Origin of the sequence: Actinopolymorpha cephalotaxi (assembly GCF_013408535.1) — a bacterium.
GTDB lineage: Bacteria > Actinomycetota > Actinomycetes > Propionibacteriales > Actinopolymorphaceae > Actinopolymorpha > Actinopolymorpha cephalotaxi.
In genome coordinates this window covers 6187611-6245281 of the sequence record NZ_JACBZA010000001.1, presented here as the reverse complement: position 1 = coordinate 6245281, position 57671 = coordinate 6187611, and the positions used below count along the sequence as shown (strand labels likewise).

Sequence of the window (57671 nt, the reverse complement as noted above, 5' to 3'; positions counted from 1 at the left end):
TGGCGTCAGGGGCGGTCGACGTGGCGACGGTCGACGTCCAGTGGACCGGCGGACTCACCGAAGCCCGCAAGGTCGCTTCACTCGCCGACACCTACGGGATTCCCGTTGCCCCGCACGACTGCACGGGTCCCGCCACCCTCGCCGCCTGCGTCCATCTGGTGCTCTCGGCGCCCAACGGCCTTGTTCAGGAGACGGTTCGGGCCTTCCTGCGCACCTGGTACGCCGAACTCGTCGAGGGTGTGCCCGAGATCAACGATGGGGAGGTCGTCGCGCCGACGGCACCAGGACATGGAGTGAGACTGCGCCCCGGCGTCCGAGACGATCCACTCAACGAGCGGCGGATCAGCAGGCGATGAACCCGGCTGCCGTGAACGTCAACCCACGATGTTGTCGAAGACCTCGTTCATCGCCTCCGTCGAACTGGGGTGGGTGTAGATCGCGTTCCGGAGCTCGGTGGCCGTGACGTCGTGCCGGATGGCCAGCGCGACCGTGTTGATGATCTCCTGAGCGTCGACACTGTGAACGGCCGCGCCCAACACGAGGTCGCTGTCGGCGTCGACGACGAACTTCATCAGGCCGCGGGTCTCCTCCACCGCGTAGGCCCTTGGCATCGCAACGATGTCCGCGACGTTCTGGCGCGCGACCTTCACCTCGAACCCTCGCGCTCTGGCCTCCGTTTCGGTCAGGCCCACGGTGGCCAGGGCCGGCGAGACGAACAAGGTGTGGGGTACGGCAACCCTGTCGTCGGTGGTGCGCTTCCCGTCTCCATAGAGCTGATCGATGACGATCCGCGCGTCGTCGAGCGCGATGTAGGTGAACTGGGGTCCCCCGTTGACATCGCCGAGCGCGAAGATGTGCGGCTGGCTGGTCCGTAGCTGTGCGTCGACCCGAACGGCGCCGTTCGCGCTCGTCTGCACGCCGGCCGCGTCCAGACGCAGGTCCGCCGTCACCGGCCGGCGTCCGGTGGCGGGGAGCAGCGCGCTTCCTTCCACCGTGCAGGTCTCCCCGCCCTTGACGTAGGTGACCGTCGAGACCGCGCCCTTGTCGTGTATCTCGGTGATCGCCGCGCCCGTCACGATCTCCACTCCGTCGCCGAGCAGCACGTTCGTGACCGACTGCGCCACGTCTTCGTCCTCGCGGGGCAGAAGACGGTCGGCCGACTCGACCACGGTCACCTCGCTGCCGAAGTTCTGGTACATCGAGGCGAACTCGAGCCCCAGATAGCCACCACCGATGACGACCAGCCGTTCGGGCAGGGCGGCGTTCCGGGTGAGGTCTGTGCTGCTGACCAGGTGGGAACTCGACTTCAGGCCGGGGATCGCAGGGACGACCGGCTCTGATCCGGTACTGATGAGGATGGTCGGCGCGGTCACGTCGATCGCGTCCGCTCCTTCGCCGACCGTGACCGTGTGCGGGTCGGTGAAGGCGGCGGTGCCGGTGAGCACGGTCGCGGAGGCCTTGCCGTTGAGTCCCTCGAAATTGCCGGCGCGGAAGGCACTGGTCAGGGCGCGGACCTGCTCTATCGAGTTCGCGAAGTAGTCCTGCGCGTCATCGGACAGTCGCTTCCCGCTCGCGAAGTGAACCAGCATCTTGGTCGGCACGCAGCCGACGTTCGGGCACGTGCCGCCGTACATGTTCTCGGACTGTTCGACCATGACGACGCGATGGCCCGCGTCCGCCGCCGCGTGAGCGACGGTCTTTCCTCCCTTTCCGAACCCGATGACCAACAGATCGGCTGTGAGTGTGCTGGTGGATCCCATGGTGGTTGCCCTCTTCCTGAAGCGACGATGCGTCGTCTTTCGCCGGGCCTCGTGCTGCCACGACTAACCACTAAGCTGCGTTACAAGGGTTAGCCTGACCGTAGTGCGGTAGTCTCTAACTTGTCAAGAACACGACAGCGGTTAGGTAGGTCCTGAATGGAGCTCGTTGTCCGGACACCGGGGGCCGCTGCGAAGGGCCGTGACCGGCACACGGGTGCGCGCGGTCCGGCGGCCGGGGCGCAGGAGGAGGAGGCGCTGCTGCTGGCAGTGCTCAACTCCTGCCCGGTGATCAACGGGGTGCCGACCGACGAGCTTGCCGATGACGACAAGGCCGCGAACTGGCTGGCCACCTACGGCCGAACGGGGTCCGAGGTCGAGCGCGAGGTGGTCAAGGACGTTCGAGATGTCCTGGCCGACGTTGTGCGAGGGCGGCTCGACGCCTCGGCCGTGAGCAGCTGGCTGGACCGAGCCGGCGTCCGCCCGCGCCCCGCCAGCGACGGCATCGGGATTCGGTGGGAGATTCTCACCGACCCCGACCACGAGGTGGGCATGCGGTCGATACTTGCCTGGAGCCGTCTGCAGCACGAACGCCCAGGCCGGCTTCGCGCATGCGAGAACACCGAATGTCAGCTGTTCCTCATCGATCACAGCAAGGCGAACACAGCTCGCTGGTGCTCGATGGCTGTCTGCGGCAACCGGATGAAGGCCCGCCGGCACTACGAGCGCGCCAACGCCAAGAGGAACTGAGACGGCGTGCCGGATCAGAGGTCGAGAACGACTTCCGACGCCGGCCTGGAGCAACAGATGAGCGCCTCGCCATCCTCCGGCGGGACGAGTGGCTCCTCGATGTAGGCGAGTTCTCCCGAGACCAGGGGCGTCACGCACGTGTGGCAGACCCCCGTCCGGCACACCCAGCGGGTCGGCACGTCGCAGGCCTCGGCGAGTTCGAGCAGGCTCCCGCGGTTCGAGTCCCACGGCACCTGCAGCTGGCTGCGAGCGAACGTCACCATCGGGCCGGTGCCGAGCGTTTCGGGCAGGTGCGGCCGGCGAGACGGGCCCGAGGCGACGACTCCGGGATTCAGTGCGGCACCGGCGCCGAAAAGCTCGGATGCGATGTTGGTGCTCGCGACGCCCGCGGCGACGAGAGCGGCGGTGGCGTACTCGATGAACGCGGATGGTCCACAGACGTAGGCCAACGCGTCTCGCGGGACCCCGAGGTCGGCGATCGACTGTGGCGCAAGCCGACCTTGCCGCAAGCCCAGGTTGCCCGTCGCCTGAGGACCGCGGACGTCCCCGCGTGTCACCCACGTCCGGACCTTCACCATGGCACCGCTGTGGGCGACCAGGTCCTCGACCTCGGCGAGGAGCGGGTACTCCTCGAGAGTTCGCGTGCTGTGGAGCCACCACACTCTCGCGTTCGGATTCATGTCACGAAGCCTGGCGAGCATCGGCAGCAGGGGCGTGATCCCGATTCCGGCCGAGACGAAGACGTACGCACGCGCCTTCGGCCGCAGGACGAAGGACCCCCGGGGAACCGCGACGTCGAGCAGATCTCCTTCTCGTACCGTCTCGTGCAACAGGTTGCTGAAGGCTCCGCCCGGCTCCTTCTTGACACTGACGCGGTACGCCGACCCGACAGCAGGCGCCGAGAGCGAGTAGTTGCGGACCAAGCCGTTGTTCGAACCAGCGGACGGGATCCGAATGGTGAGGTACTGCCCCGCGCGAGCACCCGGTAAGTCGAGGCCCTCCGGATCGGTCAGGTAGAACGACGAGACGCTGGGCGTCTCCCGAGCGACGCGGGCGACCCGCAGCGACCGGAATCCCTTCCAGGCAAGGCCGGTCCCGACCTGAAGGTCCTCCTCCAGCATCGAGGCGAAGGAATCGCGCCAGCCCGCACTCAGAGCCGGATGGCCGCCGGCGATCGCCAGCCGGGCCCGGTCGGGGTTCGGCAGGTAGAGCAGGGCGTCGACGTCGGCCACACTGAGGCCGGCCGGATCCTTCCTGACCAGCTCGACCTGATCGCCCGCCCCGATCTCGCCCTCGTCCAGGACCCGCATGTAGAAGCCGGGGCGCCGGTGGGCCACCATCAGCGCTGCCAGGCGGGGTTCGTCGTTGCGCAGCCCGACCCGAAAGCACGTGACACGAGGCTGGCTGACCTCGAACATCGCGGTTCCGATGCGGTACTGGTCCCCGATACAGACCTCATCGTCCGGATATCCGTCGAGTGTGAGGTTTTCGCCGAAGCTTCCCGCCGACAGGTCCGAGCGCGAGAGGAAGCTCCGCCAGAACTCGTAGGCCTGCTCCTGGTAGACGAGGACCGCCCGGTTGGGACCGCCGTGGCCGTCAAGGTCGCCTTGCCCGTCGCCGTCCACGTTGAGGCGGGTGACGCGTCGCCGGTCGTTCACCGGCGCCTTCCAGGCACCCGTGAACACCCGGCGACCGTCCCAGTCGACCTTCTTCGGCCTACCGACGTTGAGCGACGTCACGCGAACTGTCGCCATCCGGGATTCCCTTCGTGTCCGCTCATCACCGTAACTCCGAGGCATCCACGACGGCACCTTCGGATCCGTACGGCAACGAGGCGGCCGACCGCCAGAAGCGCTCGGCCGCGCGGCACCAGCCGGCGTTGACAGATCAGAAGTACCGGGGCTACGTTGCCGGTACCGATCTAACCATCATAAACATCCAAAGGGGTTAGCGTCATGGCCGAGATCCACTACCGTTCGAAGACGGTGCAGGGCCAGGAGCTCTTCTTCCGCGAAGCAGGCCCGGCCGGCAAACCGACGGTCGTGCTGCTGCACGGCTTTCCGACGAGCTCCCACATGTTTCGTAACCTGATCCCTTCCCTGGCAGGCGACTACCACGTCATCGCCCCCGACCATCTCGGCTTCGGTCACTCCTCGGCGCCGGCGAGGGACAGCTTCACCTACACCTTCGACGCGCTGGCCGACCTGACCCTCGCACTGCTCGACGAGCTGGGCGTGACCTCCTTCGCGATGTACGTCCAGGACTACGGCGCCCCGATCGGCTGGCGACTCGCGCTGGCTCGCCCCGAGTCGGTCACCGCGATCATCAGCCAGAACGGAAACGCCTACGACGACGGTTTCGTCGAGTCCTTCTGGGAGGGCGTGTGGGCCTGGGCGAAGGAGCAGAACGAGGAGACCGAGGCAGGCGTACGGGTCGCACTGAGTCTCGAAGGCATCAAGTGGCAGTACGTCACAGGCGTACCGGACACGTCGCTTCTCGATCCCGACGCCTGGTTCCACGACTTCCACATGGTTTCCCGTCCGGGCAACGACCTCATACAGCTGGACCTTTTCGCGAACTACGCCTCGAACCTGCCTGTCTACCCCAGGCTGCACGAGTACTTCCGTTCATCCCAGGTGCCGTTGCTGGCGGTGTGGGGCGAAGGTGACGAGATCTTCGGTCCGGCGGGAGCCGAGGCGTTCAGGAAGGACCTCCCGGACGCGGAGGTACACCTTCTCCAGGGCGGTCACTTCCTGCTCGAGAGCGCGGGCGACGAGGTCGCCAGCCTGATCAGGAACTTCCTCGCCCGAATCTGACGAGCACACCGTCGGCCGCCGCTTCCTCTGTTCGCGCACCGGCCGCCGGTCGTGCACCCGCCTCGGCGGACGGGATCAGCTGACGCCGGCAAGCAGCTTTCCCATCGCGTCGAGCATGTCGGCGGTGCCGGCCTCGCGACCGGCCGCGGCGTCGGGCCCGGGGCCGTGCACGCCGTCGAGGTGGACGCCCTGCTCGGTGTAGGTGAGCCGGGTCCCCTTGCCCGCGTCGCCGTCGGTGGGCTCGAGCCGGATCGTCGTGATCGACGTCGAGGCGTGCGCCCCGTCCAGCCACATGTCGTAGGTGTAGACGATCCGTTCGTTGGCAGCGATGTCGGTGTAGGTGGCGCGGAACTGCGACAGCGGACCGCCCTCGCCGTGACGTCCCTCGTCGGTCGCCTCGCCGCCTACCCGGAAGTCGTCGGTGTACTCGACGTCGACGAACTCGTCGCTGCCGAACCACTTGCGCTTGATCTTCGGGTCGGCGAAGGCGGCCCACACGCGGTCGACGGGAACGGGGTACTCGCGCTCGAGCACGAACGTGGCGTGGGTCTGGGTGCGGTCGGTCATGTCAGTCCTCCTGTGTGTGCTGGTTTGTGAGGTAGTCGCCCAGGCGGTCGAGCTTGCGTTCCTGCGGGCGGCGGTGGGCCACGATCCAGGCGTTGGCCGGGACCAGCGCGTCGGGGACGAGTTGGTACGTACGCACCCGGCCGACCTTCTCCGACGACACGATCCGCGCCTCCTCGAGCACCCGGAGGTGCTGGACGACGGTGGGCAGCGCCATGCCGAACGGTTCGGCGAGCTGGCTCACCGAGGCCGGCCCGTTGGCCAGCCGGGCGACCATCGCCCGGCGGGTGCCGTCCGCCAGTGCGCGGAACATCCGGTCGAGCTCGGCGTCACCGTCGTTCCCGTCCGAACACTTAGCCATGCGCCTAAGTATGACGGCGGGGACGAGGATGTCAAGGGCCCTGAAAGCAGGACCGCGAGCTGACGATCGGCCGACCGGCGGCGGTCAGTACCTGTGTGCCCGGCGCAGGCGCCACGGGCGGCCATCGGGGTCGGCGACGGTGCGGTACGCCAGGCCGGCCCACCTCATGGTCGCGGGGGAAAGCCGCGGCAGCTGGTAGGGCCGCAGCCGGCCGGGTGGCCGCGAGCCGGAGCGTTCGCCGTCGTGCCAGCGCTGCAGCCGCTGCGCCGAGTCGGTGAAGGCGGCGAACAACGACTTGGGATCGATCAGGTCGGCATCGTCACCGGGGTCGCGGTCGAGGTGTTCGCGGGCGAGTTCCAGGCGAAGATCACGGGCGAAGGCGCGGGCGCCGTCACCGTAACGATCCACGACGCGCGGTTCACGGTCGTCGCGGACCCGGTCGATCACCGCGCAGGACAGCTCGGAGTCGTGCGTCCAGGAGCGGCGGTTGAAGTTGTCGGAGCCGACCGAGGCCCACACGTCGTCGACGACGCACACCTTGGCGTGGACGTACACGGGGTTGCCGTGGTGGTTCTCGATCCCGTACACCCCGACGCGCCCGGGAGCGGCCGCGTTGATCAGGTCGAGCGCCTGCTGACGTCCGACCAGGTTCATCGGGAGGCTCAGCCTGCCGTCCTGGTCGGGGTAGTGGGGGATCACCGCGACAAGCAACAACTCGGGGTTGGCGGCGAGGGCGTCGGCGAAGCAGGAGGCAACGTCATCCGACCACAGGTACTGGTCTTCGACGTAGATGAGCCTGTGCGCGCGGGCGAGGACCTTCCGGTAGCCGCGGGCGACGCTGCGTTCCCCGTCCGGAGCGAACGGGTAGCGGGGGCGCCGCGCCGGATAGGTGCGCAGCACCTGCACCAGGTGGGTGCCCGCCGGTGACGGGTCGGACGGCTGCGCGGGAAGGGTGGACGGGTCGTCATCGTCGTCGCGCCGCAGTACGTCGGCCACCCGGTAGGCGGGGTTGAGGCTGACCGGTGTGGAGTCGTTCCAGCGTTCCCGAAAACTGAACTCGAGATCCCCCACCGCCGGCCCGTGGATCTCCAACTGCAGGTCGTGCCACGGTGGACGGGGGCCGTAGACAGCGCTCATCGGCTGCCGCTGCGGATCGCCTTCGTGCTCGATGGTGTCGCGCCGGCTGTGGCACAGGTCGATACCGCCGGCGAACGCGACGTCCCGCTCGGGGTGCCGGACGTGCCGGACGACGACGAACTTCTGATGGTGAGAGCCGCCCGGACGCACCCGCATGTCGCGGATGCATTCACCGCCCGCGGCGTTGATGTCCTCGCCCAGATACCGGTTCTCCGCCGCACTGAACGCCAACCGGTCCCAGTGCGAACGCCAGACGAGGCCCTTGACGATCACACCGCGGCCGGCGGCTTCACAGAGCACGCGCGCCACCTCGGCGCCCTGCTCGTCCAGACGCTGGTCGGGGTCGCCGCGCCAGTCGGTGAACATGATGACGTCGCCGGCCTCGGTGGCTGTGACGACCTCGACGAGCCGGGCGAAGTAGGTCGCGCCGTGCACCAGCGGTGTGACCGTGTTCCCGTCGGACCATGCCGGCGCCCCATCGCCGCGGCGCCGGTCGAGTTCGGTGGCGTGGTTGCCCCGCTCGTCAGCGGTGAGGAACCACTCCAGGTCTGTCACCGGCGCAAGGTAACACCAGTGACGCGGCCGCCGGTCCGGCTCCTGCATCAACGACGACTCACTGGGCGGGAGGGATACGTCGAGACCACGCGCCGTAATTCCCCCACCACGCGGGGCACCCCGTGGGGCCTCATTTCGATTGAGGCCGAATCGACTGCCGGCGCCGCGCCGGGACACCGAGACTGGGCTCGGGTCGATCGACGTCCGGCGATGCGGCCAACCGCGATTCGTTGGCAGGAGGAGCTGACATGAAGTTGCGGAAACCAGCGGCCGTACTTGCGGCTGCGCTCACGCTCTGCGCGGTGGCGGTGGGGGCGGGGGCGCCCACTGCTGCCGCCTCGGGCACACACCAGCTCGTCGCCCTGTGCTTCGCACCATTGACGCGTCCGCATCTCGAGGCGACTGTTCACGTGTCCGCACCGCTCGCCGATCAGCTGGTCGAGACGACGGCGTCCTACCTCGGCCCGTGTGCGTCGTACGGCGAGTCTGCGCCACTCGGCAACGGCCGGCTCACGGCGTACTCGCAAGCCGAACACGGCATACCCACGGCGGTTGGGCTGGTGTTCCCCGCGCGTACGCTGCAAGGCCTCCCCGAGGACCCGCCGACCGACGGCAAGTGGTGCTACGACAAGGACGGCAACGGCAGCGTCGACCCGATGACGGAGTGCTCGAACGGGTACGAGAACGCGCTGAGTCTCAGCACGAGCTTCAGGAACACGGTCGACAGTCCGCTCACCTACCTGCTGGTGAACTGGAATCCGCACGGGCACGGACCACCGCTCGTCTACGACCTGCCGCATTTCGACATCCACTTCTACCTGAACGCCGAGTCCGAGCGGCTGAAGATCAGGACGGGACCGTGCGGTGAGCTGGTGAACTGCGACGACTACCAGCTCGGAAAGAACCTCCCCGCGCCGAAGTACTTCCCGACCGACTTCGAGGATCTCGACGCGGTGGCCCCCGCCATGGGCAACCACCTCATCGACAGGACAGGACCGGAATTCCACGGCCAGCGGTTCACCCACACGTTCATCTACGGCGTATGGAACCGAGACGTCACCTTCTACGAACCGATGGTGACGCACGAGTGGTTCTCCGGGCTCGTCGACGGTAGCCGTGACGACGCCTGCTTCCCGATCAAGCAACCAAGCGCGTGGCAGCAGTCGGGTTGGCACCCCACCGAGTACTGCCTTCGCTACCGGGAGAACCGCGACGAGCTCACCGCCTCGCTCGAAGGATTCGTACGAAGGACAGCGAGCTGATGCGATGAGGGCCATCGCCTTGGCCCTTACCGGCACGGGCGAACGCGACGAAGCAGATCTGCGGGATACGATCACCGTCACTCGCCGACCGGCATGGTCGGTGCATGTGGTCCGGTCGGTGGGAAACGTGGCGAGGTTGAGAACGTGAACGGCACCCGGCGGGCAGTGGCCGCGATGATCGCGCTGGTCCGCTCTGACCCCCAGGGCTGAACCTCACCAGGAGCCGGGCGTCACCGCGTGCGAGAGGGCCAACGACACGATGCGTTCCCACGCACTGCCATGGGCTGCCGCCGGATCGGCCGCAGCGGTCCTGGGAGTAGTCATGCTCCTTCACCGGCGAAGGTCCAGCCATCGGCCACAGCTACCCGACGTCGTCCCAACCGGCCAGATCACAGACCGCAGCGAAAGGGTTCAGGCCGGCGGAGCCGGTCACGAAGTGACGCCATAGACGCCGTTGACATCCCTAGCGGAGACTGACCTGCGAGGAGAAGGTGGTGCGGCCGCTTGTCGGCGGCCGCTTCCCTGTGTCACCTTCTCAGCTATGAAGCACCGCGCTCCCGGTGGAGACTCCCGGATGTTGGCGTGGTTCGTGGTCGCCGGCGAGTGGGTGCTCGACGGGCTGGGCGAAGGGGCGGTCATGCTCGCCGCATGTGGCCTGGTCGCACTCGTGGGCGTTGGGCTCAAGGATGCTCCGGCGCTCACCGTCGCGGTGGTTGTTCCGGTGCTGGTTCTGGCCGGCTACGGCTGTATTGAATGGCTTCGCACCTCGCGGCGAGCGCGGCGAGGCTTGCGAGTTCGCCATGGGCACCTCGGGAGGGCGTCGATCGTGACCGCAGCGGTTGTTGCCTGCCTCGCCCTGTATGCGGTTACATCCTGTCGCTGCACGACCTGGTGGTGACCTGATCCGCCCCCGAGCCTGCGGACCACGCCACATGCCGCCGGTAGGGCCTGCCTACGGCGCGATCCCTGGGCATTCGGATGGGGGGTTCAGGCAGTCGTCACCACGTACTGGGCCAAGCTCGCGTACATGAACGACCCCGACCACGTCCTCGGGCAACTGGACGAGGCCCAGAAGAGCCTCTGCGAGGCGATGCAAACAGCCATGTCCGCCATGAACGACGACGAGACAGCCCGCTCACATCGTCGCCGATCCTCGCGAGCCAAGGGCACCAACCACAACTCGACCACTCCTTCAGCCTCAAGCGACAAGGAGTCCCAGTCCCTCAGAACCGAAGAGTCGGGGACGTAGAAGTCACCGCCGCCATTGGCGAACAGCGGCAGCTGGCCCGCCGTCCGCTGGGCGTCGGTCGCGACGGCTTGGGCGCTGCCAGGCAGCCCGACCGGCCCGTACGGCGATATAGCGCGAAACTGGTGCATTGCAGTACGGTCTGCTCCGGCCGCTGACGTTCGCTCGAACCCTGCCGGCTTTGCCGAGCCCGGCTCATGCTTCGGCAACGTTTGCCACGTCTGCATGGTGCGGGAGTGGCACTGAAGACAGGACACAACTTGAGATCGCGTCGGGTGTGGTGGGGATCCGCCTGGATGGCGGGGACAGGCCTGACGGGGGTGCTGGTACTGGTGGGGGCACTGGTACTGGCGGGACACGGTGGTTGGCAACCTCAGCTGCTCGGTCAGACGCCGCAGCTCGTCGAGACGTCACACGCGCCGATCGCGGCCCAGGTGCGATCCGTGGCGTTGACGTCGTCGACCCGCGGAACAGCGGTGGTGCCCCAGCGACGTACCGAACCGTTCAGCATGCTCGGCGTCACCTGGGCGGATCAGGACGCGGCAGTACGCGGCACCATCCAGGTGCGCACCCGTGGCATCTCGACCGGGGCCTGGTCGACCTGGCAGACGCTGAACGCCGACGACGCTGACACCGACGCCGGCTCCGGCGATGTCGGTCGCCATGTGCGCGGCGGTACCGACCCGATCTGGGTCGGACCCTCCGACGGTGTGCAGGTGCGGGCTGTTCCGAACTCTGCCGCCACCACCGGCCGGTCGGCGACAGCGCGGATGCCGCACGGGCTGCGACTGGACATGGTTGGCCCCAGCACCCCTCGCAACCCCGGAGTGAAGCCGGCCGCGTACGTGCTGGCCGATCCCACCCCGACAGATTCACCCACCCCATCCGACACCCCGGCACCGACCATCAGCACCTCGCCCAGCCCCGACCCGACCAGCACACCGACCCCCACCAGCACACCGGCACCAGAGCCCACCCCAACACCGTCCCCGACACCCACCGCTACCAGCGAGCCGACCAACACCCCGACCAGCACACCGACCCCCACCGCCTCACCGACCCCTACACCAACGCCGACCCCGACACCAACGGCGACCGTCCCGCCGGCGCCGCCGTCGACGGTGCCGCAGCCGCCGATCACCAGCCGGGCCGGTTGGAACGCCGATGAGACGCTCAGCCCGGACGATCCGGTCTACCTGCCCGGCGAGATCAACGCTGTCGTGGTGCACCACACCGCCGGCACCAACAGCTACACCTGTTCACAATCGGCAGCGATCGTCCGCGGCATCTACAGCTACGACGTCGAAGGCCGCGGCTACCGCGACATCGGCTACAACTTCCTCATCGACAAGTGCGGGACCATCTTCGAAGGCCGCAAGGGCGGAGTGGACCGGCCGGTCTACGGCGCGCATGCCCGGGGCTGGAACAGCCAGACCGCCGGCATCGCCACCCTCGGCAACTACAACGACGTCGCACCCACCACCTCGATGGTGACCTCGATCGCCCGGCTCGCGGCGTGGAAACTCGGCCAGTACGGCGCCGACCCGGCCGGCACCACCACCATGGTCGCCGGCGACACGAACCTGCACAGCTACTACAGCCGCTACTTCACCAACGGCAGCAGCTACACCTTCCCCCGCATCGTCGGCCACCGCGACGTGAACAACACCGAATGCCCCGGCAGCAACCTGTACGCCGAACTGGCCACCATCCGCAGCTGGGCATCCGGCCCGGTCCAAGGTCTCAAGGTCACCTCGATCAGCGGCACCGGCACGTCAGGGACGACCTACTACACCAAGGGCGCCATCACAGCCCACTGGACCGCCACCACCCCCGTCAGCCTGATCAAGCGGTACGAGCTACTCCTCGACGGCGCGGTCAAGGCCACCGCCGCGGGTGCCGCCACCTCCGCCTCCACCACCGTGCCGGCCGGACGCCATCAATTGCAGGTGCGGGCCGTCCACCAGTCCAACAAGACAGCGACGACGACCGCCGTGACGGTCGTCGGTGACACCACGACGCCGACGTTCACCACCAAACCAGCGCTGTCGCTGCGTACCGGCACCGTCAACACCACCGCCGTACCGGTCAAACTGGCCTGGAAAGCCACCGACAACGCCGTGCTCAAGAACGTCCAACTCACCGCACCCAGCACCGCCACCTTCGCGCCGGCCACCACCGGCTGGAACTTCACCGCCAAGTCCGGGGGCGCCACCACCTGGACGATGAAAGCGAACGACTACGCCGGCAACACCACCACCGCCTCCGTCACCCGCACACCGGTGATCCTGCAGCAGACCGCCGCAACCAGGACAGGAACGTGGACCAGCAAGACGTCCACCAACTACCTCGGCGGCACCTCCTACACCAGTTCCACCAAGGGTTCCAGCCTCACCTGGACCTTCACCGGCCGATCCGCCGCCTGGATCGTCTCCCGCGCCACCGGCTCCGGGCAGGCCTACGTCTACGTCGACGGCATCAAGACCACCACCGTCGACCTCTACTCAAAGGCCACCACGTACCGCAACGCCATCTGGACCAAGACCTGGACCACCAGCGCCACCCACAAGATCAAAATCGTCGTCGTCGGCACAAGCGGCCGACCCGCCATCACCACCGACGGACTCACCTACCTCAAGTGAAGAAAACGTCCCTCAGCAGCGAAGACCGCTCGTGTCCCCACGCTAGTGCTCCGTTGGCTCCTTGCCGGTCGGCTGCGTCCTGTTGCTGTCGCTGTGAGCTCAGTACCACTTGACCTCGAGGAGTAGGCCGTTCTGCACGTAGAACTTGTTCGGTCCCGGTGAGATCGCGGCGAAGCTCGTCGCGTAGTTCGGTCCGACGTCGACCAGTGTGTCCGGATCGATTCTCCGGGTGCGTCCGTTGGTCGCGTAAATCGCGCCGTCGCCCGGGTCGTACTCCATGTTCACTGCCCGCGGCTGGAAGTTCGTCACCACGGACCAGTCGTAGTCGAACTCCTTCACCGATCGGACCAACGCACCGTCGATAGGCGAGATCTCGAACACCGTCCCGTACGTCATCCCGAACAGCCGGCCCTGCCCGTCGAACGTCAGCCCGTTCACGCCCTGCTCGTCCGGAAGCGGCGTCGACCTCCACAACACCCGGCCCGACGAGGCGTCCATCGCGAAGACCTGCCCCGGATGCTTGGAGTTGTCGGAAAGGTTGCAGCAGCCGAGCGAACCGCCGTAGATCACGCCGTCGCGGTATGTCAGCGTCGAAATCTGGTTGGCGCCGTCGACCAGGCCGGAGTTCCAGGTGCGGTGCTCCCCGGTCGCGGGCTCGTACAACGTGACGGCGCCGTTGTCCTGGCTGTTCTTCGGCGACGTGCCGATCGCGACGTACTTGCCCGCGCTGACCACGGTCCAGGGTCGCTCCTGACCGAAGTCCTTGAGCTCGAACAGCTTCTTCGGGTTCGTGTCGCCGAACGGCAGCGCCGGGTCGTACTCCCACACCTGGGCATTCGGGTACACGCCGAAGTACATCTTCCCGTTGTGCGCGGACATCCCCTCGATCTGATGCTTGAAGACGTACTCGGTCCACTTCGTCGTCGCCGGGTCGTACGCCACCAGGCCGCCCTGGAAGTATCCGCCGGCGTAGATCCGGCCGTCCGGGCCCTTCGCCAACGAGCGCGGGGCGGTCGGGGTACCGACAAGCCCCTCGGCGTACTGGAACGTCCCGGTCTTCGTCGCCGGGTCGTAGCGCCACAGGTCACCGCCACCGGTCGCGCCGTAGATCAGCTCGTGACCGACCCGCTTGTCGACCGCCCGCGCGACCCCCTTGCCGGCGCCGAGGCCGCCCTTGTCGGCCTGCTCGGGCCCGCCCTTGAAGCCCGTCTTCGTCATCGTCCCGCTCCGCGGGTCGAACAGGGTCAGCTCGCCGTCGACGAGCAGGTACACCCGTCCCTGATCGTCAGCCTGGGAGATCGTCTGTCCCATGTAACCGGGGATCTCGTACTTCCACTTCAGCGTCTTCAGGTCGAGCACCCAGCCGACCTGTGCGGTCGTCCCGCCGGCGAACAGCAGGTACAGGTAGCCGGCCTCGTCCTCCATCTGGTACGTGTACTTGTCCGTCGGCATCCCCGGCGGCGGCGGGATCTCGACCCGCTTGCCGGTCCTGGGGTCCACCTGGAAGAGCGCGGTCGTCTGCCCGAGGCCGGCGTAGATCTTGCCGCCGTGCGCTTCGACCGACCTTACGTACAAGTACTTCGAGCCCCAGTCGCCGTAGTCGCGGTACTTCCGGGTGGCCGGATCCCAGGAGAACAGCCGGCCGCCTGGCAGCGGAGCGGGGCCGAAGCCCTCGGTCGTGCCGAAGTAGAAGACGCCGCGCTCGTCGGTGTCACCCTCCCAGGTGAAGCTCGTCCGGGGTGACGGACGGCCGAGGTCCTCGACTGCATCCGCCTTCCAGGGAAGTCGATACACGTGGCCGAAGCCGTACGTGCTGACGTACACCGTGCCGCGCTTGTCGATGGACACACCCCACGCGCCCTGGGCGCCGGCGTCGGCGGGGACCTCGCCGGACGGCGTTCCGGGGACGTAGAGGCGCAGCATTCTCATGACCTTCGAGGTCAACGTGTCGATCTCGGCGAGGTAGGCAGGCTTGCCGCTGAAGGCGAGGTACGTGCGCACGGTGCCATCCGGCATCCGGGCGGTCTCGCCGCCCGCCGCCGTCGTCGAGTAGAGCGGAATCGTGCCGCGGTTCCACCACTGCGGCGTGGTCGGTGTGACGGCGGCCGTCACCGACAGACCGGCCACCAGGGCCAGTCCTACGATCAGCAACCGGTGCCAGGGTCGGGTTCGCATGTTCGCGCCCTCCACCTCGGGAGTCTTGTGGTCGTGACCGTAAACACGTGTCGTACGGACGTCAACGGCGATACCCGGATCTGGTGCGGACCTTTTATGGACGCCGAGCGAGGAGGGCCTAGCCTCTCGGTTACGCCCCGTCCGTAACAGGCGGTGTGATGACTTCCATCCGGAACGCCTTGGCCCTCACGGGCCTCACCGTGCTACTCGTCCCAGGCTTGGTCCCCGCCCACCCGTGCGGCCAGCGCGATGGGCGGTCTGCCCGAGGCGAACCCACACACTCCCGGAGTTGGAAGTCCTCGAACGCCCAGTATGAGCTCGAGAAGGCCACCGGCACGCTGCGGACCATCCCGCACGAGTAGGCCAAGCGCAGGCTCGGATTCGCCGAATGACCTACACCCTCGACTGGCGCGAGAACGCCCTCAACAGCCCGGCCGGATACCTCGATGACGACCCGACCGGCGTGCACGACGCACGACCCGTGGGCAGACGCCGCGACGATCACTACGGGAGCATCGTTCCTCCCGTAGTGATGGGCTCGGTCGACGCCGGAGAACGGCCTGCGAGGAGGGCGAGGTGGGAACGTCACTCGTCGGCTCGGTGGTCGCCGCCCCTCCTGTCGCGCTTGGACGAGATGAGAGCGAAGGCAACCCCGCCTGTCCAGGCAAGGAAGCCTGCGCCCATGCCGGCGGCGGCACTGTCCCCAACACCCGGTCCGGTAGCGCCGATGGTCGCGCCGACCACACCTCCGACAATGACGGCAACGAGGGCGAGCCCCCACGCACTCCCGCCCTCCCCGATCTCGCCAAGCCGCTGGCGTAGCGATCGTTGCCGATCGCCCAAGAGCAGAACCTGGCCGCAGATTGCAGTCGCGCCGAGCCACATGATCGGAAGCCAGAACCAGGGCACCGCCCGAATCTACGGGTCACAGCGACAGCACGTCGTCCATACGCCCTGGTGGGGGCATCAGCGCCGCCGTACTGGAAGACCTCGAAGACCGGCTCGCGATCACCCAGTAGCTCGAGAAAGCCAACGGCACCCTTCGGACCGTCCCGCACGAGGAGGCCAAGCGCAGACTTGGGTTCACCGAGTGACCCACACCCTCGACTGGCGCGAGAACGCGCTGAACAGCCTCGCCGGATATCTCGACGATGATCCTGCCGGCGTGGGTGAAGTCTTCACGGTTCTCGATGAGCTCACCGCCAATCCCTACGCGCCCTACGCCACCAAGATCGGGTCGGCACTTCGATAGCGGATCGGGCGCTACCGCATCGTCTACGAGATCGAGGACCACACGTCACCGTGCTCGTAATCCACATCGGCCGCACCACCTGACCGAGCAGGCGCCACACCGGCCGGCTTGTGGTGGGTCCTCAGGGCAGCAGCCGGACGATGTCGTCGTAGTCGTAGCCGGTGCCAGCGTCGCGGATCACTGGCGGCCTGCCCACGCGCGGTCCTGGCGTAGGCCCACTCCGCGGAGAGGATGGGCGTCACGAATACGCAGTCTGCGATCTACCCGGGTATCGCGGGCGGGTGCGTCGACGCGGGACCGAGCCTGGCCAGGCGCCGGTCCTGGGTCAATGGAACAAGCAGCCGATGATCGGATGGTCCAAGGTGGTACTCCGATTCCTAGGACAAGAGGTCCTCTCGTCCGGTCGTGGCGGCCGAGGCAGCGTGGCGACATGACTGAATCCATGTCCTTTCTCGGAGACAAGCCCGTTCACCGCATCGGTTTCGGCGCGATGCAACTCGCCGGCCCCGGGGTGTTCGGGCCACCCAAGGACCGTGACGGAGCGCTCGCGGTCCTGCGGCGTGCGGTGGAGCTCGGCGTCGACCACATCGACACCGCGCAGTTCTACGGACCCGACGTCGTCAACGAGCTGATCCGGGAGGCGCTGCATCCCTACCCTGGCGACTTGCGCCTCGTGACCAAGGTCGGGGCGGTGCGCGACTCGGACGGTGGCTGGATCCGGGCGGCGGAGCCTGATGAGCTCAAGCACCAGGTCCGTGAAAACCTCAAGGCACTCGACGTCGACCGGATCGATCTCGTGAACCTGCGCCGGTTCGAGCGCAGCGAGCCGGACGCCCGCGAGCCAGACCTGGCCGACCAGCTGGGGGCGCTCGCCGAGCTCCGCGAGGCCGGCGACATCGACCTGATCGGGGTCTCCAACGTCACCGCGGAGACCGTGCGTAAGGCAATCGACACGGTTGGGATCGGCGGGGTGCAAAACCCGTTCGGCATCCTCGACCGCAGCGACGAGCCCGTACTGGAGCTGTGCCGCGAGCACGGCGTCTCCTACGTGCCCTTCTTCCCACTCGGCTCCGCCTTCGGAGGTGGCGGGCCCAAAGCACTGGCCGTCGACCCGCACGTGAGCACAGTTGCGGCGAAACACGGCGTCACGCCGAGCCAGGTCGCGTTGGCCTGGGCGCTTGCGCAGTACGACGGCCTGCTGCTCATCCCAGGCACCAGCTCGGTCGCCCACCTGGAGGAGAACATGGCCGTGATCGACATCGAGCTTGAGGCCGAGGACCTGGAAACGCTCGACCGGGTTCGATCCAAGCCGGTCGAGGGGCACTGATCAGCCCACCGAGACGCCCTGGAATCCCGCGAGGATCGCCCTCGTCAGTGCGTCGGCGTCCGGAGTTCCGGGCTCGGCCGTGAACACCACGATCTGCAGGTCGCTGCCGTGAACCGTAAGGACGTCGCAGTCGACGGTCATCCGCCCGACGACCGGGTGGTCGAGAGTCTTGCGCTGGGCACCGCGCACCCTGGCCGGGGTGGTGTCCCACAACTCGGCGAAGCGTGGGCTCTGCTCGCGCAAGTCGGCGACCAGCGAGACGAGGTCCGGGTCGTCGGGCAGCCGGATCAGCGCCGCGTGCAGGTCGGCGACGACGTCGCGCTCCACCATGGAGCGAGTCTGCGGTTCCAGGGTGCCCATACCGGGGACGTCCATGAACGTCCGCCAGGCCCGGTTGCGGCCGCGTCCCTCCAGGTGCGAAACGTCGCCGAACAAGGCGTCCGCCGCCCGATTCTGCACGACCGTCTCCCACGCCGCGTCGATCACCGTCACCGGCGTCTCGCCGAGCCGATCCACGATACGAAGCACGCTCGGGGTGATCTGGCGGACCATCCGCCCGGAGGTGGGCGGGAAGTGCCCGGCCATCCGGTATAGCCGATCTGACTCCTCATGGTCGAGCTGGAGCGCCTGGGCGAGCGCCTGCACCACCTGCGGAGAGGGATTGCGTGCGCGGCCCTGCTCGAGCCGCACCAAGTAGTCCGCCGAAACCCCTGCCAGGGCGGCGACCTCCTCGCGACGGAGGCCGGAGGCTCGCCGCCGTGGCTGGCTGGGCAGGCCGGCGTCGTCGGGCGCCAGGCGGTCACGCCAGGCACGCAGTTGTATTCCGAGCTCCGTGGACGTCATGACTCGATCTAACCGCGCCCACGGTCAGCAGGGACTACCGATAAAGCTTTCGATCTGGACTACCGACGCGGGCATGAAGCGCGGTCTGCCCGCCGAGCCCGGAGGCCAGGGCAGCTATACCGCTGAAGCGGAGGGCATGGGATTCGAACCCATGAAGACAGGTGGGTCCTGCCTTAGCGGTTTCAAGCAATCTCCAACAGCCCCTGCGACCAGCAGATTCACCGCACCGGCCAACCCCTTCGCCGCGTATTCGCCGTGCCATGACCCGACCAGCCGCAGCCCGCCGGACGCCACCGGACTGGCGCTTGACCCCACCGTGCGACCCACCCAGACCGCTACCGTCGCGGCGATGGCGTGCGTACCCCCTCCGGCACCGGCCCTCGCCGGCTCCGACGTCCAGGCTGACGGCGCCAGCCATCGGCGCCGACACGCCGCCGTCGGCACCGGCATCAAGTGTCAGGTAGTGCACACTTGTGTGTCATGAGCCACGGTCTGCCCGAGCCGACACCCGACGCCTCCGCCGAGGTCGTCACCATCACCGACGCACGGACCCGCTTCGGCAGCCTCGTACGACGCGCCGCGCACACCCGCCAACGCGTCATCATCACCGACCACGGCCAAGCCGCGGCCGCGATCATCAGCGCCGCCGAACTGGAAGACCTCGAAGACCGGCTCGCGATCACCCAGTATCAGCTCGAGAAAGCCAACGGCACCCTGCGGACCGTCCCCCACGAGCAGGCCAAGCGCCGGCTCGGGCTCTCGGAGTGACCTACACCCTCGACTGGCGCGAGAACGCGCTGAACAGTCTCGCCGGGTACCTCGACGACGACCCGGCCGGCGTGGGTCAAGTCTTCACCGTGCTCGACGAGCTCACCGCCAACCCCTACCCGCCCTACGTCACCAGGATCGGACCCGCGTTCCGAGTACGGATCGGCCCCTACCGCATCGTCTACGAGATCGAAGACCACACCGTCACCGTGCTCGTAATCCACATCGGCCGCACCACCTGACCAAGCAGGCGCCGCGACGGGCGGGCGGTGGGCCAGCAGTCGTTCGCTCTGGCTGGCACCTTCCGATTCGAGATCGGCGGCGAGCGCCGGATGCCACAGTGCGGGCGTCCGACCGGTTCTCGACAGTAGGACCGGGCGAATGCCCGTCGTACTGGAAGATGGACAGGTCGTTGAGATTCAATCCCAACATGCGCTTGTCGTGGCGGACGATCGTTACGCCGAAAGACTCCACCTGCCGGCCCTCCGCCAGCCACGACCAAGGTCCCACCCGGGCACAGGTCACCAAGACCAGCGAAAGGACCGCAGAGTGAGTTCACCAGCGTCGATCACGGACGAGCCCCCTTGTCTGAGCGGTGAGCAGGTCGCTTCGTGACAGAGCGACGGCTTCCTCGTGGTCGACCGCCTCATCGGACCGGCGACGACGGCCGCACTGCGCACTGCGTACGACGACCTCCTGGCCCGTCAGGACGCCAACCCTTCCGACCGGATGCTCGGAGGCATCACCTGCCAAGTCATGCGGCCGGCGCAGGCACACCCACTCTTCGACCGCAATCCCGCCGTCGACAATGCACTCGTGGTGGCCCAGCAACTTATCGGAACCGATCAGTTGGTACGGACCTTCGACATGTTGATCTACAAGCCGCCCGGGCACCCGCACGTCACACCATGGCATCAGGACTATGCGTACGGCGCCATGCCGTTCGTCGACACCGGCACGCAGATGCACGATCGATCCATCCAGTTCTGGGTGCCCCTGGACGATGTGGATACCCAGACCGGCTGCATGCAGTTCATACCGGGGCGCCACCAGGGTCCGCTCCTCCAGCACTATGTGGCCTCGGGCAGCTCCGAAGACGAGGGAAGGTTGCTCGCCCTCACCGATCCCACCGCTCAGCTCGATCTCTCCCGCGTCGTCGTGGCCGAGATCCCGTCCGGCGGCTGCACCATGCATGCGCCCGGAACCCCACACTTCACCGGTGCGAACCACTCGGCCGACCGACCGCGGCGAAGCTACATCTTCAACATCGGGGTCCGCTCAGCCGAGTAACCCGAGCGATTTACGAGGCGGCCGAAGCGCCACCAGCCGACGCGCTCCCAAAGGTAGAGGCAACCGATGGGGCCAATGACTACACCGTTTCAGCCGTCTTCGGGTGCTGGCTCCATCGGCTTAGCGAGCTACGGCCTGTCTGCTGCGCCGGACGTCAGTCTGCCCTTCGCGCTCCCATCTGGTGTCGCGAGAGGAAACCTGGACATGGACCACGACGTCGTCATCGGCATCGATTCGCATAAGGCCAGCTAGGGCGTGTCTCCCGAATGTCGGCCTTCCGGGCTGCGATGGTTGACCGATGTCGCGTTCAGCCGTGCTGTCCGATGCCCAGTGGGAGCTGATCGAGCCCTTGATGCCGTCCTCGGACGGCAAGCGGGGCAACAGGTTTCGGGACCACCGCAGGATCGTCGAGGGTGTCGTGTACCGGTTCCGGACCGGCATCGCCTGGCGTGACCTGCCGGAGCGGTTCGGGCCGTGGCAGACGGTCTGGAAGCGGCATCGCCGGTTCTGCGGCGACGGCACTTGGGACCGGATCCACACCGCGCTGCTCGCGCACGCCGACGCGGCCGGTGACATCGACTGGTCGGTCAGCGTGGACTCGACGATCAACCGCGCGCACCAGCACGGCACCAACCTGACCAGGCCCGCCACTGGCACAGGGGGAACTGTCGAATCACACGAATCTGCGGATCGAGCCGGCTGACCACGCCATCGGCCGCTCCCGCGGAGGCCTGAGCACGAAGATTCACCACTTGTGCGACGGCAAGGGCCGCCCGCTCGTGCTGCTGCTCGGGCCCGGCCAGGCCAACGACTCGCCGATGTTCGCGAACCTGCTCAAGGCGATTCGCGTACCCAGGCAGGGTCGAGGGCGCCCGCGGACCCGACCCGACGCGGTCCTGGCGGACAAGGCGTACTCCTCCCGCGGCAACCGGGCGCTGCTGCGCTCCCGTGGCATCACCGCGGTGATCGCCGAACCGTCCGACCAGACAGGACACCGCAAACGCAAGGGCTCCAAGGGTGGCCGACCACCGGCGTTCGACGCCGAGGCGTACAAGGGGCGCAACGTCATCGAGCGTTCTTTCAACGTCCTGAAGCAGTGGCGAGGCTTGGCCACCAGGTACGACAAGCTCGCCCTGACCTACCGCGGCGGCGTCGTACTCGGCGCGATCATCACCTGGCTACGCGAACTGGGAGACACGCCCTAGTCCGCAGAACCCCGACCAGCGGCCCGCGTATGGCGATCGTCTGGATCGCCGGGAAGCGGGGCGGCATGGAGCACTGGATCTTCGTGGAGGAGTCCATCGTGATCGGCGGTTTCACCCTGTACTGGATCACACAGAAGGCCGTGGAGGTCTGGGCCGGACCCGCTGACGAACCCACTGAGCGGGTCCTCACGTGACGCCTGCTGCCGGTTGTCGCCCCTTGGGGAAGCGTCGTTGACAACGACCACGGCGGGAGCTTGATTGTGCCCATGACCTATGTGAGTGGTGCGTTCAGCCGGCCGGTCGTCACGGATCCGGACAGCCAGTCCGCCGTCTCCTTCCTCGGTGGCCTCGTCCGGATGCGGGCCACCGCGCCGGACACCGACGGCGCTTTCGCGATCCTGGAGCACGAAGGTGAGCGGGGATACATGTCGCCGCTCCACCTGCACGACGCCGATGAGGAAACCTTCCTAGTACTCGACGGCACCCTGCGCGTGGAGGTCGGTGAGCGGGTCTTAAGCGTCGGTTCGGGCGGCCTGACGCTGCTGCCACGAGGGCTGGCCCACGGCTTCGTCGTCACCTCCCCGCAGGCCCGATTCCTTACTCTGCACACACCGGCGGGCTTCGACCGGTTCGTGGCCGAGGTGGGGGCGTCGCCGCAGGACTCGGCGACCAAGCCGCCACCGGATCCAGCCGAGCTGACCCGGATCGCCGCTCGCCACGGCATCCAGATCGTCGGGCCGCCGCTGCTCCCCTGACCTCCCCGACCCACACTGTGTTTATCGCGGACACCGCCAAGCGCCAGATATAGCGTGGCCGAATGCGGGACATCCTCGAATTTCTCGGTGTCGACGCATCACTTGTTCTGGCGATCCCGGCCAACCACGGCGCCGACGGCAACGCGAACTGGCATGTGTGGCCGAGGTCGGGGGAGCGGTGCGTCCTGCGTCGCTATCACGCCGGAGCGGATGCCGATGACCTGCGCTATGAGAACGTGATTCTGACGTACCTGGGTGCACGGGGCTGGCTCGTACCGGAACCGCTGTGCTCACCGGTCGAATACGACGGCCGCTGGTACGGGCTCACCCGGTTTGTACCGGGGCGGGCTCTGGAGCAGGAGACCCCACTTCAGCAGCGACAGCGGGGCGCGGACCTGGCTCGGTTGCACGTCGCGCTTCGGCCACTGGCTTCACACCTCGGGCAACGATCCGGTTGGCGGCCGCTAAGGCACGGGCTCCCTGTCATGGCCCCGGTCGACTGGGACGCTGGGCTCGACGAACTCTCCGACCGTTTTCCGCGGTTGGCCGCCTGGGCGAGGGCCGCTGCTGCCTCGGTCGCGAACCAGTTCGTCACGCTCGGTGCTGCGGACCTGCCGCTCACCGTGATTCACGGCGACTTCATGGGCGACCAGAACGTGCACTACGACGGGGACCGGCTCGTCGGTGTCATCGACTTCGCGGTCACCCATCTGGGCAGCCGGCCGTACGAACTCATTGCTGCGCGGTCCTAGCGGGCACCCGGCCTTCTTCCTGGCTATGCGGACGAGCTGCGCCAGCAAGGCTGGCCGTTGAGTGAGATCGAAGTAGCGGCTCTCGTACCGGTCCGGCGCGCCTTTCGGCTGGCCCTTGTCGGCTGGCATCTTCTTGGTGGGATGGAGACCGGGTTCTTCGACCCGACCGCTATCGAGTCCTGCCTGGCCGGCACCGGGATCGACCCATCGGGAACGGCGACTGCGCCTCGGTGAGCCCGATGGCGGAGCCGACATTCAGAACGGTGGTAGGTCATCGTCTGCCGTTCGCCCGGGTCAAGTCCATTGGCGTGGTGTAGCGGTCGTGTCGCGTGATCTCTTCGTGGGTTAGGCGCTGAGCGCCTTGAGGTCGGTGTCGGTCACCTCCTCGGAGACGATGTCGTTGCGGGCTTTGGCGAGGAGGTCCAGGCCGAGGTAGCGGCGGCCTTCGATCCACTCGTCGTGTTGTTCGGCGAGGACGGCTCCGACGAGGCGGATGAGTGAGTTGCGGTCGGGGAAGATCCCGACGACGTCGGTGCGCCGTCGGATCTCCCGGTTGAGGCGTTCTTGGGGGTTGTTGGACCAGATCTGTCGCCACAGCTGCTTGGGGAAGCCGGTGAACGCCAGCACGTCGGGCCGTGCGGCCTCGAGGTGGTCGGCGACCTTGGGCAGCTTGTCGGTCAGGGCGTCCAGGACGCGGTTGAACTGGTCGTGCACCGCGGCGGCGTCGGGCTGGTCATAGACCGAGTGCAGCAGCGTCCGCACCCACGGCCAAGACGCCTTCGGTGTCACGGCCATGAGGTTCGCGGCGTAGTGGGTGCGGCACCGCTGCCAGGCCGCGCCGGGCAGGGTCGCCCCGATCGCTGTGACCAGGCCGGCGTGGGCATCAGAGGTCACCAGCCCGACACCGGACAGGCCGCGGGCGACCAGCCCACGCAGGAACCCCAGCCAGCCGGTACCGTCTTCGGCGGAGGTGACGTCGACGCCGAGGATCTCCCGGTGTCCGTCGGCGTTGACACCGGTCGCGACGAGGGCGTGCACCCCGACGACCCGGCCACCCTCACGGACCTTCAGCACCAGGGCGTCCATCGCGACGAACGCGTAGGGGCCGGCGTCCAAGGGCCGGGTGCGGAACGCCTCCACCTGCTCGTCCAGCTCCGCAGCCATCACGCTGACCTGGGACTTCGACAGGCGGGTGATGCCGAGCTGTTCGACAAGTTTCTCCATCCGCCTCGTCGACACCCCGAGCAGGTAACAGGTCGCCACCACCGACGTCAGGGCCCGTTCGGCCCGGCGGCGCCGTTCCAGCAGCCAGTCCGGGAAGTACGAACCCGAGCGGAGCTTGGGGATGCCCACGTCGATCGTGCCGGTGCGGGTGTCGAAGTCACGGTGACGGTAGCCGTTACGGGAGTTCGTCCGGTCCGGGCTGGCCACCCCGTACGGGGCGCCGCAGACCGCATCGGCTTCCGCGCCCATCAGCGCGTCGATGAACGTGGACAACAACTCGCGCAGCAGGTCCGGCGACGCAGCAGCCAGCTGTTCGTGCAGGAACCGGTCAGGGGTCATACTGGGCTTGGCGGTCATCGCGAAGGTCTCCTTGAGCTTGAGCGGGAACTCAGTTCGAAGGATCACGCGATGACCGCCCTACGCGTCTACGACACGCCCATCAACAAGGCGCTGCGGTACACCACTCTGCTCAGTGTCAAGGTGACGTGCAGGGCTCGGCTGGCTCGCTCCACCACTCTGTGCCGTTGGTGGCCATGTCCAGTTGTGCGGCCGTCCGGGTCCTGCTGGACCGGCCGGCGTGGCTTGATAGGAGCGTGGCGTCGCCCCAACTGAGCTGTGCCCACCGGCCGGTCCTGTCACCCATCACCGAATGAAGAGAACGGGAGACAGGTTCCATGGTCGTACTCGGAATCGATGCTCACAAGCGCAGCCACACCGTCGTCGCGGTCGACGACCTCGGTCGTAAGCTCGGCCAACGCACGACTGGAACAACCACCGACGATCACCTGGCCATGCTGACGTGGGCAGAGCAGTTCGGCGACGAGAGGATGTGGGCGGTCGAGGACTGTCGCCACCTGTCCCGACGCCTCGAACGAGACCTGCTCGGTGCAGGGGAACGCATCGTGCGCGTCCCTCCCAAGCTGATGGCTCATGTCCGCGACAGCGCCCGCAGCTACGGTAAGTCCGACCCGATCGACGCATTGGCGGTTGCGCGAGCGGCCCTACGCGAGCCGAACCTGCCGACCGCGCGTCTGGACGGGCCTGCACGCGAAGTCAGGCTGCTGTTAAGCCACCGCGACGACATGGTCGCCGAACGGACCCGTGTGATCAACCGCCTTCGCTGGCACCTCCACGAGATCGACCCGTCCTGGCAGCTCCCGCCCCGCACTTTGTGGAGGCCGAAGAACCTTGCCGGCGTCACCGCTCGCCTGATCGGCATCGATGGGCTGGTGGCCCGACTTGCCCGAGACCTCGTGGACCGCTGCCGCGACCTCACCGCGCAGATCCGTGCGCTCGACCGTGAACTCGAACCGCTGGTATCCCGCCTGGCGCCGAACCTGCTTGAGCTGCCCGGGTGCGCGATCCTGACCGCCGCAAAGATCATCGGAGAGACCGCCGACGTCACACGGTTCCGCTCCCGGCACGCCTTCGCACGCCACAACGGGACCGCCCCCGTCCCGGTCTGGTCCGGCAACCACGAACGGCATCGGCTATCCCGCATCGGCAACCGACAACTCAATGCCGCTCTGCACCGCATCGCAATCACCCAGGCCCACTACCACCCACAGGCACGAGAGTTTCTCCAACGACGACGGACTCAAGGCGATACCAAGACAGAGTCGATCCGTGCCCTCAAACGACGACTCTCCGACGTCGTCTACCGTGCCCTGCAAGCCGACGCCAACATCAACCACGACCCGGCCGTGACGGCCGCCGCTTGACATAGGAGCAACTGGACGCCACTTTCGCCCGCTATCGCCGCCACTAGCCACCACTCCGCCACGCGCTGGAAACCCGAGCCTGCCAGCGCTTCGCGGAAACTGACCCCGTGCGGGCGATGTCGGCTTCCAGCCACACCTTGGTGGCCCCGAAGTCCAGGTGGCGCCAGCGGCGGCTGGACAGGTCATAGCGGGACCGGGTCGAGTACCCGCACCCACACCGGTAGCGGCGGCCCCCCGGCGGCGAAGACCAACAACGAGGCCATCGGTGGTGAAGTCCACCGAGCACACCGATGCCCCGGGCAGGCCCAGAATGCGGTTGAATACCGCGGTGATGCGCACGTGCGTTGCTCCAGACGGTTAAGGATTCGACACCCAGAACCTAAGGGCAACCACGTGCGCGTCTCTTCACGCCCCGCCCCACACCCCAACCCCACCAAACACCTCTCCCGGCCCGGCGAAGAACCCACACCAAGCCGAGGAGAGTGTCAGGCGTTCGATTTAGAAGAGGGGGTGTGGGGCAACAGCGCAGATACGGCCAACAGGAAGTCGACGGGTACGAAGTGCCGACCGGGCGGCGGCGCCAGCAGCTCAAGGAAGTCGTTGACGCCATCAACGACCATGTACGCCAGACGCCAGGCGGCGGGATCTACTCCGGCGACGGCAGCTGGCGGGCACCCGCCGGCGACAAGCTCATGGCGCCCACGCTCGAAGGACCGGACCGGGTACGCCGCTGTGAAACGCGTCGACGGCGCGGACACCATCCTCGCCGCCCACCCCACCGCGAACGCGTAGACATCCAGGACCGGCTGTACCGGTCCCGCCACTACGCATCCCCCCGCATGCTCACCTGCCACCGCATCGCCGAAATCCTCTACGCCGGCATCTGCGCCGGACACATCGAACCCGTCCCCGCCGCACGCGTCGACGGCTCTGTGGACCTGGTGCTCCACGCCACGGAACGAGGACGACTCCACCCCCGCATGCTCGCCGCCTACGGACAAGGCCTGGCCTGTTCGCCGAGCTCGAGATCGTCGGCGGCCCCACCACCCCGACACGCGAGATCTACGGGCGCATGTGGGGCCACACGATCATCCCCACCGTCGAGGAGGGCCTGGCGCGATTCAACGACGGCTGGGCCGCGCTCAAGGAAGCGCTCAAGAACACCACCGACGAAATGCTCGAGCGGGACTACCCGGGCCATCCGTGGGGGCGCGGCGACCACGCCCTCGCGGCGATGCTCAATGAGGTGAGCCACCACGGCACGCAGATCTGCATGGTGCGCGACATCTACGCCAACCGTTATGGCAGGACCCGTCAACGCTGAAGCGGCCGCGGACGCCAAACGATCTACGGCGAGTACGCGACTGTTTAGCTGGCAGGCCCGAATCAGCGTCTCCCCATCCCTGGACGCCGCCGCCGGGATCCCCCACAGCTCACGATCCGCCATGCTCTCCATGAGCACGTGGCCCCCGACCACCCAGATACCCGCCGCGCGAAGCCGGGTCGGGACTGACACAGCTTCCTCGTCGATCATCGAACCTCCCCCGCTGCCACCCTCCCCTGCCCGCGGGTGACCCGAAGACGTGGGTGTTCAACGGCCCGGGACCAGGAACCCAAGCTCTCCATACAAGCGCGCCGATGTGATCACGCCGTCTGCCACGTCGTAGGCGAGGCACCACGCTATTCGATCGGCGCCGGTACCGCGCGGATCGGCGCAGTACCCCTCAATGTACGCAATCCCATCTGCATACACGATCCGACTTTCTCCGTCGGGCATGTTGTTGTGCAACTCCGTGATGTAGTCCCGGACCTCGCTCGGGCCGACGATCGTCGTCGCGCCGTCGAATGTCGTCCAGCTCACAACGTCAGCGTAGAAGGTCGAAAAATCCTCACCACGGCCCATGACTTCGAAATAGCGCTCGATAACGGCCTGTGTATCCGCGGCATTCATGTGCGGGTATCCTTCCTCACGGTTTCTACAAAGCCCGGACCTCAACTTCTCGGCGGCCTATCGCTTCGGTGCGGGTCAAAACGCATCATGGACGCTGAGTGCGGCGCCGAAGGCGCCGTCTGGCTCGAGGGGGCCTTTGACTTCGGTGGTGCCGGCTGAGATGGCCTTGTTGAACAGCGGCCAGTCGGCGAAATCACGCGGGTACACGCCGCCCCGGAAGTCGTGGAAGACACCGGCATGGCGGACGCCGGAGACTGTCTCGCCGGGTGCCCCGACGAGAAGGTCCTCCGCATTCGCGATGTTGGCTCCGTTCCTCAGGTTCACGGTGGCGAAGGAGGCGCCGAACTTGTCGCCGGTCTCTGCGGCTCCCGGCACCCCGGGGGTGTCCTGGCTGAGGAGTACTTCTGCGTTTCCGGTGCTGGGGCCGGTGTTGGTGGGGGGACCGTAGAAGATCTGGACGGCCCCGGCCGCCGGCACACAACCGACGCGGTCGCCGGGAACACCGACAACGACGTCCTCCTCCCACACCCTCCCGTCCCCCGACGCCCACAGTCCCCCCACTGCGACAGTGGCGCCAAATTGGTCCCCGGCCTCGGCAGTTCCGGTTACACCCGCGGTGTTCTGCGACCAGTACTGATTCCCCGCGGATGTGAGTTCTCCGGACTCCGATCCGAACAGGATCGCGATGGCCCCGCTCCGGTTGTTCTCCCCCGGGATCCCGACCACCAGGTCCTCGCGGCCGTCCAGGGTGACATTCCCAGCATCGACGGCTGTGCCGAAGCCGTCATTAGGTTCGGCAGCTCCGACGATGCCAGCGCTGTTCTGGGACCAGAACCTCGACCCGGCACCGGTGATAGCCGCATCTTGGTTGCCCGGCACCACGACCACACCACCGGAGCTCGAGTTCTCCCCGGGGACCCCGATTGCCAGGGAAGGGTATTCCCCGACCCAGACCACGGTCAGGCTGGCACCGAACCGGTCCGACGCCTCCGAAGCCCCCGGGATCAGCGGAGACGACTGGGCCAGCCGCACCGCATGGATGGGTCCCGCATTCAACCCTGTGATGCTGCCGTAGATGACGAACACCGCCCCCGCGGCGACACCACCGTCCACATCGCCGGGCGCGCCGATGACCAGATCGGCGAAGCCGTCGAGGTTGAGGTCACGGACCGCCAGCGCCGCACCGAACCGTTCCCCCGCGGTGCGCGGACCAGGAATCGAGGCGGTTCCCTCGACCAGCATCTTGTTCCCGGTGGTGACGAGAAGCCCCGTGCCGTTGGCACCGTAGAACAGGTTGACCGCACCAGCGGAACCGTCCTCGCCCGGGACACCCACCGCGGCATCGACACAGCCGTCACCGTCGAAATCGCCGGTGACCACCGCCGCCCCGAACCGGTCGTTCGGCTCCGACCCGCCGGCGACTCCGGGCGTGTCTTGGCTGATCCACTGGTCCTCGTACCTGCCGGCGGAGTCACCAGCGGTGAGCCCGTTGTTCGAGCCGTGGAAGACATGGATCGCACCCGCGGCGTGGTTCTCCCCAGGCGCCCCAACCGCGAGGTCTCCGTACCCATCCCCGTTCATGTCCTCCCACGGCAACTCCGTGGCCAGACACGCCGACACCGCCGCGTCGGCTCTCCCTACACCCACCGCCGAAGACGCAGCTCCGAACGCAAGTGAGGCGGCGAGGGCAAGGAGCCCCACGGCAGGAAACGCACGCATCAGATCTCCCCTCCGGCCAAGGGCGCGTGGAAGGACGCACGTGATCAACCAAGCATGCGCTCCCTCCCTCCACGATGAACCCATTTCGCCATAAGTAGGTGAGCACCGTTTGCAGAGTCTCCGGTGGCCTAAAGCCGCCCCAGGTGATTGTGTTCACAACCGCCGCCGAGCCCGCTGGCGTCAGGCGGCACGCGCCGCGACAGATGCATGGCATGACAACCTGAGCGTCGCGGTCCGGGAGTTGATCAGTTTCGATGACGACCTGAGCATCTGCGGACCATCATGTGATCTTGTGACGGACGACCGGATGGGACAGACGGGCGAGCGCCGCGGGTTCAGGGTCCGAGCAGCGAGGTTGGAAGACGTGCTGGCGATGAGTCGGGTGTTCGTCGACACGTTCCGCACCGCCCACCGCGGTCAGGTCCCCGAGCACCTTCTGCTGAAGCGCACGTACGAGTCGTCTGCACGGGGGTGGGAACGGACGTTGCGTGAGATCGCCGAGGCCGAGGACCCGCAAGAGTACGTCTGCGTCGCCGAGGACACGGCCGGCGAGATCGTCGGCATCGCCATGGGCGGGCCGCCGGCAGACTGGCCCTTCGACGACGCGAACCGTGCCGCCCACCCGACCGGCGAGTGCTACGCCCTGTACGTGGACACCAGCCGACAACGCTGTGGGATCGGGCGGGCGTTGGTCGCAGACCTGGCCGCGTTCCTCGTTTCGCGTGGACGACGGCGACTGTCGATCGGGGTACTCGCCGTCAACGCACGCGCCCGCGCCTTCTACGAAGGAATCGGCGGCACCCTGCTCGGCCAGCGACACTTCGACGACCACGGCGTGCTCCTCGACGAGGTTGTCTACATCTGGGACGACGCCGCCTGCCTGACGCACGTCGAACCTGCCGGCATCACAGAGTCAGAACCCGTCAGGCGCGTCTGACGACGGGTTGGCGCCACAGCCGGATGGCGCCCCTCTACCGCGATCAGTGCGGTCGGGCAGCATCAGCCCTGCTACCGCTTCCCCAACGGTGACCACATGGCCGCCGCGGCCGGCCTGGCGCCGGCAATTGAGGTCAGGGAAGGTGCGCTACCTGCGCCGGGCGGCTGGCGGCAACCGCAGACTAAAGCGCATCTTCCATCAGTCCGCGTTCTGCGCCTTGACCAGTGATCCCGCGAGCAAGACCTTCTAGGCCCGTAACGCAAGGAGGGAAGGGCCCACCAGCAGGCTGTCATCGCTCTGGCCAGACGACGCATCAACGTCCTCCACGCAATGCTCCGAGCCACCAGTTCTACGATCCTGGTTGCTCCGCCGCGGCGTGACGATGCCGTGCACCAGGGCGGATGCGAGAGCCGACCCACCAGGCGAACCGTCATGCGGCGTGAGTTATGGCCGGCCTGGGTTGCCAAGCGCGGCGCCGAAGGCGCCGTCTGGTTCGAGGGGCCCTTCGACATCGAACCCGCGGGTTGAGACGGCCTGGCCGAAGCCGGTCTGGATGACGCCGGCGTGGGGGACGCCGGCGACTGTCTCGCCTGGTGCCCCGATGAGAAGTTCCGCCGCTCCAGGCCCACCCATATTCACCATGGCGAGGGAGGCGCCGAACTTGTCGCCGGTCTCTGCGACTCCCGGCATTTTCCACTCGCCGAACGACGAAGTGTCCTGGCTGAGGAGCTCCTCGGCGTCCCCGGCGGCACTGGGTCCAGTAGTTTGGCCCCAGAAGATTTGAATCGCCCCTGCCGCCGGCACGCCGCTTACGCGATCACGGGGGACACCGACGACCACTTCCTCGGCGGCCGTGCGGCCGATGTCCCCGACCACAACGGTGACGCCGAATTGGTCTCCGGCCTCGGCAGTTCCGGTGACTCCAGCGGTGTTCTGGGACCAGAACTCATCCCTCGCGGATGTGAGTCCGGTCGCGGAGCCGAACAGGATCGCGATCGCCCCGCTGCCGTTCTCGCCCGGAACCCCGACCACCAGGTCCTCACGGCCGTCAGGGGTGACAGCGCCAGCACCGAGGGCGGTGCCGAAGCGGTCGTTGGGTTCGGCCGCTCCGATGATGCCGGCGCTGTTCTGGGACCAGACCTTCGACCCGGCACCGGTGAGTGCAGCACCGCGGCCGCCCGGTACGACGGCCACACTGCCGGAGTTGGAGTCCTCCCCGGGGACTCCGATCGCGAGGTCGTCGATCCCATCACCGGCGAAGTCGCCCACGGTCAGGCTGGCACCGAACCGGTCTGAGGCCTCCGATGCCCCCGGGATGAGCGGCGACGACTGGGCCAGCCGCACCGCATGAGTCGGTCCCGCGTTCAGCCCGGCGGCGTTGCCGTAGACGACGAACACCGCACCCGCGGCGCCGCCCTCACCGGGTGCGCCGATAGCCAGGTCGGTGATGCCGTCGTCGTTGAGGTCACCGATCGCCAGCCCCGAACCGAAACGCTCCCCGGTATGCCGCGGTCCTGGGATTGAGGCGGTCCCTTCGAGGAGCATCTTGTTCCCGGTGGTGCCGAGAAGCCCATCGCCGTTGAAACCGTAGAACACGTTGACCGCGCCCGCATTGCCGTCCTCGCCGGGGACACCGACCGCGGCGTCGGCGCAGTGGTCACCGTTGAAGTCGCCGGTGACGACGGCCGCCCCGAACCGGTCGTTCGGCTCCGACCCGCCGGCAACTCCGGGCGTGTCCTGGCGGATCCACTGGTCCTCGTTGTCGCCCTCGTCGTTGGGCCCGACGGCGAGTCCCATGTAGGAGCCGTGGAAGACATGGATCGCGCCCGCGGCGTGGTTTTCTCCTGGTGCGCCGACGACGGCGTCTCCGTAGTCTGGCTCAGGCCAGATGTTGGGAGGTTGGCTGCCGTCACCGTTCATGTCCTGGTTCGGCAAGTCGGGGGCACACGTCCTCACCGCCGCGTCGGCTCTTCCTCCACCTACAGCCGAAGACGTAGCCCCGAACGTGAGGGAAGCGATGAGGGCGAGCAGCCCTACGGCAGGAAACGCACGCATGAGGTCTCCTACGGACGACGGCGCGTGGCAGGACGCGCGTTGGTCAACCAAGCATGCGCTCCCGCGACGCCAGACGAGCCCATTTCCCGACAAGTCGTTGCAGCCACTCAGCGACCCTTCACCCAGGACAGCACCAGGTCAAACACGGGAAAGGCGAGCGAAGAGCCGCCGTTCTACCGGTCGTCTCTCGTTGTAGTCCTGACTGAGGCCGCTCAGCTAATCCACACCTGAGTAGTCGGAGTTGTTCCACTACTCACGGAGGGACGTCAACACTCGACCTGACGAGCCCCATCGGGCTGCACCCCGCGCTGATAAACAGCCGAGTTCGTGGCGTGGGACCGCAGTCTGGCATCACCCTGAGGTTCCTCGTTGTGCGTATCACCGGGCCGATCGTGCCAATGCGCCAAGGGCATCGAGCGGTTACCTCCACCCGGTTGGGCGGGTGGCGTTACGAGCCGAAGTTCGACGGGTTACCGTGCGCTGGCCACAATCGGCGACGACGCGTCGGTGTCGGTGTATGCACGCCGCGGCACACCCCTAGGCCCGGCGTTCCCGGAGATCGTGGGCTCGTTGTACGTGAGCGATCGCGACCCGACCACGTGGCGCTCGCGGCGCCGGATGAACGTGCCCCGTCCCCCGCGACGGCGCCGTCGGACACAGCGAGGACGACCCCCGGCTCGGTACGAAGCCGTTCGGCCGCGGCGTCTCCTTCCGCGCCGCCGCTGGCATTTAGTCTCCGGTAGCCCTGGCGCAGGCGCCTGCACGCAGGCCGGGATCGGAGCGTCGAGGGTTGAAGATCGCGACGGCGACAGGCGCCATTAGACGTCCGCAGCGCAAGCCGGAGACTGGTGCGGCGATGAGGACAGTTGTGGAAACGGCTACGCCTACCCCTCAACTCGCCGTCGAGCAGCTGGCTTGACCTCAACGTGTGAAAGCTGCCGCAGAATCCGCCCAATACGCGCAACCGCGACCTGCGGACGTCTGCACAGGTCAGCCGGCCCTGTGCACTTGGGGCGACGCAGCCGCAGAACGTCGCACTAACCGCCGCACAAATGCCCGAGGTCGCCCACCTTCCTTGCCCTCAGCATCTCCGCTCGGCTGGGCCGGGCGTGCCCACGACAACGGATTGGCAGGCTCTACTCTTTGGCTCACACTGACTGGTTTGGCTCTGGGGGAAGCGTGCGGAAGCTGCTGTTGATTGGATTGGCTCTCGTGGTCGTCGCCGGGTTCGGGGTCTGCGGATGGCAGCTGCAGCAGGCGCGCGAGCGAGAAGCCGCGCTGACCAAGCGCATCGACGCGCTGGAAAGGTCCGCGGGCACGAGCCAGGACGGAACCAAGGCGATAGCCAAGCTCCTGATTGGTGTCTCCTCCCGCACCGGCAGCCTCGCGAACGAGGTCTCAGACCTCCAGCAGGCCACCTTCGACGGCCAGGTCAGCACATACGGCCCATCACTTGACTCCCGACTCACCGCACTCGAGGCCCAGGATGAGCGGTACACCCCAGTCACGGACAACACAGCGCAAGTCACCCAGTTGCAGATGCGTCTCGATCGCCTCTGCAATGCAGTCCGGTTCAACAGTCCTTCCGCCACCTGCTGACACGGTCGAGATCAGCGCGGCTTGCCGCCGAACTTTGGCCAAGCACACACGAGCCACACTGACCCGCAGCATATGATCAACAGCCAGGTCGGAACGGTGTCTCCGCAGGTCAGGGCAGCTTTGCAGGTGGAGCGGAGGGCATGGGATTCGAACCCATGAAGACAGGTGGGTCCTGCCTTAGCGGTTTTCAAGCAATCTCCAACGACCCGTCTGACCAGCAGGTTCGCCGCCCCGGCCAACACTTCGCCGCGTATCCGCCGCGCCATGAACCGAGCAACCAGAGCCCGCCGGCCACCACCGGACTGACGCCCGTGCCGCCAGGCGACTCAGTCGAACCGCTGCCCGAGCCGACACCCATTGACCCGCCGATGTTGTCGCCATCACCGATGCGAGAAGCGGTTTCGGCAGCCTCGTGCGACGCGCCGCGCACACCCGGCAACGAGTCATCGTCGCGGTCGTCCGTGACGTGACGGCGGCTGCGAGTCGCCAATGTCGAACCGGGCTTGGCGTAGGTCGTGCAGCGGCCTATAGACAGTTTGTAGAGCCGACCCGCTGAAACGGCGTCGCTGCGCCATTGGCGTACACGCAGAACCTTGCACCGGAGTATGACTGGCTTGTCTCCGCGGACAGAAGGCTCGTCTGCCCAGAGCCCACCTCGAGCCATGCCTGCTCGGCGTCGGCGTCTGCGGTGCGGACGTGGAAGGAGTACCGATCGAGAGTTCCTGAAATGCGCATTTCCAAGCCCGCGCTCGCGGGCGCGGGCATGGACGTCACCTGGCGCATGTCTCCGACCTGTCGTGTGAGGCGGAGCCAGCTACCGTCCCGGCCAGTGTGGACCGTCAGCAAGTAGTAGTGCCCGGATGATGCGTAGACGGCGATGCCGGCGTGGGCCGGGTACGCCGGAAGCGCGTCGAGGGTCGCATGAAAGGTGGCGGTGGGCTCTTGCTGCGAGAGGAAGGCAGCCGCGACCGGTCCGTCCTGGCTCAGCGTGCGGGGACTCGCGGGTAGAGCGATGCGCATGTCCTCGGGGGATGCTGCGTTGATGTCTAGGCCGTCGAGCGGTGCTTCTCGGGTGCACCATCCGGAGGTCCACGGAGTGTGCTGCTTGGGCCACTCTCCCCGGGGCGCGGGAAGGGGCTGGCGCAACTGGTGCTCGAGTTCGACGGTGCCACGCTCGCCGATCTGCGGCCAGCCGTCCTCCGACCAGGTGACCGGAGCCAGGAAGACTTCGCGGCCGAGGTGGTGCCAGGGTTTCGGCCCGTGGTGCCGGGTGCCGAGGAAGAGCGCCCACCAGTTGCCCTTCACGTCGTCGACGAGTTCGGCGTGTCCGGTGCTCTGGATCGGGTGGCCGACGCGGTGTCGGTGGGTGAGAACAGGGTTGTGCTCGTAACCGACGAATGGGCCCCATGGCGACGTTGCCCGCGCCACTGTCACCATGTGGCCCTTCCACGTTCCGCCCTCGGCGGCCAGCAGGTACCACCATTGTCCGATGCGGTAGATGTGTGGGCCCTCGATGTCGTTGGAGCAGTACCCCGCCTCGTGTGGGGTGATGGGAACGGTGGGCGTGAGGAGATTTCCGCTGTCCACGTCGAGTTCGGCCTGTACGACTGGTCCTGACCCCTCCTTGCCCGCGACGACCGTGCGTCGGGTGTAGAGGACACTCTCGCCATCGAAGTTGAGTGAGGGGTCGAATGCGTCGGCGTCGATCCACGTGGCGTCAGACCACGGGCCGGCAGGGTCGTCTGCGGTGAGTAGGAAGTTTCCCTGGCCGGGAGCGACGTTGGTGCAGGTGAGGTAGAACCGGCCGGAGTGGTGTCGCAGCGTCGGCGCGTAGAGGCGAAGAGGGCCGGGCCGACGGTCGCGACGGTACTGAGCAGGGCGCGTGACGGCGTGTCCGATCACCGTCCAGTGGACGAGGTCGGTGGAGTGGCGTATGGGAATTCCGGGCCAGAACTCCAGAGTGGAGGTGGCCAGGAAGTAGTCCCCGCCGACTCTGCAGGCCGAAGGGTCCGGTGAGAGGCCGCGCACGACCGGGTTGGGTGCGGTTTCGAAACTTGCCGGGACCGGAACGGCCGCGGTCGAGTCCGGCGGCGCCTCGCGCCCGGCGCGGTCATTCATGGTCGGCCTCCTTGCCGTTGGGAGGTCCAGTGGTTGAGACCGCGTGGCCGTCCACCACGACCGCGGCCTGAGAGGGATGAGCGCCGCCACCGGCGAAGTCGCTGATGTGGAGGTCCGAAACCTCCACCACGGTGAGAGCGGCGCCGAGATCGGTGTCACGAACGTGCGTCGGCTGCGCCCACACCACCTCACAGTCTCGGATGCGGACGTCTGATACTCGCTCGAGGTGGATCCCGCTCGTGTCGTGGGGCACGACATCGTTCGCCGGGTGGGGGCGCAGGTCCCAGTGACCACCGGGGTGCCCGCTCCACCGGTCGATCTCGACCCGAACCCCTTCGAGCACGACGCCTGAGACGCAACCCGGCTCCTCCGCGCGGACGAGAACGCCGTTCTCGCTGCGGGCGAGAATGTTCCGGAACCGGATGTTGCGTGCCGTGCCGCCGCTTCCCCGCCATGGGTAGCTGGCGACGTAGATCGGCTCACCGTGTCCCCACCACCGCGTGTCGAAGAACCGCGTCTCGACGATGATGTCGCTGAACATCACGTTGGACACGCCTCCAGGTTCGGAGAGTTGCAGGGCAAGTCCCCGATTACTGGCGGAGATGACGCAGGCCGTGACCACGCAGTTGCGGATCGGCGACGCTATCTCGGAGCCGACGCACACCCCGCTGGATTTGCTTGTGATCGTGCAGCCGGAGACGGTGATGTCGCGGCATTCTCCGTATTCCCGCGACTCCAAGCAGGTCTTGAGGCAGATTCCGTCGTCGGCCGTCGAGATGTGGCAATCACTGACCCTGACCCCCTGGCAGGTGTCAATGTCGATGCCGTCGCAGTTCGGCAACTTCAGGTCGTTGGCGATGGTGATCGCATGAACGGTGACGTCTCGGCAACCTGACAGACGGAGGGTCCAGTAGGCGGCGTCGCGGATCTCGACGTCCGTGATTCGCACCCGTTCGCAGTTCGTGAGGTAGATGGTGAACGGCCGGAGGGGCGCCATGGTGTAGATCGGTCCGAGGTCTGCGAGCACGTAGTGGCGTCCACCCCCGTCGATCGTGCCGGTACCAGTGATGGATACCTGGCGACAGCCCTCTGCACTGATGAAGACCGGGCTGGGGTCCGCTCTCCCCGGCTGGTTGTCGCTGAGGGCTCCCGTACGACGCCGGACGGAGTAGGCAGCCTCGTCGGGATGGGCGGCCAGGACGGCACCGGGTTCCAGGTGCAGCTCGACATGGGAACGCAGCTGGATGCTGCCGCTAAGGAAGGTTCTGCCAGCAGGGATCACGACGCGCCCGCCGCCGCGGCCGTGGCACGCGTCGATCGCCGCCTGGATGGCGGTGGCGTCGTTGACTGTCCCGTCCCCAACGGCACCGAAGTCGGTGACGGTGACCGTTCCGGTCCGTCCTGTAGGCGAGGCGCCGACGGAGCTCATGACGACGCCGGCGCAGGTCGACGGCGCGCGCTCTCACGTACCGAGTGCGGGGTGAGGTGTCGCTGCAGCACCAGCGCGGCGGCGCCCAAGGCCGCGGCCTCAGGCCCGATGTGTGACATCTTCACCTGCACCGGATGGATCGAACGCATGAACGCACCGCGGTCGAGGGTGTCCTGGATCACGCGTGCGTAGAGGGCCCCTGCGTCGGAGAATCCCGGTCCGGACAAGTAGACCTCGTCGAGGTCGAGGATGTTGGCCAGCGTGGTCACAGCCGCGCCGAGGTAGGACGCAGCGTTGGCGATGAGCTGGTGGCTGGATCCGTGTCCTCTGGCTGCGGCCCGAACGAGACGGCGGAAGTCGCCTTGCACCTCGTCCGCCTCGAGGGTCAGCCCGAGGTGCTTCACCAGGTCGGGGTCCCGGCCTGCTTTGGTGACAACCGCGTCGGGGCTGGCGTACAGCCCGACACAGCCCCGCGACCCGCACGGGCAAGGTGGGCCGTTGACGTCCAGGATGATGTGCCCGATCTCCCCCGCGTTCGAGGAGACACCGTGGAATATCCGCCCTTCGGTCAGGATGCCGCATCCAATGCCACCCGCCATGTAGACCGTTGCGGTGACGGTCTTCTCGTACGCCGCGTGCCGATTGGTCCAGTACTCCCCCAGCGCGGCACAGCTGGCGTCGTTGTCGACGACGACGGGACGACCGGCGACCGCCTCCAGCATGTCCTTGAGGCGCAGCCCTGTCCAGGCCGATGTAGGTAACCGGCCCTGAACGATGCCGAGGCTGCTGTCCAGCGGGCCCGGGATGGCGATACCTATGCCCACCACCAACTCCGGATCGACCTGGAGGTATGCCAGCAGGGGCTCGATCCGTTCGGCGATGTTCTCCATCACCTGCCGTGGAGAAGTCTCACGGGGACCGTCCGTGCTGAGCCGGCCCACGAGATGGCCGGAGAGGTCTGTCACGACGAAGGTGAGGCGTCGGTACTCCAGCGAGACACCGACGGCGAACCGAGCCGACGCGTTGAGTTCCAGCAGGGTCCGTCGCTTGCCACCGGTCGACTCGCTGTAGCCGCTCTCGACGACCAACCCGTCGGCGATGATCCTGCGCACGATGGTCGAGATGGCCGCCTGAGTCAGTCCCGACATCCGCGCCAGCTCGACCCGGCTGATCGACCCCGAGGCACGGATGTAGTCCAGGATCACGCTGCGTGTGAACTCCGCCGACGTCGGCGGCATCGAGGGCCTCACAGGCAGCTCCCTTCACGGCGCGGATCGGTGACGGCTGCTGAATCCTACCCACATTCCTTTACTTAGACAACTTAATGAAGTAGGTTCCGACACCAGACCTCGCGGACCCCTCCTGACAGAAGGACCAATGGTGATCTTGCGAAACTCGGTGGCACGCGCCTTGTGCGCCGGCGGCGTCCTAGTCGCCCTGGGGCTGGCGGGCTGCTCGCCGCCTCCGACCCAAGTCTCAAAACAGAGCGCAGACACAGGCAGCGGTATGGGCGACACGCTCAACGTGTACAACGGCGGCAGCGGCCAGTTCGTGAAGAACTTCAACCCGTTCTCGCCAACCGTGCTCGCGAACGTGCAGGGAATGATCTACGAGTCACTGTTCTACTTCAACGACCTGGCGCCCCTCGGCACGAAGCCGACCCCCGTGCTCGGCGAGAGCTACGAAGCCAACGACTCGGGGTCCGTGGTGACGGTCAAGCTCAAGCGCGGGGTGAAGTGGAGCGACGGTAAGCCCTTCACAGCCGATGACGTTGCGTTTACCTTCAACACCGTCCGTGACACCAAGGAGTTGGACACCACCGGCAACGCTCCCTCGGCGAAGGTGACGGGGGACGACGAGGTCACACTGACCTTCGACAAGCCCGCGTTGGCCGACATCCCGTCGGTCCTCGGCAGCACTTGGATCGTGCCCAAGCACATCTTTTCCTCGATGGACAAGATCCCGACCGACCCCAACGCCAAGCCGGTGGGCACGGGACCGATGAAGCTGGCCAACTTCACCGCCCAGTCCTACGTGTTCGAGAAGAACGACACCTTCCGCCAAGCTTCCGACATCCGCGTTCCTGGTATGCGGATGTACTCCCTGTCCGGCAACCAGGCCGCCACCAACAAGCTACTCAAGTCCGAGCTTGACTGGGCGGGAATCTTCATCCCCGACGTCGACAAGGTCCTCAAACCGTTCCCTGACATCTCGTACAGCCCCGCTGGCTACCAGCAGGTCGAACTGACCGCGTGCTCCAACTCCAACCTCGGCTGCACCGGCCCCCAGACCAGCCCAACCGTCCGCCAGGCCATCTCCGCTGCGATCGACCGCAATCAGATCAACAAGCTGGCCTACTACGGCCGCGGCCTGCCCATCTCCCCCACCTACGGCGTGGTCAAGCGGGACGACAAGCTCGTCGCGGACCAGTTCTCCCCAGCCTCCATGCAAGCAGACGTGGCAAAGGCCAAGGCACTCCTCGAAAGCGACGGCTGGAAGCTCGGCGCCGACGGCATCTACGCCAAGGGCGGTAAGCGCCTGAGCATGGACGTGATCGTGACGACCGGCTACACCGACTACATCGCCGCTCTCAACATCATGAAGCAGCAGCTGCAGAAGGCCGGCATCGAGATCAAGCCGCAGCAGCAGGCGAACGCCGAGGTCATCAGCGCCCGCGGCCTCGGCAAGTTCCAGCTGGCGATCGATGGAATCTTCCAAGGCCCGATCGCGGACCTCTACTACGTCTACAGCAAGTACTTCGACTCCTCCCAGGCCGCGCCGGTCGGCAAGTCCGGGAACCCGTACGGCAACGTCGCGAAGTTCTCCAACCCGAAGGTGGATGCGGCAGTCAAGGCCGCGGGCGAGACAGAGGACATCGCGGAGAAGGCCAAGCTCTACGGGCAAGTGCAGTCCATCATCGTGCCCGACATGCCATACATCCCGGTAATCAACTACCAGAGCTACGGCCTGCACAGCACCGCCAACTACACCGGTTGGCCGACGAAGGACAACCCGTACGCGCACGGCGGCCCGGGGGGCGGGGGCGGCGAGCAGACCCTGCTGCGGCTGCGCCCGAAGAAGTGACTGACGGGACCGCTGTGATCACAGCCACTACGACCACCTCCGGCTGGAGCGACAACGTCGTCGCCCCAGCCGGGGTCGACGGCACTGGGAGACTCCCGTGCAGGTATTGAAGAAGCTTCTCTTCTATCTGATCGCGCTGTTCGCCGCTGTCACCCTCAACTTCGCGATTCCACGGTTGCTTCCCAGCAATCCTGTCGACATCCTGCTCGGCAAGCTCGCCCAACAGGGACCCATCCCGCCCCAGACGAGGAAGTCGCTTCAGTTGCTGTTCGGCGCCGACCCCTCGGTCCCACTGTGGCGACAGTACGTGGACTACCTGCATAGCCTCGTCACCGGCGACTTCGGGGTGTCGGTCACCTATTTTCCGGCGCCGGTGGTCTCGGTGATCGGGGCCGCCATACCGTGGACGTTGGCCTTGGTAGGCCTGACTACGGTCCTCAGTTTCACTGTGGGGATGGCGATCGGCACGATTGCAGGGTGGCGTCGCGGCTCCTGGGTGGACTCGCTGGTACCCGCCACCACGATCCTGCATTCGCTCCCGTACTTCTGGTTGGCACTCGTGCTCGTCTACCTACTGTCGATCCGGGTCGGCGCCTTCCCCCTCAGCGGGGGTTACGACGTGCGCCACACCACGCCTGGGCCGTCATGGGACTTCATCGCGAGTGCACTCCACTACGGATTCCTGCCCGCGCTCACCATCGTGATCAGCTCGATCGGTGCATGGCTTCTCGGCATGCGCAACATGATGGTGTCGACCCTCTCCGAGGACTACATCGTCACCGCGGAGGCCAAAGGCCTGCACCCGATGCGAATCATGACCACCTACGCCGCTCGCAACGCGGCCCTGCCGTCCATCGCCGGCTTCGCCATCTCCCTAGGCTTCGTGGTCGCCGGTTCGGTGGTGATGGAACAGGTATTCTCCTATCCCGGCATCGGCAACGCGTTCCTCCTGGCGGTGCAGAACAACGACTATGCCCTGATGCAGGGACTCTTCCTGGTAATCACGATGGCGGTTCTCGGCGCCAATCTGGTCGTAGACCTGCTGTACCAGTTCATCGACCCGAGAACTCGCGCCCGCACCTAGTAGGAGTGTCGCCCGCATGCCTGAAACCCTGGCCGTAACCAGCAACACGGCCGACGGAGTCAACGAACAGGACGCCGCCAGCGGAGGACGATCCACCACGACGTCAGGGGCCTGGCAGCGGCTACTCACGGCCAAGTTCGTCACCGGCACCACGATGGTGCTGCTGATCGTCATGTTCGGTATTGTCGCGCCCTTCTTCAGCCAGAACCCGAGAAAGATCGACAACGTCGGCTTGACGCCACCCGGGGGTGGTCACCTACTAGGCACCACGCAGATCGGCCAGGACGTGTTCGCTCAACTGGCGTACTCGACTCGTGGTTCCCTGATCGTGGGCGTCGCGGTCGCGGCTCTGATTCTCGCCCTCTCCGCCTTGTTCGGTATCCTCGGCGCCTACATCGGCGGCACCACCGATGAAGGATTCTCCTTGCTGTCAAACGTCATGTTGGTCATCCCGGGACTGCCCCTGGTCATCGTCATCGCCAGCTACGTGCAGCAAAAGTCGGTGCTACTGGTCATCCTGGTGCTCGGATTGACAGGGTGGGCCGCGAGCGCGCGGGTGTTACGGGCGCAGACACTGTCGCTACGCAACCGCGACTACGTGCTGGCCAGTCGGGTCGCCGGGGAACGCAGCTGGCGGGTCATCTGCGTGGAGATCCTCCCCAATCTCCTGCCGGTGATGTCCTCAGGCTTCGTCTTCGGCATCGTCGGTGCGATCCTTGCCGAGGCGGGTCTGTCGTTCATCGGTATTGGTGCCTCGGGGTCGCTTACCTGGGGAACCATGCTGGCCGGAGCGAGCGACGGGCAGGCCCTGCTGTTCGGCGCATGGTGGTGGTTCGCGCCCCCCGGCCTGATGATCGCCCTGCTCGGCACGGGGCTGTCGCTCATCAACTTCAGCATCGACGAGGTCATCAACCCGAAGCTGCGGACCTACCGAGTCCGGGCGATCCGACGCGGCGGGCCCCACCGGAAGGGTTCAGTGGAACCGGCATGACCAACGATTCCTCGCGAACACAAACACTGCTCCGCGTATCCGATCTCACCATCGACTACAGTGCCGAACGCATCGTCCACGCAGTGAAGAAGGTCAGCATCGAGCTACGACGCGGTGAGATCCTCGGTCTCGCCGGAGAGAGCGGCTGCGGCAAGTCAACTCTCGCCTACGGGATCAGCCAACTGCTCCGGCCCCCGGCAGTCGTCACCGGCGGAAGTGTCGTCTTCCACGACAAGACCGGGGAGGACGTCAACGTGCTGGCCCTGCAGGGGAAGGACCTGCGGACATTCCGATGGAGCAAGGTCTCCATGGTGTTCCAGGGCGCGATGAATTCACTCAACCCAGTGATCTCGATCCGCTCACAGATAGACGACATCTTCGCGACGCACCGTCCCGACATGAGCAAGTCTCGGCGCCGCGGGCGTGCGCGAGATCTGCTCGATCTGGTCGGAGTGGACGTGCGCCGGCTGGACAGCTACCCCCATGAGCTTTCTGGCGGAATGCGGCAGCGTGTCATGATCGCCATGGCACTGGCCCTGGACCCACAGCTCATGATCATGGACGAGCCCACGACCGCGCTCGACGTGGTGGTCCAGCGTGACATCCTCACCGAGATAATGCGGCTGCGCAGCGAACTGGGCTTCGCCGTCATCTTCATCACCCACGACCTTCCACTGCTCCTCGAGATCACCGACCGCATCGCGGTCATGCGAGGCGGCGAGATCCTCGAGCTCGCCACGGCCGAGGATCTCTACTTCGCCGCCCAGCACCCGTACACACGGCAACTGCTGCGATCCTTCCCGAGCCTGACGGGCGAGGCCGGATCCTTCAACCGCCATGGAGGGGTCTCGGCAGAGGCACCTGGACCGTACGAGGCAGAAGGAGCCAAGTAGGAATGTCGATCCTCCGTGTCAGGAACCTCTGCAAGGATTTCAAGCTTCACCGCGGCCTGAGCAGCACCATCCTGCATGCGGTGAAGGACGTGTCGTTCGAGCTCACCCCGGGTCATACGGTCGCCCTCGTCGGACAGAGCGGCAGCGGAAAGTCGACCGTAGCCAACATGATCGTGCAGTTGGAGAAGCCAACATCCGGCGAGATACTGCTCGACGGCGCCCCGGCCAGGCGGCGAGGAACCGGCCTGCAGCAATACCGCAAGCACGTGCAGATGGTGTTCCAGGATCCGTTTGCCTCACTCAACCCTTTCCACTCCATCGGCCACCACCTGCGCCGCCCCCTCCTCCTGCACGGTGTCGCATCCGGCCCCGACGAGGCAAGCGCCAAGAGCATCGAACTGCTGGAGCGCGTCCATCTCACGCCCGGTAGCGACTTCATCGACCGCCGCCCGCATGAACTCTCGGGCGGCCAACGACAGCGGGTGGCCATCGCCAGAGCACTGGCGCCGCGGCCCAGCGTCCTCATCGCCGACGAGCCAGTCTCCATGCTCGACGTGTCCATCCGGCTGAACGTGCTGAACCTTCTTGCACGACTGCAGCGTGAAGAGAACCTCGCCGTCTTGTACATCACCCACGATCTCGCCACCGCCCGGCACTTCTCCGACGAGGTCATGGTGATGTATCAGGGCGAGGTGGTCGAGGCTGGACCCCCGGACCAGGTGATCCTGCGGCCTCAAGCAGAATTCACCCGACGCTTGGTGGCCGCGGTTCCGCAGCCGTCTCGCAACCAGCGGCTCATCGACGCGGCCGCTCGCTACGGAACGAAGGAACACCAGTCGTGAACTACCCACTCGTCCGGCCCGGTTCGACGCCGACCCCTCCGCAAGGACCTGCCGACAACCTCCGCCACCAAGTGGGAGTGGACCAGCCGTGACCCAGGTCGGGTTCGTCTTCGTCCGACAGGCCGGCGCCCCCCGGTTCGAACCGTTCTTCAACGAGATCCTCGTGGGCCTGGAGTCGGTGCTTGTACCGGCAGGGGTTGACGTGATCGTGCAGGTCGTCGAGGACCCAGCGCAGGAACTCCAGGTCTACCGGCACTGGCACGACACCAGGGCTGTCGACGCAGTAGTCCTCAAGGATCTACGCGTCAACGACGACCGCATACAACAGCTGACTGAGCTTGGTATGGCCTTCGCGGTCCTCGCGGATGTCACACAAGTTGGCGAGTTCGCCGCCGTGCGAATCGACAACGCCCGCGCCATGCACGACTCGATGAACTTTCTGGTAGAGCGCGGGCACCGCACCATCGGGCGAGTTACCGGCCCGACCGAGCTGGTGCACACCAAGATCAGGACCGACGCGCTCGTCGAGGCAGCCCGGGCCGCTGGCGTGCGAGTTTCCGTCGTCACTGGCGACTACTCCTCACAGAGCGGCTACCGCACGACCACCTCGCTGCTCACGTCGACGCCGCGCCCGACAGCCGTTGTGTACGACAACGATCTCATGGCGCTGGGAGGACTCGACGCAGTCCGAGAACTCGGTCTCGACGTCCCCACAGCGGTGTCCCTCCTCGCGTGGGACGACTCCGTAGCGTGTCAGCTCGCAAGTCCGCCGCTGTCTGCACTCCGCCACGACGTCCAGGAGATGGGCGTCCAACTCGGCAATGTTCTGCTGACCCTCCTCAGCACCGGCCCCACCTCCACAAGGGCTGCCCAGCCCATCATCGTCGAACGAGGGTCGAGCACCGCTGTCGCACTCGAGAGATCGTAGTCACCGGTTGCCCACCAAGTGGTGACTGAAGTCAGAAACTATGCGTCCCATTCCCACAGCGGATCATCCATATCGACGCGCCAGTTGTTTCCGACATATCAAACAATGCCCCAGCCTCGTCCAGACGACTTTGCCGGTACACCCAGAAGCGCACAGTCCTGGCCGAGCCGGCCGTCAGCTCGGGACCACCGAGGCGCGTCGCGGCGCAGCCGACCCGAGCTTGGAACTGCCCGGGTCGCCACCAGGTTTCGCGTGGTCCGTAGCCGAGTCGCCGGCAGCGCCGCGGCGCTGCCGGCGACCAGACCTGCCGAACCGGCCAACATCCTTAGCCGCGGCAGCTTCGGCCCCTCAGCCTGCGTACCAACAACATCGTTGTTCATCTGCTTCCTCCTCGAAGCGGATACTTCGGCCGACACACGTCTGGCTGCCGGTCCCTGTTACTGGCCGGCGTAGTGGTAGGCAAACCGGCCGAGCGGCGCGGTGTCGCCCTTGTCCAGGAACCGCATCGGGTCGGCGTCGGCTCCGACGTTGTCCGCCCATTTGAACGACAGCGACACCGGGCCTGCCGCCAGGCCGAGCAGGTCTCGGCGCACTTCGATCGCCATCTCGTTGCCCGCTTTCCGGTAGTCGGCCGAACCGATCCGCTGCCAGGCATCGCCGGTCCATCGCTCGACGGAGGTGGTGTCCTGGCCGGGGCGCCGGTTGACAACGACGTCGAATCCGAGCCACCCGGTCGTCGGGTTGTCGTCGACGTCGAGGTACAGCAGCATCCAGTCCGAACCGGCGGGCGCGGTGATGTCCGCGTGGGTGCGGACATAGAAGGTGACGTCCTGGCTGGTGTGGGAGACCCGTGCTTCGATGATGTCGTTGCGGCCGCTGTCGTCGGCGTAGGTACGGTCGGATGCGCCGACGTAGTGGCGGTGCAGGGTGTCGCCGAGGTCGTCGCGATAGACCGGCTCGACGTCGCGCCACTGGCCGGCGGCGCCGAGCAGCTGGGCGTGTTTGCGGATCACCCAGGGATCGTCGCGGTAGTAGTAGCCGAAGTACGGCTGGTCCCAGAAGTGGAAGCTGCCCACCGGCCCCCAGGGCGCCTTCCCGGCGCGGATGTCGGTGATGTTGTGCAGGCCGGAGTCGTCGTTCATCTCCCACTGGAAGTAGAAGATGCCGACGAACTTCCCCTTGCGCGGACCGCCGACGTCGGCGTGGGTCAGCAGCTGCCGATCCAGCGCGTCGAGCCGCGCCACGTCTCAGGTGCGGTGTCACGCGCCGGTCGGTAGCGCGGTGTGTTCCGGCCGGGCGGCGCTGGCGGCGGCCCGGACAGGCCCTGGATCTGCTCGGCGTCGAGAGCGACGTCGTAGATCCGCACGTCGTCGAGGGCGCCCGGCAGGACACCCCTCGGCTTGGGCGGGTTCGCACTCGTGTCCGGAGCTGCGCCGAGATAGCCGGTGCCGCCGGACAGGTGCGCCGGATCGAACGTCACGCCGTCCTGGCGCGCGGCTTCCCGGCCGTCGAGGTAACAGCGCACCTGGCCATCGGCGGCGGTGACGGCCAAGTGATGCCACTCTCCTGCCTCGATCCGGCCGAAGGTCCTCGCGTCTGCCCTGGCACCGCCGTCGCGCAACGAAACGACCGGCGTGAGGTTCTGGCCCTTGGCCTCCATGTATAGGGCCCCGGTCCCACCCGCGAATCCCGCTATGAAGCGGCCCCATGGCCAGGGCTGGTCCATCCGGAACCAGGCGGCGAAGGTGATGGCGGCCATGCCTTTGGTGAGTTCGGCCGGCACCTCGACCGCGTCCCCGGCGCCGTCCAGCCGCAGCGCCTTGCCGACCTTGCCGGGCACATAGGTGGGATGGCCGATCAGAGTGCCGTGATAGCCGTTCTCGCTGTCGTCGACGACCTGCCCGTCGTGATCGTGGTCGAAGCTCCACCGTGCTATCAGATGCGAGGTCGGCGGCTCCGCGGCCGCGGGCGTGATGTTGCCGATTGTCACTCCGGCGGCCACAGCTGCCGACCCGGCCAGCACCGAGCGGCGGCTCGGACGGAAGGCTTGTTCGGTTGGTTCGCCGTTGGGTTCAGAATTCATGTCATCCGTCCTCGTTGATCGTGGTCGTGGCCGCGTATCGGGTCCGGTGATCGATTCCTGCTGTCCGGTCGAACTGCGCGCGCGACGTCGGCTCAGGGATAGCGAGAGTCGAGCGTCGGCGTGGGAAAGTCGTTTCCCTGGCGGTACTGGGTGATCAGGTCGCGGACCAGCTTGAGGTAGTAGTAGCCCCAGCCGTCGGAGTCGCGCCCGGCCAGCTTGGTCACCTTGGTCGGTTCGATGTCGTTGCTGCCCGGGACGCTGAACTGGTCCGGCCGGCTGTGCTCGTTCCACTGCTGCACGGTGAGGAACTCCGGCTCGTAGTCGAAGGCGCCAGCGAACATGTCGGTCAGGTAGGCGCCCGAGTAACGGTTGTGGCTGTCCTAGTTCGCGTAGCCGCCGGGAGCCTCGTTGCCGCCGTTGGAGACGCAGGCGGTCATCTGCTCGGATCGTTGCTGCCACAGCCCGTCCAGGCCGAGCCATCCCAGTCCACCACCGGCGCTGGACTTGCTGCTGACCTGGAAGACCACCTTGCGTCCCACCAGATCGGCCACGTTCCACTGCCGGACGTACAGCCTGGTCGAGTCGCCCGGTGGAACCGCGTGCCGCAGAACCTTGCCCGACACAGCGTCCTTCAGCAGGAAGACGTTCCGGCCGTCAGTGGTCTCCAGGTCGGACCCTGCCTGCATGTCGAAGCCGACCGAATCGAACGCCAGGCTGCGGTCACTGATCGTGAACGCCGGCGAGGTCAGTGACCCCGTCGACTGCGCTGCGCCCTGCGCAGGCTTGTTCCACGCGACGTCGGTCGCCACCACCTTGTTGAACGCCGGCTGCGCAGCCAACGTCTCCACCTTCCAGTCGCCGTCGGCCGTCCAGCCGTTCCAATCCGTCTTACTGAACGGATGCACGGCCGCGGTCTGCCCGTTGGCGTAGGCCACCCGGTCCACCCAACTCCACACTCCGCCCGGGTTCAGCACGATCTCCCGGAAGGCTCCCATGTAGCGCACCGTGAACGTGTCGTCGGACCAGTCCGGCGGTTCGGTGGTACGGGCACCGGTGAAGATCGTCAGCAACGGCTTCCCGTCGTGCTCGACGAAGAACGGCCGGTACCGCGGGTCGTTCAGATACTTCGACTTGATCCGGTCGACCTCGGCGACGAAGTGCGGCGTCCCGACCTTGCCGCCGTCCAGCCCTAGCAGCAGATAGAGCTGCAGCTTGATCTTGTGCTGGACGTAGATCTCCAGCAGCTTGTCGGTGGCACCCATGATCTGATCGGCACGGCCACTGGTCCAGGCTCCGCCCAGGTTGTTCGACCAGTCGACGCACAGATGGTCGAACCCGGACCAGGTGAGCCATCGCGCGTGCTGCAGGATGACGTTCGGGTCGGAGGAGTCGTAGTGGCCGAGGACCGGTTCGGCCTCCGGCCGTTCCCAGCCGTGGCCCGGCCACCAGGTCTCGTAGCCGATACCGATCCGGGTACGCCTGCTCGGGACCGCCGAGGCGCGCCGCGGCGCAGCTGGCCCGAGGTTCGGGCTACCGGCGTCGCCACTACCGCCGGCGGGACTGGCATGGGCAATGGCGGAACTGCCGAGGACAGCGGCAGTGCCGGCGGCCAGACCGGCCGAACCGGCCAACATTCTCCGCCGCGGCAGCTTCGGCCCCTCGGCCTGCGTACCAACAAAATCGTTGCTCATCTGCTTCCTCCTTGAAGCCGGAACGGGACAGTCACGCTTGACCGGAGATCGGCCGACGACCCCGGTCGAATGAAACCCATCTATTCAGTAGCCCAAGCCGGTTGATTGTGGTGCCCGCGCTGCCCTGCAGCTGGGTCGGCAGCACCGCGCTGCGCGCCGACTGGGCGAAGATCGCGATGTGCTTCGGCGGGTGAGATCGCGCCAGCTGCCGTGGTCGATCCCCTCGTTCGTCGGCGGGAAGACGTAGGTGATCTTCCCCGCCAGCTTCAGGCCCTTGTTGGCGTCATAGAGTCAGGCCAGAAAGGCCCAGGCGGCATCCTGGTTCTGCGACGCGTCTGCGAGATCGACAGGGCGCGCGATCCACCGCCTGCGGTGGAGTTGCCGTCGATCTTGGGTATCGGCATCACGTCCTAGCCCTGACCCTTGAGCGCTGCGCGGTTCCGCGGGATGGTGGGGCTGCCGCCGAAGGCCTTCCCACGTTTCACGATTCGAAGCTCTGCGACTTCGGGGGCGCCGTTATCGACCAACCAGCTGCGCTTCGTTCAGCTCACGCGCCACCGACGTCGGGGTGGGAGAGGAGGCGCGTACGGTGTCGGTCACCTCAGCCGGTCCGGAAGTCGGTGTTGCTCTCGACAAGATTGTCCTTTCCGTCATTGACGACGGCGGCCGCGCCGGGTACCGCGCCGCTGTCGGTGATCCGGAACGCGTTGTGCGTCACCATGCAGCGGTCACTGCCAGCCGTGACCCGGATGCCGGTACCGACGTTGCGGCTGTAGTTGTTCATGACCCGCGCGTCCGGGGAGTGGTCGACGATGATGCCGGATCCCTTGCCCAGCAGGTTGACCGTGGTGTTCTCGTTCACCAGGCACTCGGTCGAGTTGTGCAGCTCGATCCCGTTGTTGGTGGTGTCCTCGGCACTGATGTTGTAGATCTCGTTGCCGCGGACCCTGATCTGGCGGCAGTTCGTGAGCTTCACACCGACGTAGTCGTCGCTGCTACCGGGAGTCTTGTAGAACAGGTTGTCCACCACCCAGGCGTCTCCGGTCCCCTCCATCTCCACCGCCGACGCCAACGAGTTGCAGTGTGAGTCCCGCAGGGTGAACCACGGACCCTTGCGACCCGCATCGTTGACCTTGCAGCGCAGACCGTGCCTCGGTCCGACCATGACGGCGTTCTCGATCACCGTCCCTTCGGTCGCCCAGCCGAGGAGGATCGGGGTGTCGCAGTTGCTCAGGTGCATGTCCACCAGGTAGCAGTCCACGCATTGGCCTTCCAGCTGGATGCCCACCCCTTCGTGCGCTGCGGACGTGAAGCTGTAGCTGGTCACCGTGGACCGCCACGCTCCCTGGAGATACAGCCCGCATTGCCAGCGTTGGCCGTTGCCGTCGCCGCGGGTCACCTCCAGCGCGTCGATGGTGGCGTGTGGCCACGCACCGGCGTACGGCTCGGACCACACCGCTGAGACGGCCGTACCGGCATCTGGCCTGGTCGAGTTGACCGTGAGGTCGCGCAGCATGAGATAGTCCGCCGATGCACCGCTGGAGAAGGTGAGCTTGATCGCATCGCCGGCGCCGGCCCAGTCGATGACGCTGAGACCCTGTCCCAGACCCGATAGCCCCAATGCGCCCTGATGGGTCAGCGTTTTCGTGATTCGGTACCTGCCCTCGGGAAACAAGACCGTCTCTCCGTGGGTCGCCGCGTCCAACGCGGCCTGGATCGCTCGGGTGTCGTCGGTCGTGCCATCCCCCTTGGCGCCCCATGCCCTCACGTCAATCACCAGGTTGACCCGCGGGTCGTCGTTTGGCACGAACTCACCACGCACGTGCGGCGGCGTCGGCGCCGCCTCGGCACGCCGGGACGGTCCGGCAAGAGCTGCGGCACCCAGCAGCGCTACCGCGCCACTTCGCACCAGGTTCTTGCGCGACAGTGCCGATGTCTTGCGTGACACGGCCGATGGATTCACCGAAGCATCTGTGACGTTGAGGTCGGTCACGGTGAGAGCTCCTTTGCTGCTTGCGATGGTTGTGTTGGGTGAGGTGTTCATGGCCCTGGGCCAGGCGCTGATCGCGGCCTCGGCACGGTGTATCTGCCGAAGCATTGGTCGGCCAGCCACCAGCCGCTCGAGCTCATCCAGGCGTCGCGGAACTGCCTGGAATCAGTGGCTAGGAAGGAGGCCTTCTTGCCAGCGAACACGATCGCCGCGAAGGTCAACTGCGCCACCGGCTCGGCGTTCAGGTCGGTGCTGGAGGAGACAACGACGCAGCGTTCCCACAGCGCATCGCACACGGTCCCGCGTGTCGATCCGGCACATGCAGGACTGCCCTCAGCAGGGGCATCCGGCTCAAGGTCGCCGCATCGATGCGTGTTGCTCCCCAGCTGGTGAGCAACACGTCGACGTCGTCCAGTCGGGTTCGCACCTCCCGGGACTCCAGCGACGGCACGCAGACAGGTTCATAGGTGCGGGCGAGGCGTTCGACCCGCTCGGCGTCGAACTGCTCGTGCCAGACAGCCTCTCCCATCACCGCGATTACGGCCGGCTTCTCGTGCCGCTGGTGGACGTCGCGTTCGATGTGTGACACACACCCTCCTGACCGGGGTTGATCGCTATGATCGACTCGACTTACATTTCGCGTGATAATGAGTGAACGATTGGTGATCGTTCCTAGACAAGCAACCGATCACACTCGATCACCACGTGACGGAGGTCCCCGTGTCCGAGCGTTCCCCGTCCTTTCTGCAGCAGCGACAGGAACTGTTGCTGCAGTTGCTCAGGACCGAGGGCTCCATCGTGGTCAGCGAGGCGGCTGCCCGCCTCAAGGTCTCCGAGCCCACGATCCGACGTGACGTCAACGCGCTGGCCAAGCGTGGGCTGGTGGCTCGGGTGCACGGAGGGGCGACTCTGCTGGGCACCCGCTCGCCATTCGGCCGGGACGCCAGCGAGCCACGACGTCAAGGCGCCTCCCGCGGTGGTTCCGGCGCACGCTTCACCTTTGGCATGGTGGTGCCTTCGTTCAGCTACTACTGGCCCTCGATCATCGCCGGAGCCCGGGCCGCAGCGTCGGACACGAGGGCTGAACTCATCCTGCGCGGTTCCTCAGGTTCCCCCGCTGACGATCGGAAGCAGATCAGGATCCTCGCCGAGACGCCGGGCGTCCATGGGCTCATCGTGGCGCCGGTGATGGATGTCGCTCAGTCCGTCGACCTGCTGAACTGGGTGCAAGAGCTCCCCATGCCGGTGGTCATGGCCGAGCGCAGGGCGCCCGGCACGATGCCTCCCGGCAGGTTGGAGTGGGCGGTCTCCGACCACGCCGCCGGTGCCGCGATGGCCGTCCAGCATCTGTACGCCCAAGGGCACCGGCGCGTCGGTCTGTTCGCTTCGGCGGGAAGCCCGACCACCAAGCACGTGCAACGCGGGTGGCGCGACCAACTGAGAGCCTGCGGCCTCGACCCCGACCAGCAGGTGACGGGCCCGGCGAACGCCTTCACCGAAGACGGTCGCGACGCGCTGCTCGACGATGTGCTGGCACAGTGCAGTGCATCCTCGACGCGGGCGCTCCTGGTGCACCCCGACCCCCCGGCTCTCGCGCTGGTCCAGCACTGCCTCGACGTGGGTGTGCGTGTGCCTGACGAGTTGGCGGTGGTCGCCTACGATGACGAGGTCGCCCACCTCGGCCAGCCAGCAGTCACCGCGGTACGGCCGCCGAAGCAGCACGTCGGCCGCCTGGCAGTCGAACTCCTCGTCGCCCGCCTGAACGAGGGACCTCGACGACCCGCACATCGCGTGATGATCAGCCCCGAGCTCGTCGTCCGCAATTCCAGCAGTGTTGGTGTGGCGGCCGGGAATCGACCGCCAGCTGAGCGTGCCGCGGGCTTCGTGCTGTCCCAGGCGAGGGTGCAGCCGCCGCAGTAGGTGCCGAACGTGGTCACGATCGCGCTCGAAGGGAGCTCGTGGAGTACGTGCTTCCGTGGAGGACGATGGTGCGACGGAGGCCTTTAAAGCAAGGTTCGGTAATCAACGCAGGACCGGTCGGGGCTCACACGCCGGGTTACGGTCATCCGGCCCACCAGGGGACGTGAACCCGCCGCAGAATCCGCACAATACGCAGAACCCTGGCAGAGCGGACGTCTGCGCAGGTCAGCGGGCCTCAGGCCCTTCGATCGACCGAGCCGCAGAACGTCGCGCTAATCGCCGCACAATTGGATGGCCGCGCGGGCTTCCGTATCGACGCGAGGCTGAACAGCGCGCACACGGCGATTGCGCGGAACTTCTGCGCCAGAGCTGCGACTGCACGGGCTTGAGCCCGCTCAGGCCTCTGACCTGGGCAGACACGTCGCCCTGCCGGGTCTGCGCGTTCTGCGGATTCTGCGGCGAGGACACAGCCCGCGCTACTCCGGAAGCCCGGGAAAGATGCTCGGGCACCTCGACCGACAAAGCGTTCTCCGACAATGCGGGGAACGGCCAGTTCGGCTCCGGGCGCCACCGGGTGAAGTCCGGTCACACCTCGAGGTCCAGGTGCAGCTCCGAGGTGTCCACCCCCACCGCTGCACGCCGGTAGGGAATCTGGAAGTTGACGTACCAGCACAGCAGACGCTATGCCCCCATCAGTCGCACCGCGAAGTACCGATCCGGGTAGAGCAAGCCAAGCGCCGTCGTACCCTGCCATGTCCACGGCGCAACCTCATACCGTCGGCTCGCCAGGGCGGGCAGGAACGCTGCCCGGGCGGCTGGATCCCTTTCTCTCAAGGCTTTGATCCACGTCGCCGCGCCGATCCCCTTCGTTCCAGGCCACACGGCAACAGCGAGCTAGTGCCTGTCGTCGGCGTCGACGCGGTGTGGCCATGCCGAGAACGGACAGCCGAGGATGACGTCGCGTACGACGATGGACGGCTCTGGCGCGAAGCGTTCCATGCGGCACACTGTCCCTGTTCAGATCAGACCTGGCGCATCGCACGGTAGCGATCAAGCTGGCTTCGCCGGGCCACAGTGAGATCAACCGAGCCACCGAAACGAGCAGCCGCCGGACCACGTTTCCGCAGGTCAGGACAGCTAAGGACCAGGTCAGGGCGGAGGGGGCATGGTGACCGCGGGAGTCCCCACTGGATACGGCCCGCGATCAGCAGGCGAACCGCGACGATTTTCGGCCGGTGACTGATCGGGCAGTGACCGGGCATTGTCAGGCGGCGAGGATGAATTGGTGCGCGGCATTGAGCACTCCGAGGTGCAGTAGTCGGCTTTCGACGGCGATTCCCCGTGCTGAGATCAGCTTGGCGTCTTCACCCTCTATGGCAACGACTGCTTTGCCGGGCATGTTGGCCGTGCGGAGCGGTGTGGCGACAAGCCGTTTGACGAACTCCCGGGCGCGGCGTCCTGGTGTGGGCTGGGATGGCGCAAGGCGGGCGTCCAGCGCGGCCGCAGACAGCAGCATGTCCCACTGTTCGGTCAGGGTCTGTGGGTCGTCAAAGACCTCGAGAAGAACCGGGTGGCCGGCGGCGCCGATGAGGACCCCCCGCTGCCCGTACAGGGGTCGGGTCTCGTTGAGGGCGGCAGCGGACTCTGCCGCGAGTCTGCTCTGCAACTCCACCAACGACGACGTTGCGGTGGCGCCCAGTTCACGTTCGTACCGGCTCACCCGCTGCCAGACATCACCCTGGTCGACGTTCGCCCTGTGGAGGCCGGAGCTCTCCGCGCCCAGCCCGCGCAGCGCTCCCCGCACCGCGAGCGGTGCTCGATGCCGCGCCAGCCGCTGATCACGGCCGCCCGCCCAGCGGTTCTGCTCGACGCAGGCCACCTCCACGACCTGCTGTGCCTGTGCGTCGACCAGTACGCTACGAGTCAGCACGCGGTGCTGCCATCCCCCGTCGAGTAGCCCGCCGTCCAGCAGGAGTACCGGAGTACTGCCCGCATTGGTGACCCGCAACTGTCCCACGACCGGTACGTCCAGCTCGTCAACCCGGGCGTGTGCGGGCAGCGAGGTTCGATATGCCAATGGTGTGACCGGGGCGTCAGTCCACACCGGAAACACGGTTAGGGGCCCGGCCTGGGTCGGGGCGCCCAGGTGCAGGGCAGGCAACAGGTTCATCGGCGACCTCCGGTCTGGAGAACAAGTGGCGGGGCGGATCTCGGGCTGTCGAGGCGGTCGCCGAGCACGGAGCCGCTGCGGTCGAGTACCACATCCACGGTAGGCACTTGTCGACTTGCACCAGAGGCTAGCGCTGCAGGTCCGGGCAGTCCGACGAGTTCGGGCCGCCAGTTTTCGGTCTCGAGCGCGACACGTCGACATCCAGATATGCGGAGATGTGCATGCTGACTCCTTCAGGCGGCAAGGCCGTGGTACGGGAGCACGGCCTAACTCGCGAACACTTGTAGTCATCAGCCGGTGACATTCAGATCGTCGCTGTCGAGGCCCGGCGCATTGCAGAGCGAATGACGGCGTCTACCAGATCAGCGTGACGGCAGCGCGATGCTGGATCCAGTGCGCGGCCATCTGGCCGAAGTGCTAATGCTCCAGCCCTCTGTCGCAGTATGGTCGGTCGTCGAGCTGACGTAGATCGGTGAGGGGCTGATGACCGTGACTGTGCCGCTGACCGCGGTCCAGACCGATCGGGCTGCAGGTGTTCTTCTCGGGGCAGCGTGTGGGGACGCGCTGGGCGTGCCGTACGAGTTCAAGCCACCGCTTGCGGTCAGCGAGCAGCCGGCGATGCGCGGTGGCGGCCTCGGCCCGTACGCGCCGGGGGAGTACAGCGACGACACCCAAATGGCGATGTGTATCGCCGAGGTATCAGCCACGGGGGCGGATCTGCGCAGCAGCGACTCCCTCGACAGCATCGCCCGCAACTTCCTTCGGTGGCGACGGGAGGGCGCCAGCGACATCGGGGCTCAGACCGGGCAGGTCCTCGGCGCCGTGTCCCAGGTGAGCGGCACGGGCGTCGCCGTGGCGATGCGCGACGCAGCTGCAGGGTTGCATCGGCGTACCGGCCGCAGCGCGGGTAACGGATCGTTGATGCGCACCGCACCGGTCGCGCTGGCCTATCTCGGCGAGCCGGAGGCGCTCGCGGTAGCCGCCCGCGCGGTCAGCGAGCTGACCCATCACGATCACTTGGCTGCCGAGGCGTGTGTGTTGTGGTGCGCGGCAATCCGCCGGGCGGTTCTCGACGGGACCTTCGACGGGGTCCGGGAGGGCTTGGCCCTACTGCCTGCGGGGCGCCGTGACCAGTGGTCGACCTGGCTTACCGAGGCGGAGAACAAGCCGCCGGAGCACTTCCGTCCCAACGGGTTCGTGGTCCCCGCCTTGCAGGCCGCCTGGTCTGCGATCACCCACACCGACGTCCCGGACCACGATCCGGGTCAGGGCAGTTTCTCCTGTCAGCATCTGGAACGCGCTTTGGCGGCGGCGGTGCGCGTCGGCGACGACACCGACACGGTGGCGGCGATCGCCGGAGCTCTGCTGGGCGCCCGGTGGGGTTGCTCCGCAGTGCCCCTGGCCTGGCAGCGGATCATCCATGGCTGGCCGATGGTTCGCGCGGCGGACCTGATTCGCCTGGCAGTGTTGACGGCCCAAGGTGGCCGGACCGATGTCAGCGGTTGGCCGGGCTGCGCCCGCGCGACGCTACCTGCGGTTGCGCCATTGATGCTGGCGCATCCGCACGCTCCGGGGTGATCCTCGGCAACCTGCACACCGACCCCTCGGCGGTGGGCGCCAGCGCGGTGGTGTCCCTGTGCCGTGTCGGCTGTGACGACTTCGCCACCGTGGCAGCCGGCGACCGGGTGTCGGTGTGGCTGGTCGACCAACCCGGTGCCAACACCCAGCCGCACTTCGTCGTTGATCAGGCCGCCAGGATGGTGTTGGAGTTGCGCCGGGAGGGCC

General features: G+C 66.8%; 49 protein-coding genes, 1 tRNA gene and 2 pseudogenes (2 of these 52 cut by a window edge). 28 read left to right on the top strand and 24 right to left on the bottom strand.

Annotation, left to right across the window (positions count from 1 at the left end):
- Positions 1-356: the 3' end of a mandelate racemase/muconate lactonizing enzyme family protein gene (locus FHR37_RS27815; protein WP_202818394.1), read on the top strand. The gene continues 844 nt to the left of window position 1, outside the view; 356 of the gene's 1200 nt are visible here — the last part of the coding sequence; the start codon falls outside the window, past its left edge; the stop codon is at positions 354-356.
- Positions 357-374: 18 nt separating this feature from the next.
- Here the strand turns inward: FHR37_RS27815 and FHR37_RS27810 are convergent, their stop codons facing one another.
- On the bottom strand, positions 375-1760 hold the full coding sequence (locus FHR37_RS27810; RefSeq protein ID WP_092889694.1) for a dihydrolipoyl dehydrogenase family protein: 1386 nt from the start codon (positions 1758-1760) through the stop codon (positions 375-377).
- A gap of 156 nt (positions 1761-1916) precedes the next feature.
- Between FHR37_RS27810 and FHR37_RS27805 the strand changes: the two genes are divergently transcribed.
- Positions 1917-2507, top strand: a complete 591-nt coding sequence (locus tag FHR37_RS27805; RefSeq protein ID WP_092889697.1) for a CGNR zinc finger domain-containing protein — start codon at positions 1917-1919, stop codon at positions 2505-2507.
- Positions 2508-2521: 14 nt separating this feature from the next.
- Here FHR37_RS27805 and FHR37_RS27800 read toward each other — a convergent pair whose 3' ends face one another.
- Positions 2522-4261, bottom strand: a complete 1740-nt coding sequence (locus FHR37_RS27800) for an MOSC and FAD-binding oxidoreductase domain-containing protein (RefSeq protein WP_092889700.1) — start codon at positions 4259-4261, stop codon at positions 2522-2524.
- 201 nt (positions 4262-4462) lie between these two features.
- Here FHR37_RS27800 and FHR37_RS27795 point away from each other — a divergent pair, with 201 nt between their 5' ends.
- On the top strand, positions 4463-5323 hold the full coding sequence (locus FHR37_RS27795; RefSeq protein ID WP_092889703.1) for an alpha/beta fold hydrolase: 861 nt from the start codon (positions 4463-4465) through the stop codon (positions 5321-5323).
- A gap of 75 nt (positions 5324-5398) precedes the next feature.
- Here the strand turns inward: FHR37_RS27795 and FHR37_RS27790 are convergent, their stop codons facing one another.
- From FHR37_RS27790 to FHR37_RS27780, 3 genes are all read right to left on the bottom strand, one after another.
- Positions 5399-5890 carry an SRPBCC domain-containing protein gene (locus tag FHR37_RS27790; protein ID WP_092889706.1) on the bottom strand — a complete coding sequence of 164 codons (492 nt, stop codon included), beginning with the start codon at positions 5888-5890 and terminating at the stop codon, positions 5399-5401.
- A gap of 1 nt (position 5891) precedes the next feature.
- Complete coding sequence (locus tag FHR37_RS27785) at positions 5892-6248, bottom strand: ArsR/SmtB family transcription factor (protein WP_202818395.1); 357 nt, start codon at positions 6246-6248, stop codon at positions 5892-5894.
- A gap of 84 nt (positions 6249-6332) precedes the next feature.
- Complete coding sequence (locus tag FHR37_RS27780; RefSeq protein ID WP_237769113.1) at positions 6333-7940, bottom strand: phospholipase D family protein; 1608 nt, start codon at positions 7938-7940, stop codon at positions 6333-6335.
- A 248-nt stretch (positions 7941-8188) separates the two neighbouring features.
- Here FHR37_RS27780 and FHR37_RS27775 point away from each other — a divergent pair, with 248 nt between their 5' ends.
- Both FHR37_RS27775 and FHR37_RS27770 read left to right on the top strand, forming a co-directional pair.
- On the top strand, positions 8189-9202 hold the full coding sequence (locus FHR37_RS27775) for a hypothetical protein (RefSeq protein ID WP_139239218.1): 1014 nt from the start codon (positions 8189-8191) through the stop codon (positions 9200-9202).
- A gap of 574 nt (positions 9203-9776) precedes the next feature.
- A complete protein-coding gene (locus tag FHR37_RS27770; RefSeq protein WP_092889714.1) occupies positions 9777-10100 on the top strand; it encodes a hypothetical protein in 324 nt (107 codons plus the stop codon).
- Between the two features lie 89 nt (positions 10101-10189).
- Here the strand turns inward: FHR37_RS27770 and FHR37_RS27765 are convergent, their stop codons facing one another.
- Entirely contained in the window at positions 10190-10579 is a 390-nt protein-coding gene (locus tag FHR37_RS27765; protein WP_092889717.1) for a hypothetical protein, read from the bottom strand.
- 165 nt (positions 10580-10744) lie between these two features.
- Between FHR37_RS27765 and FHR37_RS32765 the strand changes: the two genes are divergently transcribed.
- Positions 10745-13090 (top strand): peptidoglycan recognition protein family protein, encoded by a 2346-nt coding sequence (locus FHR37_RS32765; protein WP_202818396.1) that lies wholly within the window; start codon positions 10745-10747, stop codon positions 13088-13090.
- Between the two features lie 99 nt (positions 13091-13189).
- On the opposite strand, the gene FHR37_RS27755 is transcribed toward FHR37_RS32765, so the two are convergent.
- Positions 13190-15265, bottom strand: coding sequence for a hypothetical protein (locus FHR37_RS27755; protein WP_139239219.1), 2076 nt, complete (start codon positions 15263-15265; stop codon positions 13190-13192).
- Between the two features lie 1090 nt (positions 15266-16355).
- Here FHR37_RS27755 and FHR37_RS27750 point away from each other — a divergent pair.
- Complete coding sequence (locus FHR37_RS27750) at positions 16356-16517, top strand: hypothetical protein (protein WP_175542823.1); 162 nt, start codon at positions 16356-16358, stop codon at positions 16515-16517.
- 430 nt (positions 16518-16947) lie between these two features.
- Positions 16948-17844 carry an oxidoreductase gene (locus FHR37_RS27745; protein ID WP_092889728.1) on the top strand — a complete coding sequence of 299 codons (897 nt, stop codon included), beginning with the start codon at positions 16948-16950 and terminating at the stop codon, positions 17842-17844.
- On the opposite strand, the gene FHR37_RS27740 is transcribed toward FHR37_RS27745, so the two are convergent.
- On the bottom strand, positions 17845-18687 hold the full coding sequence (locus FHR37_RS27740) for a helix-turn-helix transcriptional regulator (RefSeq protein ID WP_092889731.1): 843 nt from the start codon (positions 18685-18687) through the stop codon (positions 17845-17847).
- A gap of 480 nt (positions 18688-19167) precedes the next feature.
- Between FHR37_RS27740 and FHR37_RS27735 the strand changes: the two genes are divergently transcribed.
- The 7 genes and pseudogenes from FHR37_RS27735 to FHR37_RS27705 all read left to right on the top strand — a co-directional run bounded on the left by FHR37_RS27735 (position 19168) and on the right by FHR37_RS27705 (position 23457).
- Complete coding sequence (locus FHR37_RS27735; RefSeq protein ID WP_092889734.1) at positions 19168-19455, top strand: type II toxin-antitoxin system prevent-host-death family antitoxin; 288 nt, start codon at positions 19168-19170, stop codon at positions 19453-19455.
- Positions 19452-19697, top strand: a complete 246-nt coding sequence (locus FHR37_RS27730; protein ID WP_092889737.1) for a type II toxin-antitoxin system RelE family toxin — start codon at positions 19452-19454, stop codon at positions 19695-19697. Before FHR37_RS27735 ends, FHR37_RS27730 begins: the two co-directional genes overlap by 4 nt.
- Positions 19698-20082: 385 nt before the next feature.
- A pseudogene (locus FHR37_RS27725) lies at positions 20083-20745 on the top strand (phytanoyl-CoA dioxygenase family protein); the annotation flags it as partial.
- A 298-nt stretch (positions 20746-21043) separates the two neighbouring features.
- Positions 21044-21950: pseudogene (locus tag FHR37_RS27720) on the top strand (IS5 family transposase).
- Positions 21951-21979: 29 nt separating this feature from the next.
- Positions 21980-22144 (top strand): hypothetical protein, encoded by a 165-nt coding sequence (locus FHR37_RS27715; protein WP_175542877.1) that lies wholly within the window; start codon positions 21980-21982, stop codon positions 22142-22144.
- A 72-nt stretch (positions 22145-22216) separates the two neighbouring features.
- On the top strand, positions 22217-22705 hold the full coding sequence (locus FHR37_RS27710) for a cupin domain-containing protein (RefSeq protein WP_092890836.1): 489 nt from the start codon (positions 22217-22219) through the stop codon (positions 22703-22705).
- Positions 22706-22767: 62 nt separating this feature from the next.
- A complete protein-coding gene (locus FHR37_RS27705; RefSeq protein ID WP_092890833.1) occupies positions 22768-23457 on the top strand; it encodes a phosphotransferase in 690 nt (229 codons plus the stop codon).
- Between the two features lie 345 nt (positions 23458-23802).
- Here the strand turns inward: FHR37_RS27705 and FHR37_RS27700 are convergent, their stop codons facing one another.
- Positions 23803-25038: an IS256 family transposase gene (locus FHR37_RS27700; protein ID WP_179771054.1), complete on the bottom strand. Its 1236-nt coding sequence runs from the start codon at positions 25036-25038 to the stop codon at positions 23803-23805.
- 317 nt (positions 25039-25355) lie between these two features.
- Here FHR37_RS27700 and FHR37_RS27695 point away from each other — a divergent pair, with 317 nt between their 5' ends.
- Positions 25356-26402, top strand: a complete 1047-nt coding sequence (locus FHR37_RS27695; RefSeq protein WP_179770981.1) for an IS110 family RNA-guided transposase — start codon at positions 25356-25358, stop codon at positions 26400-26402.
- Positions 26403-26887: 485 nt separating this feature from the next.
- Here FHR37_RS27695 and FHR37_RS27690 read toward each other — a convergent pair whose 3' ends face one another.
- On the bottom strand, positions 26888-27376 hold the full coding sequence (locus FHR37_RS27690) for a hypothetical protein (RefSeq protein ID WP_175542860.1): 489 nt from the start codon (positions 27374-27376) through the stop codon (positions 26888-26890).
- A 98-nt stretch (positions 27377-27474) separates the two neighbouring features.
- Between FHR37_RS27690 and FHR37_RS27685 the strand changes: the two genes are divergently transcribed.
- Complete coding sequence (locus FHR37_RS27685) at positions 27475-27726, top strand: hypothetical protein (protein WP_175542861.1); 252 nt, start codon at positions 27475-27477, stop codon at positions 27724-27726.
- A gap of 267 nt (positions 27727-27993) precedes the next feature.
- Here FHR37_RS27685 and FHR37_RS27680 read toward each other — a convergent pair whose 3' ends face one another.
- Together FHR37_RS27680 and FHR37_RS27675 are read right to left on the bottom strand one after the other, a co-directional pair.
- Positions 27994-28353: a nuclear transport factor 2-like protein gene (locus tag FHR37_RS27680; RefSeq protein WP_092890670.1), complete on the bottom strand. Its 360-nt coding sequence runs from the start codon at positions 28351-28353 to the stop codon at positions 27994-27996.
- A 75-nt stretch (positions 28354-28428) separates the two neighbouring features.
- Complete coding sequence (locus tag FHR37_RS27675; protein ID WP_175542862.1) at positions 28429-30072, bottom strand: FG-GAP-like repeat-containing protein; 1644 nt, start codon at positions 30070-30072, stop codon at positions 28429-28431.
- A 292-nt stretch (positions 30073-30364) separates the two neighbouring features.
- Between FHR37_RS27675 and FHR37_RS27670 the strand changes: the two genes are divergently transcribed.
- Positions 30365-31009 carry a GNAT family N-acetyltransferase gene (locus tag FHR37_RS27670; protein ID WP_092890676.1) on the top strand — a complete coding sequence of 215 codons (645 nt, stop codon included), beginning with the start codon at positions 30365-30367 and terminating at the stop codon, positions 31007-31009.
- A 444-nt stretch (positions 31010-31453) separates the two neighbouring features.
- Here the strand turns inward: FHR37_RS27670 and FHR37_RS27665 are convergent, their stop codons facing one another.
- A complete protein-coding gene (locus FHR37_RS27665) occupies positions 31454-32944 on the bottom strand; it encodes an FG-GAP repeat protein (protein WP_175542863.1) in 1491 nt (496 codons plus the stop codon).
- 1299 nt (positions 32945-34243) lie between these two features.
- Between FHR37_RS27665 and FHR37_RS27660 the strand changes: the two genes are divergently transcribed.
- Positions 34244-34663, top strand: a complete 420-nt coding sequence (locus FHR37_RS27660; RefSeq protein ID WP_092890682.1) for a hypothetical protein — start codon at positions 34244-34246, stop codon at positions 34661-34663.
- Positions 34664-34790: 127 nt separating this feature from the next.
- Here the strand turns inward: FHR37_RS27660 and FHR37_RS27655 are convergent.
- From FHR37_RS27655 to FHR37_RS27640, 4 genes are all read right to left on the bottom strand, one after another.
- Positions 34791-34893, bottom strand: a tRNA-OTHER gene (locus FHR37_RS27655).
- 295 nt (positions 34894-35188) lie between these two features.
- Positions 35189-36781, bottom strand: a complete 1593-nt coding sequence (locus tag FHR37_RS27650; RefSeq protein ID WP_175542864.1) for a glycoside hydrolase family 43 protein — start codon at positions 36779-36781, stop codon at positions 35189-35191.
- Positions 36774-38210, bottom strand: coding sequence for a glycoside hydrolase family 28 protein (locus FHR37_RS27645; RefSeq protein WP_092890688.1), 1437 nt, complete (start codon positions 38208-38210; stop codon positions 36774-36776). Before FHR37_RS27645 ends, FHR37_RS27650 begins: the two co-directional genes overlap by 8 nt.
- The gene (locus tag FHR37_RS27640) at positions 38207-39460 is read right to left on the bottom strand and encodes an ROK family transcriptional regulator (RefSeq protein WP_139239270.1); all 1254 of its coding nucleotides are present in this window, start codon (positions 39458-39460) and stop codon (positions 38207-38209) included. The genes FHR37_RS27645 and FHR37_RS27640 overlap by 4 nt, the downstream gene beginning before the upstream one ends.
- Positions 39461-39716: 256 nt before the next feature.
- Between FHR37_RS27640 and FHR37_RS27635 the strand changes: the two genes are divergently transcribed.
- From FHR37_RS27635 to FHR37_RS27610, 6 genes are all read left to right on the top strand, one after another.
- Complete coding sequence (locus tag FHR37_RS27635; RefSeq protein ID WP_175542865.1) at positions 39717-41294, top strand: ABC transporter substrate-binding protein; 1578 nt, start codon at positions 39717-39719, stop codon at positions 41292-41294.
- 97 nt (positions 41295-41391) lie between these two features.
- Positions 41392-42378 (top strand): ABC transporter permease, encoded by a 987-nt coding sequence (locus tag FHR37_RS27630; RefSeq protein ID WP_092890697.1) that lies wholly within the window; start codon positions 41392-41394, stop codon positions 42376-42378.
- A gap of 16 nt (positions 42379-42394) precedes the next feature.
- On the top strand, positions 42395-43369 hold the full coding sequence (locus FHR37_RS27625; protein WP_092890700.1) for an ABC transporter permease: 975 nt from the start codon (positions 42395-42397) through the stop codon (positions 43367-43369).
- Entirely contained in the window at positions 43366-44262 is an 897-nt protein-coding gene (locus FHR37_RS27620) for an ABC transporter ATP-binding protein (RefSeq protein WP_092890703.1), read from the top strand. The genes FHR37_RS27625 and FHR37_RS27620 overlap by 4 nt, the downstream gene beginning before the upstream one ends.
- Before the next feature lie 2 nt (positions 44263-44264).
- Positions 44265-45104: an ABC transporter ATP-binding protein gene (locus FHR37_RS27615; protein ID WP_092890705.1), complete on the top strand. Its 840-nt coding sequence runs from the start codon at positions 44265-44267 to the stop codon at positions 45102-45104.
- A gap of 88 nt (positions 45105-45192) precedes the next feature.
- Positions 45193-46032 (top strand): LacI family DNA-binding transcriptional regulator, encoded by an 840-nt coding sequence (locus FHR37_RS27610; RefSeq protein WP_092890708.1) that lies wholly within the window; start codon positions 45193-45195, stop codon positions 46030-46032.
- Between the two features lie 437 nt (positions 46033-46469).
- Here FHR37_RS27610 and FHR37_RS27605 read toward each other — a convergent pair whose 3' ends face one another.
- From FHR37_RS27605 to FHR37_RS27580, 6 genes are all read right to left on the bottom strand, one after another.
- The gene (locus FHR37_RS27605) at positions 46470-47276 is read right to left on the bottom strand and encodes a hypothetical protein (protein WP_092890711.1); all 807 of its coding nucleotides are present in this window, start codon (positions 47274-47276) and stop codon (positions 46470-46472) included.
- Positions 47240-48034 carry a LamG domain-containing protein gene (locus FHR37_RS32760; protein ID WP_175542866.1) on the bottom strand — a complete coding sequence of 265 codons (795 nt, stop codon included), beginning with the start codon at positions 48032-48034 and terminating at the stop codon, positions 47240-47242. The genes FHR37_RS27605 and FHR37_RS32760 overlap by 37 nt, the downstream gene beginning before the upstream one ends.
- Positions 48035-48207: 173 nt before the next feature.
- Positions 48208-48456, bottom strand: a complete 249-nt coding sequence (locus FHR37_RS27595; RefSeq protein WP_175542867.1) for a hypothetical protein — start codon at positions 48454-48456, stop codon at positions 48208-48210.
- Between the two features lie 39 nt (positions 48457-48495).
- Positions 48496-49806, bottom strand: coding sequence for a glycoside hydrolase family 71/99 protein (locus FHR37_RS27590; protein WP_139239271.1), 1311 nt, complete (start codon positions 49804-49806; stop codon positions 48496-48498).
- Between the two features lie 601 nt (positions 49807-50407).
- Positions 50408-51799, bottom strand: coding sequence for a glycosyl hydrolase family 28-related protein (locus FHR37_RS27585; RefSeq protein ID WP_175542868.1), 1392 nt, complete (start codon positions 51797-51799; stop codon positions 50408-50410).
- Between the two features lie 238 nt (positions 51800-52037).
- On the bottom strand, positions 52038-52385 hold the full coding sequence (locus tag FHR37_RS27580) for a Rossmann-fold NAD(P)-binding domain-containing protein (protein ID WP_139239272.1): 348 nt from the start codon (positions 52383-52385) through the stop codon (positions 52038-52040).
- 116 nt (positions 52386-52501) lie between these two features.
- On the opposite strand from FHR37_RS27580, the gene FHR37_RS27575 reads away from it, so the two are divergent.
- Complete coding sequence (locus FHR37_RS27575; RefSeq protein WP_330831775.1) at positions 52502-53716, top strand: LacI family DNA-binding transcriptional regulator; 1215 nt, start codon at positions 52502-52504, stop codon at positions 53714-53716.
- Between the two features lie 1264 nt (positions 53717-54980).
- On the opposite strand, the gene FHR37_RS27570 is transcribed toward FHR37_RS27575, so the two are convergent.
- Entirely contained in the window at positions 54981-55886 is a 906-nt protein-coding gene (locus FHR37_RS27570) for an ARPP-1 family domain-containing protein (protein WP_092890726.1), read from the bottom strand.
- Between the two features lie 483 nt (positions 55887-56369).
- On the opposite strand from FHR37_RS27570, the gene FHR37_RS27565 reads away from it, so the two are divergent.
- Together FHR37_RS27565 and FHR37_RS27560 are read left to right on the top strand one after the other, a co-directional pair.
- Positions 56370-57464 (top strand): ADP-ribosylglycohydrolase family protein, encoded by a 1095-nt coding sequence (locus FHR37_RS27565; RefSeq protein ID WP_175542869.1) that lies wholly within the window; start codon positions 56370-56372, stop codon positions 57462-57464.
- On the top strand, positions 57461-57671 hold the 5' portion of the coding sequence (locus FHR37_RS27560; protein ID WP_175542870.1) for a protein-tyrosine phosphatase family protein. Its footprint extends 179 nt past the window's final position; only the first 211 of its 390 coding nucleotides appear in the window; it begins with the start codon at positions 57461-57463; its stop codon lies off the right edge, out of view. Before FHR37_RS27565 ends, FHR37_RS27560 begins: the two co-directional genes overlap by 4 nt.

What these genes read in the sequence shown, in the direction of transcription:
- FHR37_RS27810 (WP_092889694.1), bottom strand. Translation starts at nt 1,760, where the DNA reads ATGGGATCCACCAGCACACTCACAGCCGATCTGTTGGTCATCGGGTTC.
- FHR37_RS27805 (WP_092889697.1), top strand. Translation starts at nt 1,917, where the DNA reads ATGGAGCTCGTTGTCCGGACACCGGGGGCCGCTGCGAAGGGCCGTGAC.
- FHR37_RS27800 (WP_092889700.1), bottom strand. Translation starts at nt 4,261, where the DNA reads ATGGCGACAGTTCGCGTGACGTCGCTCAACGTCGGTAGGCCGAAGAAG.
- FHR37_RS27795 (WP_092889703.1), top strand. Translation starts at nt 4,463, where the DNA reads ATGGCCGAGATCCACTACCGTTCGAAGACGGTGCAGGGCCAGGAGCTC.
- FHR37_RS27790 (WP_092889706.1), bottom strand. Translation starts at nt 5,890, where the DNA reads ATGACCGACCGCACCCAGACCCACGCCACGTTCGTGCTCGAGCGCGAG.
- FHR37_RS27785 (WP_202818395.1), bottom strand. Translation starts at nt 6,248, where the DNA reads ATGGCTAAGTGTTCGGACGGGAACGACGGTGACGCCGAGCTCGACCGG.
- FHR37_RS27775 (WP_139239218.1), top strand. Translation starts at nt 8,189, where the DNA reads ATGAAGTTGCGGAAACCAGCGGCCGTACTTGCGGCTGCGCTCACGCTC.
- FHR37_RS27770 (WP_092889714.1), top strand. Translation starts at nt 9,777, where the DNA reads ATGTTGGCGTGGTTCGTGGTCGCCGGCGAGTGGGTGCTCGACGGGCTG.
- FHR37_RS27765 (WP_092889717.1), bottom strand. Translation starts at nt 10,579, where the DNA reads ATGCACCAGTTTCGCGCTATATCGCCGTACGGGCCGGTCGGGCTGCCT.
- FHR37_RS32765 (WP_202818396.1), top strand. Translation starts at nt 10,745, where the DNA reads ATGGCGGGGACAGGCCTGACGGGGGTGCTGGTACTGGTGGGGGCACTG.
- FHR37_RS27755 (WP_139239219.1), bottom strand. Translation starts at nt 15,265, where the DNA reads ATGCGAACCCGACCCTGGCACCGGTTGCTGATCGTAGGACTGGCCCTG.
- FHR37_RS27745 (WP_092889728.1), top strand. Translation starts at nt 16,948, where the DNA reads ATGACTGAATCCATGTCCTTTCTCGGAGACAAGCCCGTTCACCGCATC.
- FHR37_RS27740 (WP_092889731.1), bottom strand. Translation starts at nt 18,687, where the DNA reads ATGACGTCCACGGAGCTCGGAATACAACTGCGTGCCTGGCGTGACCGC.
- FHR37_RS27735 (WP_092889734.1), top strand. Translation starts at nt 19,168, where the DNA reads ATGAGCCACGGTCTGCCCGAGCCGACACCCGACGCCTCCGCCGAGGTC.
- FHR37_RS27715 (WP_175542877.1), top strand. Translation starts at nt 21,980, where the DNA reads ATGGCGATCGTCTGGATCGCCGGGAAGCGGGGCGGCATGGAGCACTGG.
- FHR37_RS27710 (WP_092890836.1), top strand. Translation starts at nt 22,217, where the DNA reads ATGACCTATGTGAGTGGTGCGTTCAGCCGGCCGGTCGTCACGGATCCG.
- FHR37_RS27705 (WP_092890833.1), top strand. Translation starts at nt 22,768, where the DNA reads ATGCGGGACATCCTCGAATTTCTCGGTGTCGACGCATCACTTGTTCTG.
- FHR37_RS27700 (WP_179771054.1), bottom strand. Translation starts at nt 25,038, where the DNA reads ATGACCGCCAAGCCCAGTATGACCCCTGACCGGTTCCTGCACGAACAG.
- FHR37_RS27695 (WP_179770981.1), top strand. Translation starts at nt 25,356, where the DNA reads ATGGTCGTACTCGGAATCGATGCTCACAAGCGCAGCCACACCGTCGTC.
- FHR37_RS27685 (WP_175542861.1), top strand. Translation starts at nt 27,475, where the DNA reads ATGTGGGGCCACACGATCATCCCCACCGTCGAGGAGGGCCTGGCGCGA.
- FHR37_RS27680 (WP_092890670.1), bottom strand. Translation starts at nt 28,353, where the DNA reads ATGAATGCCGCGGATACACAGGCCGTTATCGAGCGCTATTTCGAAGTC.
- FHR37_RS27675 (WP_175542862.1), bottom strand. Translation starts at nt 30,072, where the DNA reads ATGCGTGCGTTTCCTGCCGTGGGGCTCCTTGCCCTCGCCGCCTCACTT.
- FHR37_RS27650 (WP_175542864.1), bottom strand. Translation starts at nt 36,781, where the DNA reads ATGAATGACCGCGCCGGGCGCGAGGCGCCGCCGGACTCGACCGCGGCC.
- FHR37_RS27645 (WP_092890688.1), bottom strand. Translation starts at nt 38,210, where the DNA reads ATGAGCTCCGTCGGCGCCTCGCCTACAGGACGGACCGGAACGGTCACC.
- FHR37_RS27635 (WP_175542865.1), top strand. Translation starts at nt 39,717, where the DNA reads ATGGGCGACACGCTCAACGTGTACAACGGCGGCAGCGGCCAGTTCGTG.
- FHR37_RS27625 (WP_092890700.1), top strand. Translation starts at nt 42,395, where the DNA reads ATGCCTGAAACCCTGGCCGTAACCAGCAACACGGCCGACGGAGTCAAC.
- FHR37_RS27620 (WP_092890703.1), top strand. Translation starts at nt 43,366, where the DNA reads ATGACCAACGATTCCTCGCGAACACAAACACTGCTCCGCGTATCCGAT.
- FHR37_RS27615 (WP_092890705.1), top strand. Translation starts at nt 44,265, where the DNA reads ATGTCGATCCTCCGTGTCAGGAACCTCTGCAAGGATTTCAAGCTTCAC.
- FHR37_RS27595 (WP_175542867.1), bottom strand. Translation starts at nt 48,456, where the DNA reads ATGTTCGCTGGCGCCTTCGACTACGAGCCGGAGTTCCTCACCGTGCAG.
- FHR37_RS27590 (WP_139239271.1), bottom strand. Translation starts at nt 49,806, where the DNA reads ATGAGCAACGATTTTGTTGGTACGCAGGCCGAGGGGCCGAAGCTGCCG.
- FHR37_RS27570 (WP_092890726.1), bottom strand. Translation starts at nt 55,886, where the DNA reads ATGAACCTGTTGCCTGCCCTGCACCTGGGCGCCCCGACCCAGGCCGGG.
- FHR37_RS27565 (WP_175542869.1), top strand. Translation starts at nt 56,370, where the DNA reads ATGACCGTGACTGTGCCGCTGACCGCGGTCCAGACCGATCGGGCTGCA.